The sequence below is a fragment of the Burkholderia sp. YIM B11467 genome (assembly GCF_052952715.1).
In genome coordinates, this window is the sequence record NZ_JBQVSQ010000008.1 from 112,339 (window position 1) to 167,343 (window position 55,005).

Below are 55,005 nucleotides of genomic sequence, written 5' to 3' on the forward strand. Positions count from 1 at the left end.
CAGCGGCGCGCGGCGGTCCGAGTTGCCTTCGCGCAGCACCGGGTTCACCGCGCTGCCCTTGATCTTGTCGTAGCGGGCCTTGACGGCCTTCTCTTCGTCCGTCGACGGATCTTCCGGATAGGCCGGCAGCTGGAAGCCCTGCGCCTGCAGTTCGGCGATCGCGGCCTTGAGCTGCGGCACCGATGCGCTGATGTTCGGCAGCTTGATGATGTTCGCTTCCGGCTTCAGCGTGAGCTGGCCCAGTTCGGCCAGATCGTCGGAACCCTTCTGCTCCGACGGCAGGACGTCTGCGAATGCCGCGATGATGCGGCCGGCGAGCGAGATGTCGCGCGTTTCGACGGCGACGCCCGACGAGCGCGTGAAGGCCTTGACGATCGGCAGCAGCGAATAGGTCGCGAGCGCGGGCGCTTCGTCGGTGAGGGTGTAGATGATCTTGGGCGAAGTGGACATGGTCGATGCGTTGCTACGTGAAAATTGTGACTGAGGAGCGCCGGCGGTAACCGGCGGGGAGCGACCGGGTCGGTCGCGAAAGGGGCGCGCCGGCTCAGCCGGGCGGTGGTGTTGCGAGGGCCGTCATGTTCTACCTTGCAGGGCATCCGGGCCGCATCGCGGCGCCGCGGCCCGCATGCCGGACCGCCCTGCCAACTAACCTGCCATCCACGAAACGCCCCGGCGCCGGCAGTAGGCGCCGGGGCGGCCGGAACCGCTCCGGCCCACCCCGCAAGGGGCTTACATGTTCTCGATCAGCACTTCGCCGAAGCCCGAGCACGACACCTGCGTCGCGCCTTCCATCAGGCGCGCGAAGTCGTACGTGACGCGCTTCTGCAGGATCGACTTCTCCATCGCGGCGATGATCGTGTCGGCCGCTTCCGTCCAGCCGAGATGGCGCAGCATCATTTCCGCCGACAGGATCTCGGAACCGGGGTTCACGTAGTCCTTGCCCGCGTACTTCGGCGCGGTGCCGTGCGTCGCCTCGAACATCGCGACCGAATCCGACAGGTTCGCGCCCGGCGCGATCCCGATGCCGCCGACCTGCGCGGCCAGCGCGTCGGAGATGTAGTCGCCGTTCAGGTTCAGCGTCGCGATCACGTCGTATTCGGCCGGACGCAGCAGGATCTGCTGCAGGAACGCGTCGGCGATCGAATCCTTGATCACGATCTCGTTGCCCGTCCTCGGGTTCTTCACGCGCATCCACGGGCCGCCGTCGATCAGCTCGCCGCCGAATTCCTTCTGCGCGAGCGCGTAGCCAGCGTCACGGAACAGGCCTTCCGTGAACTTCATGATGTTGCCCTTGTGCACCAGCGTGACCGACTTGCGATCGTTGTCGATCGCGTACTGGATCGCCTTGCGCACGAGACGCTCGGTGCCTTCGGTCGACACGGGCTTGACGCCGATCCCCGAGGTTTCCGGGAAGCGGATCTTCTTCACGCCCATCTCGTCCTGCAGGAACTTGATCACCTTCTTCGCCTGCTCGGAGCCCGCGGCCCATTCGATGCCCGCGTAGATGTCTTCCGAGTTCTCGCGGAAGATCACCATGTCGATCTTCTGCGGCTCGCGCACCGGCGACGGCACGCCCTTGAAGTACTGGACCGGGCGCAGGCACACGTAGAGATCGAGTTCCTGGCGCAGCGCGACGTTCAGCGAACGGATGCCGCCGCCGACCGGGGTCGTGAGCGGCCCCTTGATCGACACCACGTATTCCTTCAGCACCTGCAGCGTTTCGTCCGGGAGCCACACGTCCGGACCGTACACCTTCGTCGCCTTCTCGCCCGCGAAAATCTCCATCCAGTGGATCTTGCGCTGGCCCTTGTAGGCATGCGCGACCGCCGCATCGACGACCTTGATCATGACCGGCGTGATATCGAAGCCCGTACCGTCGCCTTCGATATAGGGAATGATCGGCTGATCGGAAACGTTGAGCGAGAAGTCCTTGTTAACGGTGATCTTGTCACCGCCTTCCGGAACCTTGATGTGCTGATACGGCATGATCGACTCCAGTGACGTGGCTGAGCAGGTGATGCTGGTCGAAGCTGCGCGCGCGGCGGGGGCGCGGCATGGCCACCCCGTGACGGCAACAGCGAGCCGCTATTCTAGCGCCCCAACCGGGCACTTCGGCACGAAGCGCGGCACTGCGTATCAAGACCTTACTTATGTCTTATATAAGACAGAGGACTTGCCGTTCCGTATTATGCATTAAGATTCCGCCATTTGCCATAGACCGCCCACCCCGCTTCCCGCGGCGCGCCGGGCGGCTGCCCTGCCATGAACCTGATCGCCCTCAACAAGCCGTTCGGCACGATTTGCCAGTTTTCCGCGCACGAGACGCGGCCGTCGCTCGGCGACTGGGTCAAAACGCCCGGCGTCTATGCGGCCGGCCGGCTGGACGCGGACAGCGAGGGGCTGCTGCTGCTCACCGACGACGGCGCGCTGCAGGCCCGCATCGCGGAACCGCGCCACAAGCTCGTCAAGCGCTACTGGGCGCAGGTCGAGGGCGCGCCCGGCCCCGCCGACCTGAAGGCGCTCGCGCGCGGCGTCGATCTCGGCGACTACGTGACGCGCCCGTGCCGCGCCGAATTCATCGAACCGCCCGACGCGCTGTGGCCGCGCAACCCGCCAATCCGCTACCGCGCCGCGATCCCGACGACGTGGATCGAGCTCGCGATCACCGAAGGCAAAAATCGGCAGGTGCGCCGGATGACGGCGGCCGTCGGCTTCCCGACGTTGCGTCTGGTGCGCGTCGGCATCGGCGCACTCGATATATTCGCGCTCGGCATTGCACCGGGCGAAACAATCGCGCTGCCGCCGCGCGCGCCGTGGGACGGTTTCGCGCACGCCGGATGACGAATTCGGGACGCGCGATTTTTTCGTCATCTTTTTCGTCAACCGCCTGCGAAGATCGCGCGTTAAACCACGCAGATGCCAACCTTAGCTATCCGGCATTGGCAGCCGAACCCGTGTTTGCGTCACGAAAGCGACGTTTTCTTCGAATACGATTCGGCGCCCGCAGCGCAAAGAGAAATTTCTTGGAGCGTCTGTCAACCGAAAGGTGGATGGCACCGTTAGACGTCATGACTCCTATGCCGGGTCATTTGGTTAATTAACTAAAGCTGAGGAACACAACATGAACAAACTGATCGCCGCTCTGGTCGCTGGTCTCTTCGCAACGGCTGCTTTCGCACAAGCTTCGGCTCCGGCCGCTCCGGCTGCTGCTGCTCCGGCAGAAGCTGCTTCGGCACCGGCTAAGAAGGCAACGCACAAGAAGCACCACGCAGCTAAGAAGCACCACGCTTCGAAGAAGGCTGCAAGCGAAGCCGAAGCCCCGGCAGCTGCTTCGAACTAAGCAAGCTAGTTGTAATAACGCAGTCAAGAACACGCAGTCTTGCCGTTCTTACGGCGTTGAAAGGCAGGTCACCGCAAGGCGATCTGCCTTTTTCTTTTTGTGCCCGCCCGCGTGCTTCGCGTACCATGCGGGTCTCGTTTTCCAGATAGGAGCCTTGCTGTGCAATTCTCCCTGCGTTCGTCGCTCGGCCGCCTTGCGCGCGCCGCCGTGTTTCCCGCCGCGCTGGCCGTTCTCGCGCTCGGCATGCAGGCCGCCAGCGCGCAGATGCCGCCCGGCGCCAAGCAGCCGAGCGAGTTTCCGCGCGTGAAGCTGCGCGCCGGCATGTATGTGATCGACGCGGCCGTCGCCGCGAACGACGCCGACCGCGAACAGGGGCTGATGTACCGTTCGCAGCTCGCGCCGAACGAAGGCATGTTGTTCGTGTTCAACGAGAATGCCGTGCACTGCTTCTGGATGAAGAACACGCTGATCCCGCTGTCGATCGCGTTCATCCGCGCGGACGGCACGATCACCGACATCGACGAGATGCGGGCCGAGACGACCGACAACCACTGCCCGCGCAACAACGGCGTTTATGCGCTCGAAATGAGCAAGGGCTGGTTCGCGGCGAAGGGCATCAAGCCCGGCATGAAGCTCGACGGCCTGCCGAACGCCCAGTAACGGCGATCGCCGCGGCCTTGCGCCGCGAACCGACCGAAGCCGGCCGCCCGTTGCGCGCCGGCTTTTTTTTCGCCCTTTCACGGCGGCGCCCGCCTTGATTCCGCCGGCTGTGGCCGCATCTGCAAAAGCCACGCGCAAGCGCTATGCTTTAAGTCTCGCTTGTTCAAGCCCGGGCCGGCCCAGCCGTCCCGCTTACGATCCGAACCACCAGGAGGTTCACGTGCCCCGCAAAACCCCCATCGAGCGCTATCGCAATATCGGGATCAGCGCTCACATCGATGCCGGCAAAACCACGACTACCGAGCGCATCCTGTTTTATACCGGCGTGAGCCACAAGATCGGGGAAGTGCACGACGGCGCGGCCACGATGGACTGGATGGAGCAGGAGCAGGAACGCGGCATCACGATCACGTCGGCCGCCACCACGGCCTTCTGGAAGGGCATGGCCGGCAACTATCCGGAACACCGGATCAACATCATCGACACGCCCGGGCACGTCGACTTCACGATCGAGGTCGAACGCTCGATGCGCGTGCTCGACGGCGCGTGCATGGTGTATGACTCGGTCGGCGGCGTGCAGCCGCAGTCCGAAACCGTGTGGCGCCAGGCGAACAAGTACAAGGTGCCGCGCATCGCGTTCGTCAACAAGATGGACCGCGTCGGCGCCGACTTCTTCCGCGTGCAGCGGCAGATCGGCGAGCGCCTGAAGGGCGTCGCCGTGCCGATCCAGATTCCGATCGGCGCGGAAGATCATTTCCAGGGCGTCGTCGATCTCGTGAAGATGAAGGCGATCGTGTGGGACGACGAAAGCCAGGGCGTGAAGTTCGCGTACGAGGAGATCCCCGCGAACCTCGTCGAGCTCGCGCATGAATGGCGCGAGAAGATGGTCGAGGCCGCGGCGGAAGCGAGCGAGGAACTGCTCGAGAAATACCTGCACGACCACGAATCGCTGACCGAGGACGAGATCAAGGCCGCGCTGCGCAAGCGCACGGTCGCCAACGAGATCGTGCCGATGCTGTGCGGCAGCGCGTTCAAGAACAAGGGCGTGCAGGCGATGCTCGACGCGGTGATCGACTACCTGCCGTCGCCGGTCGACGTGCCCGCGATCCTCGGCCACGACTTCCACGATCCGGAAAAGCCGGCGGAACGTCATCCGAGCGACGACGAGCCGTTCTCGTCGCTCGCGTTCAAGATCATGACCGACCCGTTCGTCGGCCAGTTGATCTTCTTCCGCGTGTATTCGGGCGTCGTCGAATCGGGCGACACGGTGCTCAACGCAACGAAGGACAAGAAGGAACGGCTCGGCCGGATCCTGCAGATGCATGCGAACGAGCGCAAGGAAATCAAGGAAGTGCGCGCGGGCGACATCGCGGCGGCCGTGGGCCTGAAGGAAGCGACGACGGGCGACACGCTGTGCGATCCGGCCAAGCCGATCATCCTCGAGAAGATGGAATTCCCGGAGCCGGTGATCTCGCAGGCCGTCGAGCCGAAGACGAAGGCCGACCAGGAGAAGATGGGCCTCGCGCTGAACCGCCTCGCCCAGGAAGATCCGTCGTTCCGCGTGCAGACCGACGAAGAGTCCGGCCAGACCATCATCTCGGGGATGGGCGAGCTTCACCTCGAAATCCTGGTCGACCGGATGAAGCGTGAATTCGGCGTGGAAGCGACGGTCGGCAAGCCGCAGGTCGCGTATCGCGAGACGGTGCGCACGACGGCGGCCGATGTCGACGGCAAGTTCGTCAAGCAGTCGGGCGGCCGTGGCCAGTACGGGCACGCGGTGATCACGCTCGAGCCGAATCCGGGCAAGGGCTACGAGTTCCTCGACGAGATCAAGGGCGGCGTGATTCCGCGCGAATTCATCCCGGCCGTCGACAAGGGCATCACCGAAACGCTGAAGAGCGGCGTACTCGCGGGCTACCCGGTCGTCGACGTGAAGGTGCACCTGACGTTCGGTTCGTACCACGACGTCGACTCGAACGAAAACGCGTTCCGGATGGCCGGCTCGATGGCGTTCAAGGAAGCGATGCGCCGCGCGAAGCCCGTGCTGCTCGAGCCGATGATGGCCGTCGAGGTCGAGACGCCCGAGGATTTCATGGGCAACGTGATGGGCGACCTGTCCAGCCGGCGCGGCATCGTGCAGGGGATGGAAGACATCGCGGGCGGCGGCGGCAAGCTCGTGCGCGCCGAAGTGCCGCTCGCCGAGATGTTCGGTTATTCGACGTCGCTGCGTTCGGCGACGCAGGGCCGCGCGACCTACTCGATGGAGTTCAAGCACTACGCGGAAACGCCGGCCAACGTATCGGAAGGCGTGATCAACGCGAAGACGAAGTAAGCGCCGGGGCTCGCGCCCAGCCACAGGCCCGTCCGGTTCCGGACGGGCTTTTTTTCGTCATCCGGACGGATCGATGCGGGCCACGCGCGGCATTTTTGATCGGCATGCCAGGCGTTTTTTTCGCATGCCACAATGCCTCGCGATTCGTCAGATGGAACCGTCCCGATGCCGCCCACCCCTGCCCTGCGCCGCCTGTTGACCCTCTATGCCGGCCTGATCGCCGCGAACGTCGCCGTCTGGCTGTGGGCGCTCGCGGTGCTGCACGACCATCCGCTGCTGCTCGGCACCGCGGCGATCGCATACGGGCTCGGGCTGCGTCATGCGGTCGACGCCGACCACATCGCCGCGATCGACGTCGCGACCCGCAAGCTGATGCAGGACGGCCAGCGGCCGGTTTCCGTCGGCCTGTTCTTCTCGCTCGGCCATTCGACGATCGTGATCGCCGCGACGCTCGGCATCGCGCTGACCGCGTTCGCGCTGCGCGACCGCTTCGATGCGTTCCGCGAGATCGGCGGCACGATCGGCACCGCGGTGTCGGCGACCTTCCTGCTCGTGCTCGCGTGCGTGAACCTGATGATCCTGCGCGACGTATGGCGGCGCTATCGCGGCGCGCCGGCGCACGCGCACGACGACGCGCATGCGCACCGCCCGGCCGGACTCGTGTCGCGGCTGCTGCGCCCGCTGTTCCGGTTCGTATCGAAGAGCTGGCACATGTATCCGGTGGGCGTGCTGTTCGGCCTTGGTTTCGATACTGCAACCGAAATCGGCCTGCTCGCGATTGCGGCCGCGCAGGCGAGCCAGGGGCTGCCGGTGTATACGGTCATGCTGTTTCCCGCGTTGTTCACCGCCGGCATGACGCTGATCGACTCGACCGACAACGTGCTGATGATTCACGCGTACGGCTGGGCGATGGACGATCCGCAGCGCAAGCTGCTCTACAACGCGAGCATCACGTTCGTGTCGGCGGCCGTCGCGCTTGCGATCGGCGGGATCGAGGCGGCCGGCCTGCTGGCCGACAAGCTGGCGCTGACGGGCCCCGTGCGCGACGCGCTCGACGCACTCGGCGAACGCTTCGGCTCGATCGGCTACGGCATCGTCGCACTGTTTCTCGTCTGCTGGATCGCATCGATCCTGTTCCACCGCTGGCAACGCGCGGCCGACGCGCCCGCACGCTGAGCATCGTTCAGACGTTTCAATTCGGAAACAAAACACCCGCGACGACGTTGCATGCGCCGTCGCGGGCATGCGCTCGCCTTGCGCCACGGGCATAAGCGGCCGGTGGCACGAATCTCGCAGATAGGGATTCGCACGGCGGGCCCGCGTGCCGATCCGCGTTCGCGGCTGGCTTCACGCGCCAGTCCGAGGGCAATCGGCCGCCGACAGGACAACGAATCTTTGCTGGCCCCCTGCACCACACGTAATTAGCCGCGCGGCTACGAGGCATCGCGCGCATGGGGAGGCCATGATGCTCAAGACAAGACAGCCGTTCCGCGCGGCGGGACGGTGCTATCGCGCGACCTTGATGGCCGCAGCCGCGTTCGCGTGCTGCTGCTCGTATGCCATTGCGCAGGACGCTGCGCCCGACTCCGCAGCCAATGCGGACACCAGCGCGGACACCATCATGATGGTGGTCGAAGACGCTTCGTCGTGCGCCGCCAATCCGGCTGCGTGCGCGGCGCACGTCTATGCGGGCGGTGGCGGCGGCGGTAACGGAGCCGGTGCGAGCGGCAGTGGTGGCGGGACGGGTAACGGCAGCAGCGGCGGCGGCGGCAACAGCAACGGCACCGGCGGAAACAGCGGGAACGGTGCTGTCGGACCTGCTGGCGTCGGCGGATCAACCGGCGCAACGTCCGGCGGTACCAGCGGCACCGGCCGCGGAGGGAACGGTGGCTCCGGTGGTGGTACTTCAGGGGGCGGCACCTCGGGCGGCGGCACTTCAGGTGGCGGTACCTCGGGTGGCGGTACCTCAGGTGGCGGTACCTCAGGTGGCGGTACCTCGGGTGGCGGTACCCCGGGTGGCGGCACCTCGGGTGGCGGCACTTCGGGTGGCGGCACTTCGGGTGGCGGTACTTCGGGTGGCGGCACTTCCGGTGGCGGCACTTCAGGCGGCGGCACTTCAGGCGGCGGTACTTCCGGTGGCGGCACTTCAGGCGGCGGTACTTCCGGTGGCGGTACTTCCGGTGGCGGCACTTCCGGTGGCGGCACTTCCGGTGGCGGCACTTCCGGTGGCGGCACTTCAGGCGGCGGTACTTCCGGTGGCGGTACTTCCGGTGGCGGTACTTCGGGTGGCGGCACTTCCGGTGGCGGCACTTCCGGTGGCGGTACTTCCGGTGGCGGTACTTCCGGTGGCGGTACTTCCGGTGGCGGCACTTCGGGTGGCAGTACCTCGGGCAGCGGAGGCCATGGCGGACATGGTGGCCACGGCGGCGACGGTGATGGTGGTGGTCACGGCAATGGCGGTGGTCACGGCGACGGTGATGGCAACGGCCACGGCAACGGCGGCAGCCACGGCGACGGTGATGGCAACGGCCACGGCAACGGCGGCAGCCATGGCAACGGTGATGGCAATGGCCACGGAAACGGCGGCAGCCATGGCGACGGTGATGGCAATGGCCACGGCAACGGCGGCAGCCATGGCGACGGCGATGGCAACGGCCATGGCAACGCCGGCAGTCATGGCGACGGTAATGGCCACGGCAACGCCGGCAGCCACGGCAACGGTGATGGCAACGGCCACGGTAACGGCGGCAGCCATGGCAACGGTGATGGCAATGGCCATGGCAACGCCGGCAGTCATGGCGACGGTGATGGCAATGGCCACGGCAACGCCGGCAGCCATGGCAACGGTGATGGCAACGGGCACGGCAACACCGGCAGCCAAGGCAAAGGTGACGGTAATGGCCACGGTGACAGCGGTGGCAACAGCAACGGCGGTCACGGTAACGGCAGTGGTGCCGGCGGCCACGGCAACGGCGGTGGCAATGGCAATGGCAACGGCAGTGGCGGCGCCGGCAATGGCGGTGCTAACGGTGTCGGTAATGGCAACGGCGCTGGCCACGGCAATGGCGGCGGCCACGGCAACAGCGGATCGTCCGGAGGCAACCACTGACCTGGCGAGTTGCCAGGCCGCGAGCGGTCAGAGCATCTCGAGCGCGCGCTTGCTGCGCGGCGGACGGAAGTACGCGTCAAGCTGCGCGCGCTCATCATCGCTCAACACGAAATCGAGCGCGGCGCGGTTGTCGCGCACATGTTCGATTCGCGACGCCTTCGGGATCGCGAAGACACCCGGTTGCGCAAGCACCCACGCCAGCGCGACGCGCATCACCGACACGCCGCGCTGCCGCGCGATCTCGTCGAGCGGCGAGCGCTTCGGCAGCCGCCCGTGATCGACCGGGCTGTACGCCATCGCCGGCATCCGGTGTTCGGCAAGCCACGGCAGCAGGTCGAATTCCGGTCCGCGCCGCGCGATGTTGTAGAGGATCTGGTTGGTCGCGCATGCATCGCCGCCCGCCTCATCGACGAGTTCGGCCATGTCGGCCGTATCGAAGTTGCTGACGCCCCAGTGACGGATCTTGCCCGCGCGCCGCAACGTCTCGAAGCCTTCGACCGTCTCCGCGAGCGGCACCGAGCCGCGCCAGTGCAGCAGGTACAGGTCGAGGCGATCGGTACGCAGCCGCTTGAGGCTCGCGTCGCACGCAGCGACGACACCGCGCCGGCTCGCATGGTGCGGATAGACCTTGCTGACGAGGAACACGTCGTCGCGCAGCCCCGCGAGCGCCTCGCCAACGAGCGTCTCGGTCGCGCCGTCGCCGTACATTTCGGCGGTGTCGACCAGCGTCATCCCGAGTTTGACGCCCTCGCGCAGCGCGGCGATCTCGTCCGCGCGGCGGGCCGGCCGCTCGCCCATTTCCCAGGTGCCCTGGCCGAGCTTCGAAATCGTCTCACCGTCCGGCAGGACGACCGTGGCGATCGTGTCTGTCATGCGTTCCTCGTTGCGGATTCGTGGCCGCGCACCGCGGCCGAAGCATGGAATACGACGCATCAGTGTAGTCAATCGGCACCGCAGCCGCCTATTGCACGGCAAAAACCGGCTATAACGGCGCCGCGTGATGACTTAGAATGGCCGCAACCTGATCGATATCCACCCCATGAAGTCACCCACGGACGACCGCTGGCAGGACCTGCGCCCCGACCCCGACAACGACACGCCGCTCTACCTGCAGCTCGCCCGCAAGCTCGGTGACGCGATCCACGACAACCGCTGGACGGCTGGCGAGGCGCTGCCTTCGGAACGCGTGTTGTCCGACGCGCTCGGCGTGTCGCGCATCACCGCGCGCAAGGCGATCGCGCTGCTGGTCGAGCAGGGCTTGATCCGCCGCACGCAGGGCGCGGGCAACTTCATCCAGCCGCGCTACGAGGATCCGCTGTCGCGGCTGTCGAGCTTCAGCGAAATGCTCGAACGCCGCGGCTTCAAGCCGAGCTCGCAATGGATTGCGCGCGAGATCCAGCCCGCGAACCGCGACGAGGTCATCCAGCTCGGGCTGTCGCCCGCCGCATCGGTTACACGCCTGAAACGCCTGCGCCTCGCCGACGGCATCGTGATGGCCGTCGAGAACTCGACGTTCCCCGCCACGCTGATTCCCGATCCACAGGCGATCGGCGGTTCGCTGTACAGCTATCTCGAAGCGCGCGGCACGCCGATCGTGCGCGCGCTCCAGCATTTCCGCGCGGTCAACGCGACGGACGAGATCGCCGAACAGATGGGCATCGCGCCGCACGACGCGCTGCTGCTGATCACGCGGATCGGCTATACGTCGGACCAGCGCGCGATCGAACTCACCGATACGTACTGCCGCAACGACTACTACGACTTCGTCGTCGAGTTGCGCAAGTAACGCCCACCGCGCCGCCGGCGCTCACAGCCAGCGTGCCTCGTCGGTGCCGAGCGGCACGGGCGGGCACGCAAACGACGGCGGCGTCGCCGACAACCGCTCGGCCGGCCGCACCGCGTCGATCATGCCGAACGGCGACGCCGTGCGGTCGATCCGGTCGCGCACATCGGCGGCCGTGAGATCGGGTGCATGCAGGCCGTCCGGCACCGCACCGAACGACTGCAGCCAGCGCCCCGTCTGTGCGAGCGACAGCCGCACATGCCAGCTCCCCCCTTCGCGTGCCCGGCGCGCGAGCGCGATCATCGCGCCGAACGCCGCGAGATAGCCCGTCGCATGATCGAGCGCCTGGCACGGCAGATGGCGCGGCCCGTCCGCATGCGCGGCCTGCTGCTCCTGCCACGCGATCCCGCTCGCCGACTGCACGAGGCTGTCGAAGCCACGCCGCTTCGCCCACGGCCCCGCGTGCCCGTACGCGGACACCGACACGCACACGATGCCGGGCCGCAGTTGCGCCAGCGTCTGCGGCGCGAAACCGCGCGCCGCGAGCGCGCCGGGCCGGTACGACTGCAGGAACACATCCGCGTCGCGCGCGAGCGCGTGCAGCGTATCGACGCCCGCCGCGTCGCGCAGGTCGATCCATGTCGAACGCTTGCCGCGCCCGTTGTCGATCACGAGCGGCGCGATGTTCGGCAGGTGCGGGCCGTTGACGAGCAGCGTCTGCGCGCCGTGCGACGCCAGCGTGCGGCCCGCGACCGGCCCCGCGATGATGCGCGTGAGATCGAGCACGCGCACGCCGGCGAGCGGCTGGCCGGCTTCGCCGCGGCCGATCGGCTCGACCGGCGCGTCGCCGATCCGTTCGATCTCGAACAGCGGCAGTGACGCGATGGCGCGCGCCTGTTCGTGCGCCGCCCATTCTTCAGGTGTTCTGATCAATGCCGCGCACAGGCCGGCTTCGGCCAGCGCGGTATCGAGCGCTGCGCCGTCCCACGTGCGGATCGCCGCTGCGACGTCGGCCGGCTGCGCGCCGCAGCCGAGCACGTCGAGGATCCCGTGCAGGTGATGCGGGAAGTTCGCGTGCAGTTGAATCCAGCGCCCGTCGCCCGTCTCGAAGAAGCCCGTCACCGGATGGCGCAGCTCCGGCGGCGGGCCGTCGTCCACACGCAGGTAACGTTCGCTGCGGAACGCGACCAGCGCGTCGCGCACCGATACGTCGACGGATTGCGCGACGCCCGTGCGAAGCCGATGGCATTCGGCCGCCGCGAGCCCGGCTGCCGCGATCGTCGCGGCAGCGAGCGTGCCGACGTGGAACGTCGACGGTAGTGTCGGGTCCTGCCCCGTCACGGTCGCGCGAGCGAGCGCGTCGGGGTCGCCGTATGCGAGTTGCCACAGATGCGTCAATGCGAGTTCGGGTGTCATGGCGGGATGCGTGCGGTAGTGGAGACGAAATCGAGTCTAGAATTCGCGACAGGCGCGATCAATCTTGATTGCGCGAATCAATACATAACGAATAGTTGTAGCGGAGCCGCCCTTCATGCGCTCCGACAGGAGCGATCGGCATGACCTCCCTCAGCGCGCAGGAAGCCTCCGGCATCCTCGGTATCAGCGTGAGCACTCTTTATGCGTATGTGAGCCGCGGCCTGCTGCGCTCGCTGCCCGACGGCACGACCAAGCGCCGCTGCTACGACGCGGAGGAAGTGCGCCTGCTCGCGCGCCGCGGCGCCGATGCGAAACGCGCGGGCGGCGTCGCCGAGCGTTCGCTCGACTGGGGCGTGCCGGTGCTCGAATCGCGCATCACGCAGATCGCCGACGGCCGCCTGCGCTACCGCGGCGCCGATGCGATCGCGCTAGCCGACGATGCGACGCTCGAAGAAACGGCCGCGAGGCTCTGGGACTGTCCGCCCGCACGGCTCGCCGCCGCGTCGCTCGCGTCGACCGGGTTCGACGCCGCGCAGTGGGACGACTGGGCGCGCCGCTGGGCGCATCTCGCGCCGCTCGAACGCACGCTGGTGCTGCTGCCCGCGGCGGCCGCATCGCTGCCGCGCCTGTGGGCACAGGGGCGCGACGCGCAGCTCGATTCGGCCACGCTGCTGCTGCGTGTCGCCACGGCCGCGCTCGCCGGCATCGCGCCGGGCGACACGCCCGTGCACCGGCAGCTGGCCGCCGCGTGGCGCGTGCGGCGGCGTGCCGAAGTCGACCTGCTGCGCCGTGCGCTCGTGCTGTGCGCCGATCACGAACTGAATCCGTCGACCTTTGCGGTGCGCTGCATCGCATCGACCGGCACGCACCTGTTCGGCGCGATCGCGGGCGGACTCGCGGCGCTGTCAGGACCGCGCCATGGCGGCGAGACGTTCCGCGCGGGCACGCTGCTCGACGAAGCGGCCCGCGCCGCCGACCTCGACCGCTACCTCGCGCTGCGGCTTGCGCACGACGAACGTGCGGACGGCGGCCGCACGGCACTGTCCGGCTTCGCGCACCCGCTCTATCCCGACGGCGACCCGCGCGCGCTGGCGCTGCTCGACGCGCTGCACGCCGCGGCGCCGGCCGCCCCGCTCTGCAAGCGGCACGTGCGCTCGCCGCGCGCGTCGAAGCGGCGACGGGCCTGCGGCCGGCGATCGATTTCGCGCTCGCGGTGCTGGAGCGTACCCTCGCGCTACCGGACGGCGCGGCGTTCACGCTGTTCGCGGCCGGCCGCACGGCCGGCTGGATCGCGCACGCGCTCGAGCAGTACGCGGACGGGAAGCTGATCCGGCCCCGGGCCCGCTACGTCGGCAGCGACGCGGCCGCGTGACGGCGGCCGTCGCGCCACGCGACGAGCGGCCGCCACCACGCCTGCGCGGCGCGCGTGGCCGGCACCGCGAGCGGACCGAACGCGAACGTCGCGCCGTGCGGCCCCGCGCTGACCCACACGCGCATGCCGGGCATGAACGTCAGCGAATCGCCGACACCGAGCCAGTGATCGTCGGGCCGGCCCTCGATCGTCACCCATGCTTCGCCATCGGCCACCTGCAGTGCGGTGCGATCGACGATCCGCCACCGCCCGGCCGGCTCGTCGCCTTCGATCACGTAAAGTCGCAGTTCACGCATGGCAGCCTCCTGGTCGCACGGGTTCGATGGCACCAGTATTTCGGACAGTGGCAGCACACGGACAGATACGCCTGCAGACACTTTCGGCTGAACTGTACTGGTCAGTGAACGGACGGGCATCCGCCGGCCGGCGGGCCGGGTGCCGCACCCCGCGCCGAACCTGCACGGCGCGGCGGCTTTCCCTACAATGTCGGCTGTCCCGCGCCACCGCCCGCCTTCATGTTCCAACGCCCGCCCGCCGTCGCCCCCGGCGAAAAGAACCTCACCGTGATGCTCTGGCTCGTTGCGACGGGCTTCTTCATGCAGACGCTCGATTCGACCATCGTCAACACGGCGCTGCCGTCGATGGCCGCGAGCCTCGGCGAATCGCCGCTGCGGATGCAGTCGGTCGTGATCGCGTACTCGCTGACGATGGCGGTGATGATCCCCGTGTCGGGCTGGCTCGCCGATACGTTCGGCACGCGACGCGTGTTCTTCAGCGCGATCCTGGTGTTCTCGCTCGGCTCGCTGCTGTGCGCGAACGCGCATACGCTGACGCAGCTCGTCGCGTTCCGCGTCGTGCAGGGGGTCGGCGGCGCGATGCTGCTGCCGGTCGGGCGGCTCGCGGTGCTGCGTACCTTTCCGGCCGAACGCTACCTGTCCGCGCTGTCGTTCGTCGCGATTCCCGGCCTGATCGGCCCGCTGATCGGGCCGACGCTCGGCGGCTGGCTCGTGAAGATCGCGTCGTGGCACTGGATCTTCCTGATCAACGTGCCGGTCGGCGTCGCGGGCTGCATCGCGACCTTCTATTCGATGCCCGATTCGCGCAACCCGGCCGTCGGCCGCTTCGACCTGAAGGGCTATCTGCTGCTGACTATCGGCATGATCGCGATCTCGCTGTCGCTCGACGGGCTCGCCGATCTCGGGATGCAGCACGCGGCCGTGCTCGTGCTGCTGATCCTGAGCCTCGCGTGCTTCGTTGCGTACGGGCTGTATGCGGTGCGCGCGCCGCAACCGATCTTCTCGCTCGAACTGTTCAGGATCCACACGTTCAGCGTCGGGCTGCTCGGCAACCTGTTCGCGCGGATCGGCAGCGGCGCGATGCCGTACCTGATCCCGCTGCTGCTGCAGGTGAGCCTCGGCTACTCGGCGTTCGAGGCCGGGCTGATGATGCTGCCGGTAGCGGCCGCTGGGATGTTCTCGAAGCGGATCATCACGCGCCTGATCACGCAGCACGGCTACCGCAAGGTGCTGCTCGCGAACACGATCATGGTCGGGGTGATGATGGCGAGCTTCGCGCTGATGCGCGACACGGTGCCCGTCTGGGTGAAGGTCGTGCATCTCGCGCTGTTCGGCGGCTTCAACTCGATGCAGTTCACCGCGATGAACACGCTGACGCTGAAGGATCTCGGCACGGGCGGCGCGAGCAGCGGCAACAGCCTGTTCTCGCTCGTGCAGATGCTGTCGATGAGCCTCGGCGTCACGGTCGCGGGCGCGCTGCTCGCGACGTTCACCGGCATGCTGCGCACCGTGACGCCGAGCAACACGCTGCCCGCGTTCCACGCGACGTTCATCTGCGTCGGGATCATCACGGCCGCATCCGCGTGGATCTTCGCGCAGCTCGCGCCCGAGATCCGCGGCACCGCGCGCAAGACCGATCCGTCCGAACGCGCGTGACGCGCGGCGCGCGCCGAACCGGGACGGTGCGCACCACGACGGTGCAACGCGCCCCTGCGATGCACCCGCCATGCGCCGCGTGACGGCCGCGACGGGCTGCCGCACGGGGCACGATGTCGTGCATGCTTCTTGCTCGCCTATTCTCTAGGTAAACTGGCAGTCTTCCTTCGGCCGACATCATGAGCATGATCGACATCGATCCCCCCGGCTTTCAGCCGCCCCGCCCCGTCGCCGGCGACGACGGGAACCGGCGCACCGTGCTGTACGGCAGCTACACGGTGTTCAGCGTGTTCCAGCCCGTTTTTTCCGTGTCGCACCGCCGCGCGATCGGCTATCACGCATCGCTGCGCGCGCACGACGAGGAAAGCCGCCAGGTGGCCTCGCACGAGGTGTTTACGCAAGCGGCGCGGCGCGGCGACCTGCTCGAGCTCGGCCGGCTCGCCGAATCGCTGCATCTCGGCAACTTCCATGCGTTCGACAGCCACGACGAATGGCTCTTCCTGAGCCTGCATCCGGCCGCGCTGATGGACACCGTCTACGGCGACGCGCTGCTCGCGAACCTGAAAGCGCTCGGGCTGCCGCCGCACCGCGTGGTGCTCGAGGTACCGGAACAGGCGGGCGGCGAGACGCCGCGCTACGCGGCGATCGTCGACGGGCTGCGCAAGGCCGGTTTCCTGATCGCGCTCGTCGGCTTCGGCGCGAAGCATTCGAACATCGACCGCGTGTGGCACCTGCATCCCGACATCGTCACGCTCGATCGCGGCATCCTCGCGCAAGCGAGTGAGCACTCGCATCTCGAACGCGTGCTGCCGGGGCTCGTGTCGCTGCTGCACGAATCCGGCCAGCTCGTGCTGATGGGCGGGCTCGCGACCGAGCGCGACGCGCTGATCGCGCTCGAGTGCGACGTCGACTTCGTGCAGGGCCAGTATTTCGCGGGGCCGAGCGTCGACCCCGTGCAGCCGCAGGCCGCCGCCGGCTGCATGGATACGCTGTCGGCCGCACTGCGGCTGCGCGTCGCGCAGCGCGAGCGCACCCAGGCCGAACGGCTCGCGCCGTACGTCGCCGCGCTCGAGGAAGCGAGCCAGAAGCTCAGCGCGGGCGCGCCGCTCACCGATGCGGCCGCCGCCGTGCTCGGGCTGCCCGAAACCGCGCGCTGCTTCCTGCTCGACGCATCGGGCCGTCAGATCGGCGACAACGTGCTGGCACGCGGCAGCGTCTCGCAGCGCGCCAAGCGCTTCCGGCCGCTGCTGCATTCCGAGGGGGCGAGCTGGGAGCGCCGCCCGTACTTCATCGACGCGATGCGCGCGCCGGGCCGCGTGCACCTGACGTCGCCCTACCTGTCGATCAACGAGGCGCACCTGTGCGTGACCGCGTCGATCGCGGCACCCGTCGCGACCGGCATGCAGGTGCTTTGCGTCGACATCAACTGGGAAGCGGCGCTCAACCGCGAATGAACGCGCCGGCGCGCCGCATTCACGCGGCGCCGGCCACCTTGCGCACGATCAGCCGGTGTACGCGCTTGCCGGACGACGCGCTGACGACCTCATGCTCGTCGATCACGCGTATGCCGGCGCCGAGCGCCGCATGCATGCGCGCCGAGTCGAGCGGCGTATAGAGGCGGCCGCGCTCGTCGCGCAACACGCCGTTTCCGGCCACCCGCCAGCTCAGGTACAACGTGCCGCCCGGCATCAGCAGATCGGCCAGCCGCGCGGCGGCGGCCGACGCGTCCGCCTGTTCGAGGTGCATGACGACCGTTTCGCACAGCACGTTGCGAAACGCGCCGGACGGCACGCCGGCCAGCGCCGGCAGCGCGGCCAGTTCGAAGGTCAGCTCCGGATGATGCCGCCGCGCCTCGTCGAGCAGCGCAGCACTCGCGTCGTAGCCGCGCACGTCGAAGCCGCGCGAAGCAAGCCACGCCGTGTCGCGCCCCGCTCCGCAGCCGACGTCGGCGGTCGGTCCGGGCGAGAAATGCTGTTCGAGCAGCGCGTACATGTCGTCGGGGGCGGCCTGGTCGAGCCAGTCCTGCGCGTATTGCGCGGCATGGGCATCGTAGGCGTCGAGAGTCGGGCGATCCACCATGGTGATTGCTCCGCATAGGCGTCGTATGGCGCACCTCGCATCTTAGCCGTTGCGCGGCTGAAGTGACGTCGCGCCGCCCGACCCGCGCGACGGCGAGTCAATCCCGCCGCTATGCGGCCCGCACGTCGCCCGTGCGCGGCGTCTGCGCAGTCAACTCGGCCCACAGCGCATCGCCGCGCCAGGCCGGGCGCGCCGCGGCGCTTTCCGCGTCGTGGACTAGCGCGCACAGCCGCGCATTGACGGGCGCCTGCGCACCGAAGCGTGCGGCCAGCCGCACGACCTCGCCGTTGATCCACTCGACTTCCGTCGCACGGCGCGCCGCGAGATCGTCGGACATCGACGACCGCGCGAGCGGATCGATCGCGAGCATCCGGCCACCAAGCACGCGGAACGCGGCATCGGGAAGATCGAGCACGGTCGGGATCCACGCAGCTGGCAACGGCGTCAGCCGCGCGGGCCGGATCGCGGCACGCGCCAGCCAGTGCAGCGCTTCGCGCTGCGCGAGCGCGACGCAGCGCCGGTACGCGCGTTGCGCGAGTTCGTCGCGCAGCGGCAGGTTCGCGAGCGCATTGACTGCGTTGTTCAGGTTGAGCAGCAGCTTCGCCCACTGCACGGCCGGCATGTTGCAATGCAGCGCGAGCGGCAGCCCGGCACGCGCGAATGCGCCGGCGAACGGTTGCAGCGCGGGCGACGCGTCGGCCGCGAGCGCACCGGCCGAACCCTGGTGAAATGCGCCGGGCTCGCGCTCGATCACGTTGAACGGCACCATGCCGGCCAGTACGGTCGCTTGTGGCAGCGCGTCGCGCAGCACGTCGGCGTTGTGCAGGCCGTTCTGGAAGCTGATCACGACCGTGCCGGGCCGCAGCACGCCGGCGAGCTGCGCCGCGGCATCGCGCGTCGCGGCCGACTTCACCGCGACGAGCACGAGGCGCGCGGTAGCCGCGGCCGCCGGATCGATCGCGAACGCGACGTCAGCCGGCGCGAGCGTCGCGCGATAGCCGCGCTGGTCGGTCAGCGTGAGTCCGTGCAAATGAATCGCGTCGCCGATCCGCGCGCGGCCGACGAGCGTGACGTTCGCGCCGGCCGCCGCGAGCCGGCCGCCGAGATAACAACCGACGGCGCCCGCGCCGAACACGCAGACCGGCACGTCAGACATGCGAGTGCGCGCCGCCGTGCACGGGGCCGGCCCGCCGCTCGACTTCACGGCGCACGTCGCCGCGCAGCCCTGCGAAGAACGCGACTTCGGCGACGACGAACAGCGGCCCGACCATCAGGCCGACCAGGTCGTCGACGAACGCGGGCTTGCGCCCTTCGAACCAGTGCCCGACGAACTGCACGATCCAGCCGACGACGAACGCGCCGATGCCGATCGCGAGCCATTGCGCGGTCGGCAGCAATGCGATCGCCTGCGCGGCCCACAGGCCGAGCGCAAACAGTGCGGTCATCACGATCCCGAACCGCAGGTCGAGACGCAGGTAGAACACCGCGAACGCGACCGCAAGCAGCAGCGCCGGCGACAGCGCGACGCCGGCCAGCATCCCGATCGCCGGCCGCGACAGCAGCACCTCGACCGCGAACACGATCATCGGGATCCCGACCAGATGCGTCGCGATGTTGCGCGCGTCGCGATGGTAGGCCGCATACTGGGAAAGGTGGTCTTCGAGCGTCTTCATGGCGTCTCCTGGTCGGTCGTTGAGCGCTATGATGCGCGTCACGCCCGAGAACCTCTGTCAGCTACCCGACATCGCGTGCCCATGCCCTCGTCGCTCGCCCCCTACCTGCCGCAGATCGAAGCGAACCCGTGGTTCGCCGCGCTGCCGCCCGCGTTGCGCGCGGACCTGCTCGCCCATGCGGCGCTGCGCCGCCTGCCGGCCGGCCACGCGCTGTTCCGGCGCGGCGACCCGCCGTGCGGGCTGTACGCGGTACTGGCCGGTTCACTCACGATAGGTGCGGTCGACCCGCAGGGCAAGGAAGCGCTGCTGACGGTGGCCGAGCCGGTCACCTGGTTCGGCGAGATCGCGCTGTTCGACGGCCAGCCGCGCACGCACGACGCGATCGCGCTCGACGATGCGCTGCTGCTGCATGTTCCGCAGGCCGCGCTGCTTGCGATTCTCGACGCGACGCCGCAACACTGGCGGCAATTCGCGCTGCTGATGGCGCAAAAGCTGCGCCTGAGCTTCCTGACCGTCGAAGCGATGAGCGTGATGCCGGCCGCGCAGCGGCTCGCCGCCCGCCTGCTGATGATCGCCGACGGCTACGGCGGCATCAGCGCCGGGCGCACGCGCGTCCGGCTGTCGCAGGAAACTCTCGCATCGATGCTGTCGCTGACGCGACAGACCACCAACCAGTTGCTGAAGGCACTGCAGGCCGACGGCGTCGTGCGCCTGCATGTCGGGGAAATCGAGCTCGTCGACGTCGACGCGCTGCGCCGCGCGAGCGGGCTCGGCGACACGCCGCGTTGACGTCGCCGGCCCGGCGGCCCGCTTCACGCCGGCCTATTGGTGCGTGTATTGCGCGCCGCCGTCCGCATCGATCACGACCCCGCTCAGATAGGACGCTCGGGCGGACGCGAGGAACGCGACGAGATCCGCCATTTCCTCGGGTTTGGCCGGCCGGCCGAACGGCAAGTCGGCCAGCAGCTCGCGCCAGCGCGCGCGATCGCCGAACCGGGCCTCCGCGCGCGATTCGTAAAGACGAACCAGCCGGTCCGTCTCCGTCGGCCCGGGGTTCACGCCCACGACGCGCACGCCCTTGCGCGCGGTATGGCCGCCCGTGGCGCGCGTGAACGCGATGAGCGCCGCGTTCGCCATCGATCCGCAGATGTAGTCGTAGCGGGGCGCGGCGCCCGCCATCCCGATCACGTTGACGATCACGCCCGAGCCTCGTTCCAGCATCGCCGGAAGCGCCTGCCGCGTCGCATTGATGTAGCCATATACCTTGACGTCCCACGACGAGCGCCATGTCGCGTCGTCGACGTGGTCGAGCCCGCCGCCGGGAATCGCGCCGGCGTTGTTGATCACGATGTCGGCGTCTGCGATGCGCTGGCCCAGGACATCACTGTTCGACGCGATCGACAGATCGAGCGCGAAACCGTCGACGCGGCCCGGATGCTTCTCGCGCAACAACTGCAGCGCGGCATCCACCGTGGCCGCGTGACTGCCGACGATCGTGACGTGCGCGCCCTCTTCCGCCAGCCGCTCGGCACACGCGTAGCCGATTCCGCGAGATCCGCCCGTGATTACCGCATGTTTCCGGTCAAGCTCCAGATTCATGGCCGATGCTCCTTTCGAATGCGTTGGGGGTTGCCGCCATGTCGTTCGTCGCGCCGCAAGTCGACGAGCGTAAGTCAACGCGCGTTCACGTCGATGGCCTTCGCGTGACGCGTCGCAGCCGGATTCCGGGCAATAAAAAAGCCTCCACGAGGGAGGCTTTTCAGACCGGCTGCGGCGGTGCCCATTCGGATAGCCGAACGTGATCGCCGTTTCCAGCGTGTCCTGACGGACCTTACGCGAAGTTCTTCGCTGCGAAGTCCCAGTTCACGATGTTCCAGAACGCTTCGACGAACTTCGGACGTGCGTTGCGGTAGTCGATGTAGTACGCGTGTTCCCACACGTCGATCGTCAGCAGCGCCTTGTCGGCGGTCGTCAGCGGCGTGGCGGCGTTGCTCGTCGACACGATGTCGAGCGAACCGTCCGCCTTCTTCACGAGCCATGCCCAGCCCGAACCGAACGTGCCGACCGCAGCCTTCGTGAACGCTTCCTTGAATGCGTCGTACGAGCCCCACTTCGCGTTGATCGCGTCGCCCAGCGCGCCCGTCGGTGCGCCGCCGCCGTTCGGCGACAGGCTGTTCCAGAAGAACGTGTGGTTCCAGATTTGCGCGGCGTTGTTGAAGATGCCGCCCGACGACTTCTTGACGATCTCTTCCAGCGACAGGTTCTCGAATTCCGTGCCCGGGATCAGATTGTTCAGGTTCGTCACATAAGCCTGATGATGCTTGCCGTAGTGGTACTGGATCGTCTCGAGCGAGATGGTCGGCGCGAGTGCGTCTTCAGCGTACGGGAGCGGCGGGAGCGTATGAGCCATGGCGATTCCTTCGTTGAGTATGTAGGGGGGCTTGTGTTGAATGCTGCCGAGCGTCCGATTGTAGGCGAGGACGAATAACCCCGCAAACTCACGGGCCATTTATCCGCGGTATGCGGAAAAGCGATGTTTGCGCATCGTCCGGCAGGACGAACCGGCGATGCGCGGCATCCGTTCCCGTGCTTCGCGCATGCGTTGCGGGACCTGCGTTTCGCTTACGCCGGCCCGCTCAGATCGTATCGGTCAAGCGCGGCTGCACGTCAGCGAGCGACACGTCGGCCGAGCCTTCGGCAAGATGCACGGTCAGGCGGCGCTGCGGCTTCAGCGCGCTCGGCGCGCGCACCGCGCGGCCGGTCTGCGCGTCGATGAGCGCCGCATAACCGCGTTCGAGCGTGCGCTGCGGGCTCAGCACCTCGAGCCGTGCCGCACAGGCTGACACACGTGCCGTGTCGCGTTCGTGACGGCGCTGCAACGCAACCGCGAGACGCTGCGACAGCCCCGCGAGCGCCTGGCGCGCCTGCGACGGATCGGGCCGCGCGCGCTGCCAGCGCAGCTGCGCGAGCGCAAACCGCGCGCGCGCGTCGCGCACCGGCCGCGAGGCCGCCGACGCGAGCCGCACCGCGAGCTGCTCGACATGCGTGCGTTGCCGCTGCAGCCGCTCGGCCGGGCTCACGAGCCGGCGCGCGAGCCAGTCGAGCTGCTGCGCGCGCTGTTCGAGCATGCGTTCGATGCCGCGCGCGAGCGCACGCTGGCGCTCGTCGACCTCGCGCAGCAGCAGCGCGCGCTGCGGGCTCGCGAGCTCGGCCGCGCCGGTCGGCGTCGGCGCGCGCAGGTCGGCCGCGAAATCCGCGATCGTGAAATCGGTTTCGTGCCCGACGCCGCTGACGACCGGCAGCTCGCTCGCCGCGATCGCGCGCGCCAGCGCTTCGTCGTTGAACGACCACAAATCCTCGATCGAACCGCCGCCGCGGCAGACCAGCAGCACGTCGACCTCACGCCGCGCATTCGCGGCCTGGACGGCCGCGACGAGCTTTTCGGCGGAACCGGCGCCCTGCACGGGCGCCGGATAGACGATCACCGGAATATGCGGCGCGCGGCGCGCGAGCGTGGTCAGCACGTCGCGCAGCGCGGCGGCCTGCAGCGACGTGACGATGCCGATCGCGCGCGGGTGGGCCGGCAGCGGCCGCTTGCGCTCGGGCGCGAAGAGCCCCTCGCCCTCGAGTTGCGCCTTCAGCCGCAGGAACGCCTCGTACAGGCGCCCCTGCCCGGTGCGCCGCACGGCCTCGACGTTGAGCTGCACTTCGCCGCGCGGCTCGTACATCGTGACGACCGCGCGCACCTCGATCCGGTCGCCTTCGCGCGGCGTGAATTCCGCGTATTGCGCACGGCCGCGGAACATCACGCAGCGCATCTGCGCCTGCTGGTCCTTGATCGAGAAATACCAGTGGCCGCTCGCGGCACGCGTGAAATTCGACACTTCGCCCGATATCCACAGCAGCGGAAACGAACGCTCGAGCATCGTCGAAATCGCGCGATTGAGCGCCGAAACGGGAATCACTTCGTCACCGCCGCGCGTCGCGCCGGGTGCGGAAAAAGGAGAGTCGGAAGGCATGGGCGGTCGGATGAATGCTGGCGGCGACACGATAGTCCGACACGCGCGTAACGTCCAGCGCCGGCCGCATTCGCCGCGACGCGCGGAAGGTGTCCACATTCTGGCAACGGTCCGGCTCAAACGCTTTGAAACCGCCCAAAAATCCAGACAATTCGTCATAACACATTGATTTTTATAGATTTTTAAACCTTTCGAAATCATTCGCATCCGATTCGATGCCCGCCCGGTGGGCGTTTGAGGCGATCGACCGGGGAGTTTTTCACAGAGTTGTCCACAGGCCGCCGCGATCCGGCCCCGCAGGCTGCGTCGGCCGGTCGCGCTTGCCGCGTCCGCCTGCGGCGCGCTAGAGTGCCGCCTTCCGCAGACCCCGCGGCATGCGCCGCCCAACGGAGAATCCGCCTTGACGAATCCGTCCCACGCCGCGGCGCACCACGCGCCGCGCCCGGCCCGATGAGCGCGCCCGGCGGCCCGCTCGCCCGGCTCGAAGCGCGCCTGACACGCGAATGGCAGCGGCGCGGCGCGCTCGCGTGGGCGCTCACGCCGTTCGCGTGCGTGTTCGGCCTGTGCGCGGCGCTGCGGCGCACCGCGTATGCGCAGGGCTGGAAAAAGCCGGTCGACGTCGGCGTGCCCGTCGTCGTGGTCGGCAACGTGACCGTCGGCGGCACCGGCAAGACACCGACCGTGATCGCGCTCGTCGACGCGTTGCGGGCAGCCGGCTTCACGCCGGGTGTCGTGTCGCGCGGCTACGGCGCGAACGTGACGGCGCCGACCGCCGTCACGCCCGCGTCGCGCGCGAGCGCGGCCGGCGACGAACCGCTGCTGATCGCGCGCCGCACCGGCGCGCCCGTCTGGGTGTGCCCCGACCGCGTCGCGGCCGCGCAGGCGCTGCGCGCCGCGCATCCGGACGTCGACGTGATCGTCAGCGACGACGGCCTCCAGCACTACCGCCTCGCACGCACGGTCGAGCTCGTCGTGTTCGACCACCGGCTCGGCGGCAACGGCTTCCTGCTGCCGGCCGGGCCGCTGCGCGAGCCGCTGTCGCGGCACCGCGACGCGACGCTCGTCAACGACCCGTACAGCGGCACGCTGCCGCCGTGGCCCGACACCTATTCGCTCGCGCTCACGCCGGGCGCCGCGTGGCACCTCGACCAGCCCGCGCTGCGCCGCCCGCTGTCGCAGTTCGCGCACGAACGCGTGCTCGCGGCGGCCGGCATCGGTGCGCCGGAACGCTTCTTCGCGACGCTGCGCGCGGCCGGTCTCGCGCCGGCAACCCGTGCGCTGCCCGACCACTACGCGTTCGCCGACAATCCGTTCGTCGACGACGCCGTCGACGCGATCCTGATCACCGAGAAGGATGCAGTAAAATTGGGCGCTTCCTGGCGCGACGCTCGACTGTGGGTGGTCCCCGTCGAAGCCGCGCTCGACCCTCGCCTCATTGCCCTCGTTGTGGAGAAACTCCGTGGACGCTCGCCTGCTTGAAATCCTTGTGTGCCCTATCTGCAAAGGCCCGCTCCACTATGACCGTGCCGCGCAGGAGCTGATCTGCAACGCGGACAAGCTCGCGTACCCGATCCGCGACGGCATCCCCGTGATGCTCGTCGACGAAGCGCGCCAGACCGTCGAAGGCACGCCGGTCGACCCGGCCGGCCGCTAAGCCGCCCGACGACGCCCCGGCCGCGACCCATCCGCGGCCGGCTCGCCGAACCCCGCCGGGCGCCGGCTCCCGACGCGCCGCCCGCCCCGACCTTCTCACCGCTCCCCCGATGACTCACCCGCAACCCTTCATCGCCGTCATTCCCGCCCGACTCGCGTCGACGCGGCTCCCGAACAAGCCGCTCGCCGATCTCGGCGGCAAGCCGATGGTCGTGCGCGTCGCCGAGCGCGCGCGCGAAGCGGGCGCGCAGCAGGTGCTGGTCGCGTCCGACGCGCAGAGTGTGCTCGACGCGGCGCGCGATCACGGCTTCGAAGCGGTGCTGACGCGCGCCGACCATCCGTCCGGCACCGACCGGCTCGCGGAAGTCGCGGCGACGTTCGGGTGGAGCGACGACACCGTCGTCGTCAACGTACAGGGCGACGAGCCGCTGATCGACCCCGTGCTGGTGCGCGACGTAGCGTCGCACCTCGCCGCGCATCCGGCGTGCGCGATCGCGACCGCCGCCCACCCGATTCACGCCGCGGCCGACGTGTTCAACCCGAACGTCGTGAAGGTCGCGCTCGACGCGCAGAGCGTCGCGCTGTACTTCTCGCGCGCGCCGATTCCGTGGAGCCGCGACGCCTATCAGCCGCACTGGCCCGACGTCGCGGCCATGCCGGCCCCTGCGTTTCCGGTCTACCGGCACATCGGCCTCTATGCGTATCGCGCGCGTTTCCTGCGCACGTATCCGACGCTCGCGCAGGCACCGATCGAACAGGCCGAGCAGCTCGAACAGCTGCGCGCGATCTGGCATGGCGAGCGCATCGCAGTGCTGATCACCGAGCAAGCGCCCGAAGCCGGAATCGACACGCCGGCCGATCTCGCGCGCGTGCAGGCCCTTTTTCAGCCGGGTTCAAAATAACCCGTGGCATAATCAGGCGATTGTGCGAGCCGTCCGTGACCAGCGCGTTCTCGCTTGACCCCGCCCGCGGCCCTGCCGGCAGCCGCGCGTCGCCGAAGCCGACGCGCCGCATCAGACCAGCCCGCCGCGCGCCAGGCAAGCCCCGCGCACACTGTCGCCGACGCCTTCGAAGCTCGCCACACGAATCTACATACTTGGAGATATCACCATGCGTTTGATCCTGTTGGGTGCACCCGGCGCGGGAAAGGGCACCCAGGCAAACTTCATCAAGGAAAAGTTCGGCATCCCGCAAATCTCGACGGGCGACATGCTGCGCGCGGCCGTGAAGGCCGGCACGCCGCTCGGCATCGAAGCGAAGCGCTTCATGGATGAAGGCAAGCTCGTGACGGATGACCTGATCATCGGCCTCGTCAAGGAGCGCCTGAAGGAATCCGATTGCGCGAACGGCTACCTGTTCGACGGCTTCCCGCGCACGATCGCGCAGGCTGACGCGATGAAGGAAGCCGGCGTCGCGATCGACTACGTGCTCGAGATCGACGTCCCGTTCTCGGAAATCATCGAGCGCATGAGCGGCCGCCGCACGCACCCGGCATCGGGCCGCACGTACCACGTCAAGTTCAACCCGCCGAAGGTCGAGGGCCACGACGACGTGACGGGCGAACCGCTGATCCAGCGCGACGACGACAAGGAAGAAACCGTCAAGAAGCGTCTCGAAGTGTACGAAGCGCAGACCAAGCCGCTGATCAAGTACTACGGCGACTGGGCGCAGCGCGGCGAGGAAAACGGCCTGAAGGCCCCGCAGTATCGCAAGATCTCGGGCCTCGGCAGCGTCGAGGAAATCCGCGAGCGCGCGTTTGACGCGCTGAAGTAAGTAGCGCATCGCGCATCCGCAAGCCGCCCTTTCCGGGCGGCTTTTTTTTCGGCCGCGCGACGGCGCCCCGTACAATCGGTCGAACGGGTACGCCCGGCATCGAAACCACCGCTTTGCATGGGACCTCCCTGAGCGCTAAAGCGCCAAGGGCGGTCGACGCTTTGCATGGGACCTCCCTAAGCGCTAAAGCGCTAAAGCGCTAAAGGCGGTCGACGCTTTGCATGGGACCTCCCTAAGCGCTAAAGCGCTAAGGGCGGTCGACGCTTTGCATGGGACCTCCCTAAGCGCTAAAGCGCTAAGGGCGGTCGACAAAGGAGGCAGTCATGGAGATTCGCGGCAACGTCTTTCTGATCACGGGTGGTGCATCGGGCCTCGGCGCCGGAACGGCCCGGATGCTCGCGCAGGCAGGCGGCAAGGTCGTGCTCGCCGACCTGAACGAGGCGGCGGGCGTCGCGCTCGCGACCGAGCTGAGCGGTGAGTTCGTGCGCTGCGACGTCTCGAGCGAGGCCGACGCGCAGGCGGCCGTCGACGCGGCGACGCGTGCGGGCACGCTGCGCGGCCTCGTGAACTGCGCGGGCATCGCGCCCGCCGCGAAAACGGTCGGCAAGGACGGCGCGCATCCGCTCGACGTGTTCGCGAAAACGATCAACGTGAACCTCGTTGGCACGTTCAACATGATTCGGCTCGCGGCCGCCGCGATGGCGGCAACCGCGCCGACGGCGGAAGGCGAGCGCGGCGTGATCGTCAGCACCGCGTCGGTCGCCGCCTTCGACGGACAGATCGGCCAGGCCGCATACGCGGCCTCGAAGGCCGGTGTCGCGGGCATGACGCTGCCGATCGCACGCGACCTGTCGCGCAGCGGCATCCGCGTGATGACGATCGCGCCCGGCCTGTTCGAGACGCCGATGCTGCTCGGCATGCCGCAGGACGTGCAGGACGCGCTCGGCGCGATGGTGCCGTTCCCGCCGCGGCTCGGCAAACCGGCCGAATACGCGATGCTGGTGCGGCAGATCGTCGAGAATCCGATGCTCAACGGCGAGGTGATCCGCCTCGACGGCGCGATCCGGATGCAGCCGAAGTAAGCGCCGATGAAAAAACGCCCGCGATGCGGGCGTTTTTGATTCGAGGCTTCGACAATCGCGCGCCGGCTCAATCCTCGCCGTCGCGCTGCATCCGCTGCCGCAGTTCGGTGACCTGCGACTCGACGACGGTCGCGTCGTCCGCATCCGGCCGCTCGCCGAGATACTGCTCGAGATCCTCGAGCGCGGGGCGCAGGTAGTCGAGCCGCGCATACGCGAAACCGCGATCGCGCACCTCGTCGAGCTGCTCGGGCAACAGGATCACGAGGCGCTGCTGCACCGCGAGCAGCCGCTGCCAGCGTTCCGTCTGCAGATAGATCGTCTTCAGGTTGCGCAGCATCCGCGCGATGATCTCGCGGCTCGTCGCGGGCTGCAGCAGCGCGCGCAACGCGCTGTCGACCGCACCGGCCGCGCGCGCGACGTACGGCTCGAGCATCTCGACCATCTCGGCTTCGGACAGCGAATGGCCATTGGTCGGATCAATGATCAGGTCGCCGTCCGGCAGCGTGACGCGCAGCAGGAAATGACCGGGGAACGACACGCCGCGCGCCGGCACGCCGATCTGTTCGGCGAGCTCCAGATACAGCACCGACAGCGAGATCGGAATCCCGCGCCGCCGCTTCAGCACCGCGTTCAGGTGGCTGTTATCGGGGTCGTAGTAGTCGTTGTGATTGCACGCGAAGCCCAGTTCGCGGAAGAAGAAGTCGTTCAGCGCGGCGACACGGCCCTTCAGGTCCGCATCGTCGGCGAGCCGCCGGCTCAGCCGCGCTGCCAGCATGTCGAGTTCGGCCAGCGTGCCCTGCAGGTCGAGGTCGGGATACGCGTCCTGCGCCAGCGACAGCGCGGTTTCCGTGACGGGCAGGCTGTCGTCGTCCGCCACGAGCGTGCTGAAGTAGTCGAGGACGCGGGTCATAGCGGTCGTCACTTGGCGCGCCTTCTGAAATAAGCGTATTTGAAGCCCATCACCCACAACATACCGAAATATAGTGCAGCGAACAGCACGAGGCACGCGGCCATCAGCGCGATGCGATCGAGCGGCTGCGCGCGCATCCCGGTCCAGTCGAAGGCGATCGAGAACCAGTGCATCAGGCCCGCGAGCACGAGCGTCGCGCCGATCAGCTGCACGAAGAAGCGCAGCCAGCCCGGCGACGGCTGGTAGATGCCGCGCTTGCGCAGCCCGATGAACAGCAGCAGCGAGTTCAGGCACGCGCCGACGCCGATGCTCAACGTGAGGCCCGCGTGGCCGATCAGCGGCACGAACACATAGTTCGAGATCTGCGTGACGATCAGCACGCCGATCGCGATCTTCACGGGCGTCTTGATGTCCTGCTTCGCATAGAAGCCCGGCGCGAGGATCTTGATCAGGATGATGCCGACGAGGCCGATCCCGTAGGTCGCGAGCGCGCGTGCGACCATCGTGACGGTATGCGCGTCGAACTTGCCGTAGTTGAACAGGGTTGCGGTGAGCGGCGTCGCGAAGAAGAACAGCGCGAGCGCGCTCGGTGCCGCGAGCAGGAACGTGACGCGCAGCCCCCAGTCGAGCAGCGCCGAATACTCGTGCGAATCGGCGTCGACGTGCGCCTTCGACAGGCTCGGCAGCAGGATCGTGCCAAGCGCGACGCCGAGCAGCGCCGTCGGAAATTCCATCAGGCGGTCGGCGTAGTTGATCCACGACACGGCGCCCTGCCCGAGCCGCGACGCGATGTTGGTGTTGATGATCAGCGACAGCTGCGCGACCGACACCGCGAACGTCGCGGGCACCATCTTCGCGAGCACGCGCTTCACGCCGGGGTGACGCAGCGCGCGCAGCGGGTTCAGGCCGATCAGCGGCACCATGTCGATCTTCTTCAGGCCCGGCAGCTGCACGAGGAACTGCAGCACGCCGCCGACGATGACGGCCCACGCAAGCGCGTACACCGGCACCTTCAGGTGCGGCGCGACGAACACGGCCGCGGCGATGAACGCGACGTTGAGCAGCACCGGCGCGAACGCGGGCAGCGAGAAGCTCTTGTACGTGTTCAGCACGCCGGACGCGAGCGTCGTCAGCGAAATGAACACGATGTACGGGAACATGATCCGCGTCATCGTGACCGCGAGCGGGAACGCCTGCCCGTCGGTGTGCAGGCCGGACGCGACCGCGAACACGACCCACGACGCACCGAAGATCCCGAGGACCGACAGCACGGCAAGCGCCCACGCAAGCACGGTCGACATCGCGTCGACGAGCGCCTTCGTGGCATCGTGCCCCTGCTGGTTCTTGAACTCGGCGAGGATCGGCACGAACGCCTGCGAGAACGCGCCCTCGGCGGACAGGCGGCGCAGCAGGTTCGGGATACGGAAGGCGACGTAGAACGCGTCGGTGTATTGACTGGCGCCGAACGCACGGGCGATCAGCGTCTCGCGGGCCAGTCCGGTCACGCGCGACAGCAGCGTGAAGCCGCTGACCGTCAGCAGGGCTCGGAATAGATTCATGGGGCGCTTATTATACGGACGTTGCGTGGCCCGGCACGGGCCGAAGCCGAAAAGCACGCACGCCGCCGGCGTCCCTCCCGACGGGAATCACTTCAAGCTTGCCACTCGCTTGATTTTGTTGCTATAATCGCCGGTTTCTGGGCTCGTACATGCGCGGCAACTGCCGTTTTCATGTCCCGGCCTCGGTTAAACTCACCGTTTTTTTATGCGCCCCTGGGCAATCGTTCTCAGGGGACGGATCGAAAAGCAGCGCTTGGCCGTCAGGCTCCAAGCTCTGGAAACAGGACAGGATAAGGAACCGTCATGGCTAACTCCGCACAAGCACGCAAGCGCGCCCGCCAGGCCGCGAAGGCAAACTCGCACAACTCGGCGCTGCGCTCGAAATTCCGTACCGCGATCAAGTCGGTTCGCAAGGCTGTTGAAGCCGGCGACCACGCAAAGGCTGCCGATCTGTTCAAGGCTGCCGTGAAGACGATCGACACGATCGCCGACAAGAAGATCGTTCACAAGAACAAGGCCGCTCGCAGCAAGAGCCGCCTGGCCGCAGCCGTCAAGGGCCTGCAGGCAGCAGCGTAACTCGGTGCGCCCGCCCACGCGGGCGCTCCTGTTTCCTGCGATCGCAAAAAAGCCCGCCTAGGCGGGCTTTTTTGTCGTCTGTCGTCCGGACATCTCGCCGGCCGACAACAGCCAGGGCGGGCGCAGCAGGCGCCCTCGCCCGTCGGCATCATTTCTTCGCGCTGTAATCCGGCAGTTCGCACGCCTCGGTGACGACGAGGTTGTTGTCCTTCGCGAAATTCAGCACGAAATCGAAAGCCATCGGCTCGATGTCGCGCAGCCGGGAATCGAGGATCACGCACTTCAGGTCGCCGAGCATCGTCGGGCGCACGTACAGCGAATACTTGAGACGCGCATTCGGCCCGCTCGCCCCCGGCCCGAAGCAGGCCATCACACCGGCCAGACGTTCCGACCAGTCGCTCGGGCGAAACTTTTTTCCGTCTTTCGTGATGCCCTGGATGAAAAATTCGGTCGGAGGGGTTTCAGCCATGTGGTTACCCAAGTGACGGCCCGGCGATGCCCAGGCGACGGCGCCTGGATACGCGAACACAAAGCTGGAATGAACGGCGGCACAAGCCATCCGATATCCCGAAAACGGGGCGTCGGAGCGCGCCGCCGGTGTACTGCACCGGATTTGTGCAGCGCACGGCTTGTGTCCGGCAGAGCGCGATGAGGCTTGCCTGCCGGGCTGGAGAAAACTTTCGGATTATACCGCAGCGCGCCATCGCGCGTCGTTCCGAGGCCCCGCTTCCCGTACTGCCGACGGCATGACGAGATCGCGCCCCGTTTCTCTCCGTGGCTCGTCAAAGCACAGAAAATCCTTTATGCTGCTTTGAGTTATCCACACCCGACGGCGGCGCCGTCCGGCCTCGCTGCCGGGTGAAACCCGCCGTATCTCGCTTCATGACCGCCAAAACCATTCGTCACTACCTGCAGTTCAAGGATTTCTCGCTGGAAGACTACGAGTACGTGCTCGAACGCACGGGTATCCTGAAGCGCAAGTTCAAGAACTACGAGACCTATCACCCGCTGCACGACCGCACGCTCGCGATGATCTTCGAGAAGAACTCGACGCGCACGCGCCTGTCGTTCGAAGCCGGGATCTTCCAGCTCGGCGGCCACGCCGTGTTCATGAGCACCCGCGACACGCAGCTCGGCCGCGGCGAGCCGGTCGAGGATTCCGCGCAGGTGATCTCGCGGATGGTCGACATCATCATGATCCGCACGTTCGAGCAGGAGATCATCCAGCGCTTCGCGGACAACTCCCGCGTGCCGGTGATCAACGGCCTGACCAACGAATACCACCCGTGCCAGGTGCTCGCCGACATCTTCACGTACTACGAGCACCGCGGCCCAATCGCCGGCAAGACCGTCGCGTGGGTCGGCGACGCGAACAACATGCTCTACACGTGGATCGAAGCCGCGCAGATCCTCGGCTTCAAGCTGCGCCTGTCTACGCCGCCCGGCTATGCGCTCGACATGAAGCTCGTTTCGCCCGACAGCGCGCCGTTCTACGAGGTGTGCGACGACCCGAACGAAGCGTGCAAGGGCGCCGATCTCGTGACGACCGACGTGTGGACGAGCATGGGCTTCGAGGCCGAGAACGAGGCACGCAAGCAGGCGTTCGCCGACTGGTGCGTCGATGAGGAAATGATGGGCCACGCGAACCCGGACGCGCTGTTCATGCACTGCCTGCCCGCGCACCGCGGTGAGGAAGTGACGGCCGGCGTGATCGACGGCCCGCAGAGCGTCGTGTGGGACGAAGCGGAAAACCGCCTGCACGTGCAGAAGGCGCTGATGGAGTTCCTGCTGCTCGGCCGGCTGAAGCACTGACACGCGCGGCATCGCCGCAAGCGACAAGCGCCGGCACAGCCGGCGCTTTTTATTTTCCCGCCACCCGCGCGGCAGGCGCGCTCATGGCGATGCCCCCATCAGCCCGGCGCCGGCTGCGTCGCGGCGAAGCTTGGCCGCTCGCGCATCACCGCCTGCGCACGCGTGACGTTCGGGTATTTCCGCAGCAATTCCGCCCCTTCGGGGAACATGCCCACGTACGCCAGGATCGGCGCGAGGAACAGATCCGCCATCGACAACTCGCTGCCGGCCAGGTAATCGCGACCGCCGTACACGGTGTCGAACACCTGCAGATGCTTGTCGATTTCAGGCAGCGCCGTGTCGATCACCGCGCGATCAGGCTGGCCATTCTCGCCTTTCGGGAACACGTACTGCAGCACGTAGCGGCGCACCATCGCGTCGTACGCGTAGCAGTTGATCACGCTGATCCATTGCTCGCCGCGCGCATGCGCGGTGGCGCCCCACCGGGGCAGCAGGCTCGGGCCGTCGAATGCTTCGTCGATATAGCCGAGGATCGCACGCGTTTCGTAGAACTCGATCGGACCGTCGCAGAATGCCGGGATGAGCCCGAACGGGTTATGCGCGAGCACTTCCGGCGAATGCGGCGGCAACGGCTGCAACGTGTACGCGACGCCCTTTTCCGCGAGCGCCATCCGCACGGTCCGGCAATAGCTGCTGCGCGGATCGCCGATCACGACGACGGTACCCGCGCTGCCCTCCGGGTCCAGCAGATCGTTGAGCCGGTTGAACACCGATTGCCATCCGCCCATGTGCGAATCGCGCTCGGCCTCGCTCGGAAAGCCGCTGTGACGCATGTGCAGATGCGTGCCGCCGTCCTGGTCGGTGAACGTGACCTCGATCAGCGTCTTCAGGTCGGCCGGCATCGCCCCGGCCTCCCAGGCCCACGTGTACGCCAGAAAGTCGACGCGATCGACCTTCTGGTATTCGCCGCCCGCGATGTGGCGCGAACCGTCGCGCCCACCCATCACGATGCGGTACTTGCCGCCGACCCGCGCGTCGGCGCTTGCTTCGATCACGCCCATCCCGCGCGGACAATGCCAGGTCGCCAGCGCGGTTTCGTTCGTGAACGCGTCGAAAACACGTTCGCGCGGCGCGCGGATGAACCGGTTCAATTCGAGATGAAACGTCGCTGCCTGACTCATGACTTCTCCCGCCGAGGTGGGGCGTCGTCGCCGGCCGTGCCGCCCGCGCACGATTGTTCGACGAACGCCGTCAGTCGATCGAGGCTCTCTTCCCAATATTGCCGATAGGCTTCGAGCCACCCGTGCGCATCGCGCATCCCGTCCGCACGCAACCGGCAGATTCGCCAGCGCGCATTGACTTCCCGCTCGATCAACCCGGCCTCCGACAGCACGCGAAGGTGCTTCGAAATCGCCGGCGCCGACATGTCGAACGGCCGGGCCAGTTCGCCGACGGGCGCCGCGCCCTCGGCCAGCCGCACCAGGATCGCGCGCCGGGTAGGGTCGGCCAGCGCGGCGAACACCGCGGACAGGGGATCGGATGTGGAGTGCATGATCTCATTTAACTTCAAGGTTAAATGAGAGTCAAGGGGATGATGGGTGTGGCGGCGCGGATGGACGGGAGCGGGACGAAACGACGCGCGCATCGCCGCCGGGCGGTGCGGCGCGATGCGGGACATGACGGCGTGCTTCGAGAAAAATGGACGGTTCGCCGTGTGGAACCGGCAACAGCCGGCACGGTTCCGTTACGCGGGTGTCCTGACCCGGCTTACAGGCAGACCGGCTCCGGCTCCAGCTCGACGCCAAATTTCGTGAACACGTCGCGCTGGATCGCCTGTGCGAGCGCGAGCACGTCGGCGCCCGTCGCGCCGCCGCGATTGACGAGCACGAGCGCCTGGCGGTCATGCACGGCCGCCGCGCCCAGCGCACGCCCCTTCCAGCCGCAGCGGTCGATCAGCCAGCCGGCGGCAAGCTTGACCTGCCCGTCCGGCTGCGGATACGACACGACCTCTGGCGCGCGGGTGCGCAACGCATCGAACTGCGCGGCATCGATCACCGGATTCTTGAAAAAACTGCCCGCGTTGCCGAGCACGAGCGGATCGGGCAGCTTCGCGCGGCGGATCGCAACGACCGCGTCGAACACGTCGCGCGGCGTCGCCGCATCGGGCGCGATACCGCGCGCGTCGAGCTCGCGCGTGACGTCCGCGTAGCCAAGCCGCGGCGTCCATTGCCTGGGCAGCCGGAACGTCACGGACACGATCGCGTACCGGCCGCGCCCTTCCCGCTTGAAGAAACTGTCGCGATAGCCGAACGCACAGCGCGCGGCGTCGAAGCGCTCGCTGCGCCCCGTCGCCAGCTCGACCGCGACCAGCGAGTCGAAATACGCCTTCATCTCGAGACCGTACGCGCCGATGTTCTGGATCGGCGCGGCGCCGACGGTGCCCGGAATCAGCGCGAGGTTCTCGAGGCCGGGCATCCCGTGCTCGAGCGTCCACGCGACGAATGCGTGCCAGTTCTCGCCACCGCCGGCCTCGACGTACCACGCGTCGTCGTCCTCGCGCACGACGCGGCGGCCCGCGATCTTGTCGAGCAGCACGACACCGTCGAAATCGCGCGTGAACACGACATTGCTGCCGCCACCGAGCACGAGCCGCGGCAGGCTCGCGACGCGCGCGTCGCGATGCAGCGCCTCGAACTGCGACGCATGCGTGATGCGCGCGGCAAAGCGGGCCGTCGCGGCGATGCCGAACGTGTTGTGTGCGGCGAGCGGATGGTCGGGAAGCAGCGACAGGGCGGAATCGTCAGGGGGCATCGGCATTCGCGGTCACGTCCGCCCGAGCGGCGCATGGCCGGCCTTGGGCAAACGGAGGGGCATCGGTAAAATGGCAAACAGTCCGCAATTATAGCGAGTGCCCGCGCGCGAGCCGGGTGCCCGCATCTCAAGGGAGAAAACCATGCCATCGTTCGACGTCGTTTCCGAAGCGAACATGATCGAAGTGAAGAACGCCATCGAGCAGTCGAACAAGGAAATTTCGACGCGCTTCGACTTCAAGGGCTCCGACGCGCGCGTCGAGCAGAAGGAGCGCGAGCTGACGCTGTTCGCCGACGACGATTTCAAGCTCGGCCAGGTCAAGGACGTGCTGATCAACAAGCTGGCCAAGCGCAACGTCGACGTGCGCTTCCTCGACTATGGCAAGGTCGAGAAGATCGGCGGCGACAAGGTCAAGCAGATCGTCACCGTGAAGAAAGGCGTGACGGGCGATCTCGCGAAGAAGATCGTGCGGCTCGTGAAGGACAGCAAGATCAAGGTGCAGGCAAGCATCCAGGGCGACGCCGTGCGCGTGGCGGGCACGAAGCGCGACGACCTGCAGAACGTGATCGCGATGCTGCGCAAGGATGTGACCGATACGCCGCTCGACTTCAACAACTTCCGCGACTGATCGGCCGCCGATCCGTCATCACGCCGGGCCCCGCACACGCGGCGCGCCCGGCACGCGGCAATCGCCGCTGCGTCAGGCTTTCCCGCCGTCCTGCGCGCCGCCGTCCGCGGCCGCTTTCTTCTTGTCGCCGATCCGGCTCTCCTGCCCCGCGAGCAGCTTCGAAATATTGCCGCGGTGACGCCAGATGAGCAGCACGCTCATCGCGAGCACGGCCCACGCGACCGGGTTGTGGCCCGTGCCGAACAGGAACACGTCGAACACCGGCGCGAACACGGCCGCCGCCAGCGCGGCAAGCGACGAATAGCGGGAGAAGAACGCGACGATCAGCCAGGTCAGCGCGGTCGCGAGCCCGAGCACCGGGTGCACGGCGAGCAGCACGCCGGCCGCGGTCGCGACGCCCTTGCCGCCCTGGAAGCGGAAGAACACCGGATACAGGTGGCCGAGGAACACGGCGATCGCCACCCATGCGACCGCGACGTCGGGCAGGCCGAAGTGCCGCGCGAGCCAGACGGCGATCCAGCCCTTGAACGCGTCGCCGACGAGCGTCAGGATCGCGGCCTTCTTGTTGCCGCTGCGCAGCACGTTGGTCGCGCCGGGATTCTTCGACCCGTACGAACGCGGGTCGGCCAGGCCCATCGCCCCGCTGACGACGACGGCGAACGACACCGAACCGATCAGGTAGGCAACGAGGGCGGCGAGCAGGATCTGCATGCGGAGGACTCTTCTTTCAACGTATCGGTAAAGGGAAGGCTATGTGCGGCAAGCCGAAACGGCGCCCATTCTACCGAACGAGCACGGCCTGCCACGAAGGTGAAACCCTCAGTCGACGCTCGCGCACTGCACCGGCTGCGCGCCGAGCAGCGACGTGAGCACCGCCGGCTCGAGGCTGACGAGATAACCGCGACGCCCGCCGTTCAGGTAGATCGTCGGCAGTTCGAGGATCGTCGCCTCGACGTAGACGGGCATCGTCTTGCGCGTGCCGAACGGCGACGTGCCGCCGACGAGATAGCCCGAATGGCGGTTCGCGACGTCGGGCTTGCACGGCTCGACGCGCTTCGCGCCGATCTGCCGCGCGAGGTTCTTCGTCGACACGGTGCGGTCGCCGTGCATCAACACGATCAGCGGCTTCGCGTGTTCGTCTTCCATCACGAGCGTCTTCACGACACTGTGCTCGTCGACGCCGAGCTGGCGCGCCGATTCGCCGGTGCCGCCGTGCTCGACGTATTCGTACGGATGCTCGCCGAACGCGACGCCGTGGCGGCGCAACAGCTGGGTCGCGGGGGTTTCGGACACGTGTCTGGATTTGCTCATGGCGGCATTCTAATGGTGAACGACCGGCGCTCGCGCGATGGCGCGCCGGCGCCGGCGGTATACTCGCGGCCCGTTTTCCGCCGGGCGGCCCGCGGCATCGCCGCAACGATCCCGCTCATCATCATTGCGGACATCGCGAAGCGCTATTGCCCGATTGGCCGATTGTGGCGCGCGCGTCGTCATGGCACGATCGTTCGCAAACATCGTCACGCCGCCGCCCGCCCCTTTTCTGGAGACGCCATGCCCTCGTCCATCCGTTCCTCCGAGCCGCTCGACGTCGATACGCTGCTCGCCGCGCTGCCGAGCCGCATCGCCGACGTGCCCGCACGCTGGGCTGCGCAGGCGAGCGCGCACCCGGCGCTGATCGAGGACGCGCGGCGCCTGTCGTACGGCGACCTGTCGCGGGCCGTCGACGCGGCGGCCGCGCTGCTCGCGCGCGTCGGCGTGCAAGGCGGCGACCGCGTGATGATCGTCGCGGAAAACTGCGTCGCGCAGATCGTGCTGCTGTTCGCGGTCGCCCGCCTCGACGCGTGGGCGCTCGTGTCGAACGCGCGGCTGTCGGCCGGCGAACTCGACGCGATCGCCGCGCACGCGCGTCCGAAGCTGATCGCGTTCGCGACGGACACCTCGCCCGACGCGCGCGCGCATGCGGCACGGCACGGCGCGACGCCCGCCGGCGCGCTGCCGGTCGACATCGGCGCGTGGTCGTATCACGTCGACGCGAGCGCACCGTGCGAAGCGGTGGCCGCCGACGGCGCCGCGCAATGCGCTGCGCTGATCTACACGACCGGCACGACGGGCGCGCCGAAAGGCGTGATGCTGTCGCACCGCAACCTGCTGTTCATCGCGGCGACGTCGAGCACGCTGCGCCGCGTGTCGCCGGACGACGTCGTCTACACGGTGCTGCCCGCGTCGCACGTGTACGGGCTCGCGTCGGTCTGTCTCGGCAGCCTGTACGCGGGCGCGACGCTGCGGCTCGCCCCGCGCTTCTCGCCCGAAGCCGTGCGCGTCGCGCTCGCCGACGAAGGCGTCACGATCTTCCAGGGCGTGCCGGCGATGCACGCGAAGCTGCTCGAACACCTGCACACGCACGGCCACGCATGGCACGCGCCGCGCCTGCGCTTTGCCTATTCGGGCGGCTCGCCGCTCGACGCGAACCTGAAGGCGCGCGTCGAGCGTCTGTACGGCGTGCCGCTGCACAACGGCTACGGGATGACCGAAAGCAGCCCGACGATCACGCAGACGCCGCTCGATGCGCCGCGCGCCGACAGCTCGGTCGGCGTGCCGATTCCGGGCGTGGAGATGCGGATCGTCGCACCGGACGGCACCGACGTGCCGCCGGGCGAAGTCGGCGAGATCCGCGTGCGCGGGCCGAACGTGATGCTCGGCTACTACCGCAACGCGGACGCGACGCGCGCCGCCGTCTCGCCGGACGGCTGGCTGAGCACCGGCGATCTCGCGCGGCAGGAGGCGGACGGCGCGGTGACGATCGCGGGCCGCAGCAAGGAACTGATCATCCGGTCGGGCTTCAACGTGTATCCCGTCGAAGTCGAACAGGTGCTGAACGCACATCCGGACGTCGTGCAGGCGGCCGTCATCGGCCGCGCGGTCGAGGGCAACGAGGAAGTGCTCGCGTTCGTCGAGCTGGTGCCCGGCGCGGCGGCGGGCGAAGCCGCGTTGCACGCATGGTGCGCGGAGCGGCTCGCGCCTTACAAACGCCCTGCGCGAATTCGCGTGCTCGACGCGCTGCCTGCCGCGTCGACGGGCAAGGTGCTGAAGCACAAGCTGCGCGAGCTGGCCTGACGCCGGCCGGCACGGCGCAGCGCCGTGCCGCCGGATTCGCGCTAACCGCGCGGGTGGTGTTGCGCGTGCAGCGTCTTCAGCCGCTCGCGCGCGACGTGCGTGTAGATCTGCGTGGTCGAGATGTCGCTGTGGCCGAGCAGCAATTGCACGACGCGCAGGTCGGCACCGTGGTTCAGCAGGTGCGTCGCGAACGCATGCCGCAGCGTGTGCGGCGACAGGTGCGCGCGCACGTCGGCGTGCTGTGCGTGGCGCTTGATGATGTTCCAGAACTGCTGGCGCGTCATCCCGTCGCCGCGTGTGGTCACGAACAACGCATCGGCCGCACGCGCGCCGAGCAGCGCCGGCCGCGCGTCGCGCAGGTAGCGCTCGATCCAGCCGTGCGCGACTTCCCCGAACGGCACGAGCCGCTCCTTCGAGCCCTTGCCCATCACGCGCACGACACCCTCGTTGAGGCCGACCTCGACGGTCTTCAGCGTCACGAGTTCGCTCACGCGCAGCCCGCTCGCGTACATCAGCTCGAGCATCGTGCGATCACGCAGGCCGAGCGGCGTGCCGATGTCGGGCGCGCCGAGCAGCGCCTCGACCTGTGCCTCCGACAGCGTCGACGGAAACCGGGCCGCCTGTTTCGCGGACGTGATCCGCAGCGTCGGGTCGGCACTCGCGCGATGCTCGCGCACGGCCCAGCCGTAATAGCGACGGAACACCGACAGCCGCCGGTTCGACGACGTCGCCTTGCCGTCGCTGCGCGCCGCGATGTAGCCCGTCACCATCGCCTCGTCGGCCGAATCGAGCGGCGCATCGTGCGTCGCGGCCAGCCATTGGGAAAACAGCACCAGATCGCGCCGGTACGCGTCGAGCGTGTTGCGCGAGAGCCCGTGCTCGAGCCACAGCGCATCGCAGAACACGTCGATCGACGCGCGGCTCGCGAGCAGTGCGGGCGATGCGGCCGCGGCAGCGCCGTCGGCTTCGGTGGAAATCAGCGGTTCACTCATCAGTACGGCACGCCCTCGTGCGCCAGCAGCCAGCGCTTCACTTTCTGGTAATAGCCGTTGTCGTCGTGGTTCGCGAAGCCGCCGAGGCCGCCCGCCGCGACGACGCGATGGCACGGGATCACGAGCGGAAAGTAGTTCGCGCCGCACGCCTGGCCGACCGCGCGTGGCGCGCTGCCGATCCGCTTCGCGACCTGGCCGTAGGTCAGCACCGTGCCCGGTGGAATATCGCTGATCACGTTCCACACGCGATGCTGGAACGCGCTGCCGACTTCGGCGAGCGGCAGGTCGAAGCGCGCCGACGCACGCTCGAAATAACGTTCGATCTGCTTGACCGCGCGCTTCGCGAGCGGCGAATCCGGATCGACCGACTTCACCGACTCGGGCAGATAGACGATCTCGCGCACCACCGCGGCGTCCGTGCGGATGCCGACCTTGCCGAACGGCGCGTCGATGACTGCATTGAACATGGCCCTCTCCTGACCGATGGATGCGCGCGGTACCGCCGCGCGCCGACGACACTTTACGCCGCCTTCACGCGGCACGCAGCGCCCATTCGACATGCTCGCGCACGACCGGCGACGGATCGTCCGCCCGCGCGCGCAACGCGGCGACGATCGCGTCGCGCGTCTGCGGCGCAAGCCGATCCGCGTCCGCGCGCAGCGCGTTGCCGAGCCCGACCGCGAGATTGCGCAGCCAGCTTTCGTAGCCGATGCGCCGGATCGCGCTGCCCTGCATCCGCGTGTCGAACGCGTCGGCGTCCCACGCGAACAGCTCGACGAGCGTCGCGCGGTCGAGGCCGTGCCGCACGTCGAAATCGGCGACGGGCGCGGCCTGTGCGAACTTGTTCCACGGGCACACGAGCTGGCAGTCGTCGCAGCCGTACACGCGATTGCCGATCATCGGCCGCAGCGGCTCGGGGATGCTGCCTTTCAGTTCGATCGTCAGGTACGAAATGCAGCGGCGGGCATCGACGCGGTACGGCTCGACGATCGCGCCGGTCGGGCACGCGTCGATGCAGCGCGTGCAGCTGCCGCAATGCGCGCCGGGCGTCTCGGGCGCGGTGTCGGGCGACGTGTGCGCATCGGTCGGCAACGGAATGTCGACGTAGATCTCGCCGAGAAAGAACAGCGAGCCGGCATCGCGCTGCAGCAGCAGCGTGTGCTTGCCGCGCCAGCCGACACCGGCCTTCTGCGCAAGCTCGACCTCGAGCACGGGTGCCGAATCGGTGAACACGCGATAGCCGAACGCGCCGATCTCGTGCTCGATGCGCTCCGCGAGCGTCTGCAGCCGGTTGCGCAGCACCTTGTGATAGTCGCGGCCGCGCGCATAGATCGACACGACGGCCGCCTGCGGATCGTCGAGCCGCGCCCGTTCGCGCGCGCGCCAGTCGTGCGGCACGAGCGCGCCCGGCTCGCCGTCGGGGGCGTCGGCGGCGAGCGTTTCGGCCGGCAGGTAGGCGAGCCGCACGGAAATCACGCGTCGCGTACCGGCCACAAGTTCGGCCGGCCGCGCGCGTTTCATCCCATGTTTCGCCATATAATCCATTTCGCCGTGGTATCCGGCTTCCAGCCAGGCGGCGAGGCCTGCTTCGGCATCCGAGAGATCGGTATCGCTGATGCCGATCGCCCCGAAACCCAATTCGCGCCCCCATGCCCTGATGCGAGCGGCGAGCGCAGTCAACGCCGCATCATCGAGCGCGCACGGCGCCGCGCCTTCGGCTTGAGTCGAAGGCGTGTCGGATGCGGCGAGTTCCGGTAATCGGTTCATCGCACTATTTTACGAGAATGCCAGCCACGTCCCATACGCCTCATGCCGCCACGCTGCCTGCCCCGTTCGCGGAGCGCGTGATCGCACTCGCCGACGAAGCGGCGACCGAGGCCTTCGGCACCCGTTTCGCGCACGCGCTCGACGCGGCACGCGTCGATCTCACCCGCGCACACGCGTTCGACGGGCTGCAGATCCAGCTGGTCGGCGATCTCGGCGCGGGCAAAACGACCCTCGTGCGCGCGATCCTGCGCGGCCTCGGCCACCCGGGACGCGTGCGCAGCCCGACCTATACGCTCGTCGAGCCGTACGCGCTCGAACGCGGCGATGGGGAACTCGAGGTCTATCACTTCGATCTGTATCGATTCAATGATCCGGCCGAATGGTCCGACGCAGGCTTTCGCGAGTATTTCAATTCCAGCGCGATCTGCCTCGTCGAATGGCCGCAACAGGCGGGCGCGCTGCTCGGCGTACCCGATCTGGTCTTCTCGCTCGACGTGGATGGCGACGGCCGTGCCCTCACCGTCCGGGCGTATAGCGCTTCAGGAAAGGCATGTCTCGAAAGATGTTGATCAAACCGTTCCGCTCGATCGAATCGGCGGCCACCGCGACACACAACTGGCGACGCCGCCAGATCCTGCGCGCGGGCGCGTCGACGCTGGTGCTCGGTCTCGTCGCGCCGCGACTCGCGCACGCGTCGTCGGTGCTCGGCGTGCGCGTGTGGCCCGCGCGCGATTACACGCGCGTCACGATCGAATCCGATCAGCCGCTGCAGAATAGCCAACAACTGCTGCAGGGTCCCGACCGTCTCGTCGTCGACCTGAGCGGCCTCGATCTCGACCAGGCGTTGCGCGACCTCGTGTCGAAGATCGCGCCGAACGATCCGCAGATCCAGTCGGTGCGCGTCGGCCAGTATCAGCCGCACGTCGTGCGGATGGTGTTCGACCTGAAAGGCTCGGTGAAGCCGCAGGTGTTCACGCTGCCGCCGGTCGGCACCTACAAGTACCGGCTCGTGTTCGACCTGTATCCGGCCGTCGCGCCCGATCCGCTGACCGACCTGATCGCGCAGACGGAACGCAAGGAGCAGGCGCTCAACGACACGGCGCGCGCGCAGCAGATGCAGCCGCCGACCGCGCTGAACGGGCCGGCCACGCCGCCGCCGAGCGCCGCAGGCGACAACAGCGACGCGTTCTTCCAGCGCTTCGCGCAGAACACGCCGGCCACGCCGCACACGCCGCCCGCCGCCGGCGCGCCTGCGACGCCCGCGAAACCGGCCGTCAAGCCGCCGCCCGTCATCGCGCGCCGCGACGACAGCGACGACGACGGCGACACCTACAAGTTCACCGCGCCGAAATCCGGCAAGGGCGGCACCGTCCGCCTGCTGACGGTCGCGATCGATCCGGGCCACGGCGGCGAGGATCCGGGCGCGATCGGCGGCGGCGGCACGTACGAGAAGCACATCGCGCTCGACATCGCGAAGAAGCTGCGCGCGAAGATCGACGGCGCGCCGAACATGCGCGCGATGATGACGCGCGACGCCGACTTCTTCGTGCCGCTGAACGTGCGCGTGCAGAAGGCGCGCCGCGTGGGCGCCGACCTGTTCGTGTCGATCCACGCGGATGCATTCACGACGCCGTCCGCGCGCGGCTCGTCGGTGTTCGCGCTGTCCGATCACGGCGCGACGAGCGCCGCGGCGCGCTGGATGGCCAACAAGGAGAATTCGTCCGACCTGATCGGCGGCATCAACATCAAGACGGCGGACGCGGCCGTGAACCGCGCGCTGTTCGACATGTCGACGACCGCGCAGATTCGCGACTCGCTGCGCTACGGCAACTACGTGCTGAAGGAAGTCGGCGGCATCAACAAGCTGCACAAGGGCTCGGTCGAGCAGGCCGGGTTCGCGGTGCTGAAGGCGCCCGACATTCCGTCGATCCTCGTCGAGACCGCGTTCATCAGCAACCCGGAAGAAGAGACCCGGCTCAACGACGACAGCTATCGCGACCAGATGGCCGACGCGATCTTCCGCGGCATCAAGCGCTACTTCGCCGCGAATCCGCCGCTCGCGAAGAACCGGATGGCCTGACAGCCTTCCTGGCCGTCCCTTCCCTGCCGCCGGCACGCAGCGCGTGTCGGCGCGTCACGGCGCCGCGAAGCGGCGCATCAGTTTCCCGCCGAACACGTTCACCGCGAGCCCGCCCATCACGAGCGCCGTGCCGATCAACTGCGTGCGCGTCAGCTGCTCGTCGAGCAGCAGCGCCGACGACGCGAGCCCGACGATCGGCACCAGCAGCGAGAACTGCGCGACCTGCGCGGCCGGGTAGCGCGACAGCAGGCGGCTCCACAGCCCGTAGCCGAGCAGCGTCGCGACGAACGCGAGATAGACGACCGCGAAAATCGATGCGCCGTTCAGGCCGGCGAGCGCGGTCGCGATCCGCTGCGGCCCTTCGAACCACAGCGACAGCAGGAAGAACGGCACGGGCGGCACGAGGCTCGCCCACACGACGAGCGACACGAGGTTCGCACGGCCGACCTTCTTCGTGACGATGTTGCCGAACGCCCACATCGCGGCCGAGCAGATCGTCAGCAGGAAGCCCGCGAGCGTCATCGCATGGCCGCCCTGCGCCGCGATCACGACGAGGCCGCCCGCAGCGATCGCGAGCCCGATCAGGTTCTGCACGTGCAGCCGCTCGCCGAGGAACAGCATCGCGAACACGAGCGTGAAGAACGCCTGCGACTGCAGCACGAGCGACGCGAGGCCGGCCGGCATGCCGACGTACATGCCGGTGAACAGGAACACGAACTGGCCGAGCTGGATCGTCGCGCCGTACAGCACCAGCAGGCGCCACGAAATCTGCGGCCGGCGCACGAAGAACACCGCGGGCACCGCCGCGAGCGTGAAGCGCAGCGCGCCGAGCAGCATCGGCGGCATGCCGTGCAGGCCGACCTTGATCACGACGAAGTTCACGCCCCACGCCAGGATCACGACCAGCGCGAGCAGCAAGTCCTTCGGTGCCATCATCGGCGTCTCCTCGATTGTCGAATCATCGTTATACAGCCGGTCAGTCTACCGGGTTTCGCCCCCCGGCCCGATACCCGCGCGGTGCGCATGGAATCGCCGGCGGGCGGCTATTACAATGACCGGCATCACCGTAGCCGCCCCCACAGGACCCGCCATGAACGATCCGATCAAAGCCCTGCTGAAGCCGCACGTGCGCGACATCGGCAACCTGCAGGTGCGCCGCACGCTGCCCGCGCTCGCCGCGCGCCTCGTCGGCCCGTTCATCTTCTTCGATCACATGGGGCCCGCCACGCTGCCCGCCGGTACCGGGCTCGACGTGCGCCCGCATCCGCATATCGGGCTCGCCACCGTGACCTACCTGTTCGACGGCGCGATCCTGCACCGCGACAGCCTCGGCTCGCGGCAGGAAATCGTGCCGGGCGACGTGAACTGGATGACGGCCGGCCGCGGGATCGTCCACTCCGAACGCACGCCCGACGCGCAACGCGTCAGCGGCCACACCGTGCACGGAATCCAGACCTGGGTTGCGCTGCCGCGCGCGCACGAAACCGTCGAGCCGTCGTTCGAGCACCATGCGGCCGACACGCTGCCGAAGCGCGACGAAGACGGCGTGGCGCTGACGGTGATCGCCGGCGACGCATTCGGGCTGCGCTCGCCGGTCACGACGTTCTCGCGCACACTGTATGTCGCGGCCGAATTCGCGGCCGGCGGCCGCATCGAACTCGACGCGTCGCACGAGGAGCGCGCGGTCTACGTGGTCGACGGCGATCTCGCGATCGACGGCACGCCGGTTCCGGCCGAACAGATGGCCGTGCTGGCGCCGGGCGCGACGGTCACGCTGACGAGCGCCGGCGGCGCGCGCGCGATGCTGCTCGGCGGCGACAAGATCGACGGCGAGCGCTTCATCGAATGGAATTTCGTCGCGAGCAGCCGCGACGCGATCGCGCGCGCGAAGGACGCCTGGACGCGCCAGGAAATGGGCAAGGTGCCGGGCGAGACCGAGTGGATTCCGCTGCCCGAATCGAAGCCGCGTTGAAAAAACGGCGCGCCGCCCCCATCCTGACCACATTCGAACGAAAGAGAACGACATGGACACCACGCTTGCCACATTCGAGAAAGACGTCATCGAGGCGTCGCTGGACATGCCCGTGCTGGTCGACTTCTGGGCGCCGTGGTGCGGCCCCTGCAAGACGCTCGGCCCGCTGCTGGAAAAGCTCGAAGGCGACTACGAAGGCCGCTGGAAGCTCGTGAAGGTCAACGTCGACGAGAACCAGGAACTCGCCGCGCACTTCCAGACGCGCAGCATTCCGCACGTGATCGCGTTCGCCGACGGGCGCCCGGTCGACCAGTTCGTCGGCGTGCTGCCCGAAGGCCAGTTGCGCGCGTTCCTCGACCGGCTGCTGCCGGCGCCCGAGGAAGCCGAACGGCGCGCCGCGCAATACGCGATGGCCGAGGAGCGTTACGACGACGCGCTCACGCACCTCGAAGCGGCGCTCGCGCTGAACCCCGGCTTCGACGACGCGCGCCTCGACCTGATCGAACTGCTGCTCGCGAGCAACCAGGTCGACGCCGCGCGCGCCGAGACCGAACGCCTGTCGCCGCAGACCGTGCAGGGCGGCGATCCGCGCTACCAGGCGATCAAGACCCGTTTCGATGCGCTCGAAGCAACGGCCGACCTGCCGCCGACCGACGCGCTCGAGGCACGCATCGCGGCAAACCCGGGCGACCTCGACGCGCGCTTCGACCTCGCGCAGAGCCTGATCGCGCGGCGTGCATATGAAGGCGCGCTGGAACAGCTGCTGGAAATCGTGACGCGCGATCGCGCGTACGGCGACGATCTCGGCCGCCGCACGATGATCTCGGTGTTCGAACTGGCCGGCGATCGCCCCGACCTCGTCGCCGGGTGGCGGCGCAGGCTGAGCATGGCGCTCAACTGACGTTCAACTGACACGCGACCGGCCGGGCCTTGCAGCCCGGCCGAATCGCTTGCGGCGCATGAGCCGCGCCGCACCATCCTTCTACACCCGCGCTTCGCGGATCAGCCGGCGGCCTGCGCCGCGATCGCGCGCAACGCATGCGCGGCGGCCGCGAAGCCGAAGCTCGCGGTCACGCACACGCTCGACCCGAATCCCGCGCAGTTGAGCCCCGCGACGTGCGCGGCCGTGGGGGGCTCGGCGCCGTCCTCGAGGTCGCATGCGGCCGCTTCCGGATAGATCAGCGGCTCGTCCGAATACACGGCACTGACCTTGAAACGCGCCTTCGGCCCGCGCGGAAAGCCATGCTGCTTGCGCAATTGCGCACGCACCTTCGACAGCAGCGGATCCTGGATCGTCAACGCGAGATCGTCGATCCGGATGCGCGTCGGGTCGAGTTGCCCGCCCGCGCCGCCGACCGTGACGAGCGGCTGCCGTTTCTCGACGCACCATGCGATCAGCGCGACCTTCGTGCGCACGCTGTCGATCGCGTCGATCACGTAGTCGAAGCCGCCGCCGAGCAGCGCGTCGAAGTTGTCGGGTTCCGCGAAATCCTCGATCCGGTTCACGCGGCACGCGGGATCGATCAGCGCGATCCGCTCGGCCATCGCGTCGACCTTCGGCTTGCCGTAATTGCCGTCGAGCGCGTGGATCTGCCGGTTCGTATTGCTTTCGGCGACGTTGTCGAGATCGATCAGGGTCAACGTGCCGATCGCGCTGCGTGCGAGCGCCTCGGCGACCCACGACCCGACGCCGCCGATCCCGATCACCGCGACATGCGCACGCTCGAAAGCGGCGGCCGCCGGCGCGCCGTACAGCCGCGCGACGCCGCCAAAGCGCCGCTCGCGATCCACGTCAAGCTGGATTGTCGAGGTCGGGGTAACATCAGAAGAACTGGGCGGGGCAGTATCGGCGGCAGACATGGCAGCAAGGAAAACGTAAGTCGTGCAGCCCTCTATTTTGCCTGAACTCCCCGCTCGCACGCGCCACTGTGCACGCACGTTTCTCGCGCGTTCGCTATACTGGCCCCAGATTGAAGCGTTTGCATAACATGACGACTCTCGCTGATCTCCGCATCAACTATTCACGTGCTTCGCTCGACGAAGCCGATGCCGCCCCCGACCCCTTCGCCCAGTTCGACCGCTGGTTCAAGGAGGCGCTCGCCGCCAAGTTGCCCGAGCCGAACACGATGACGCTCGCGACCGTCGGCGACGACGGCCGGCCGTCGGCCCGGATCGTGCTCATCAAGGGTGTCGACGAACGCGGGTTCGTCTTTTTCACCAATTACGAAAGCCGCAAGGGGCGCGATCTCGCCGCGCATCCGCAAGCCGCGCTGCTGTTCTACTGGATCGAGCTCGAGCGCCAGGTGCGCATCGAAGGCCGGATCGAGAAAACCAGCGCCGAGGAAAGCGACCGTTATTTCGCGTCGCGCCCGCTCGGCTCGCGCATCGGCGCATGGGCGTCGGAGCAGAGCGCCGTGATCGACAGCCGCGCGACGCTCGAAGCGCGCGAAAAGGCCGTCAGCGAACGCTATGGCGACGCCCCGCCGCGCCCGCCGCACTGGGGCGGCTATCGCCTCGTGCCCGACGCGATCGAGTTCTGGCAGGGACGCCCGTCGCGGCTGCACGACCGTCTGCTCTACACGCGCGACGCCGACGCGTCGCCGGGCTGGACGATCTCGCGCCTGTCGCCGTAAGCGCGGCGCCGGCGCACACCGGTCGTGTCTCGTGTTGCATCCGGGCGCCCGCTTCGCAAGCGGCGGACGCCGGTCAAGATACTTGGCTGTATTCGATTCAACGAACAAACGGAGAATCCAAATGTTCTGGGAAAAGAAGCTGGCACAGTGGGCGGACGAAGTACGGGCGAAAGCGAACATACCGGCGCGCCTCGTGCTGTGGAACGGCGAACAACTCGATTTCGGCACCTTCAGCGCGCCGCAGGTCACGCTGAAGGTGAACAGCGCGTCGGCGTTGCCGCTCTTGCTCGAACCGAGCCTCGACAATCTCGGCGAGGCGTACGTGAAGGGCAAGATCGACATCGAGGGCAAGCTGTCGGACATCATCAACATCGGCTACTCGCTCGCGCGCAGCACGGTGACGAGCGCGAGCAAGCTCGCGCGCGTGAAGCGCTACTTCACGCACACGAAAAACACCGACCGGAAGGCGATCCAGTACCACTACGACGTCTCGAACGAGTTCTACCGGCTGTGGCTCGACGAGAACATGGTGTACTCGTGCGCGTACTTCGAGAACGGCGACGAGGATCTCGCGACCGCGCAGGTCAAGAAGATCGACCACATCCTGACGAAGATCCAGCTCGAGCCCGGCCAGCGCCTGCTCGACATCGGCTGCGGCTGGGGCGCGCTCGTGCTGCGCGCCGCGCAGAAGTTCGGCGCGACGTGTCTCGGCGTGACGCTGTCGCAGAACCAGTTCGATCTCGCGACCGCACGCGTGAAGGCCGCGGGGCTGGAGGACAAGATCGAGATCCGGCTGCAGGATTACCGCGAGATCGACGGCCAGTTCGACCGCATCACGAGCGTCGGGATGTTCGAGCACGTCGGCCGCAAGAACCTGCCGCTCTATTTCTCGCGGGTCCGTGACCTGCTTGCCGACGACGGCATCGCGATGAACCACGGGATCACGTCGACCGACGCAGAAAGCGGCGAGACGGCGCTCGGCGGCGGCGAGTTCATCGACCGCTACGTGTTCCCGGACGGCGAGCTGCCGCACATCAGCCTCGCACTCGAAGCGGCGCAGCGCGGCGGCCTGGAAGCGGTTGACGTCGAAAGCCTGCGGCGGCACTATGCGCGCACGCTCGAGATCTGGACGGAGAACTTCGAGGCGAAGGCCGAAGAAGCGCGACAGCTCGTCGACGACGAAAAATTCCGCATCTGGCGCGTGTATCTCGCCGGCTGCGCGTATGCATTCGAGCATGACGACGTGTCGATCTTCCAGATCGTGTGCCGCAAGGCCGGACGCAGCGCGAAAACGCTGCCGTGGTCGCGGCGCTATATGTACGAACACGCGCTGCCGCGCTAGGCGGCGCTTCACGCTGGGCATGCATGGGTGACGGCAGGACGCGGCGCAAGGCGCCACCGGAACGACAGCAACGCGACGACACGGACGGGTCGCACGCCGACGGACAATTCGACCTGTTCGGTGTGCCGCCTGACGCCGCTCGCGCGTCGCCGCCCGCGAAAGACGACCTCCCTGCCGACGAAGCACCGCCCGCGTCCTCCGGGCTGCTGTGGGACGAACCGCCCCCACCCGCCGCACCGCAGAAGAAAGGCCGGCGCCAGCGCGGCGTGCCGCCCGCGCCGATCGCGGCGGACGTCGCCGACGCAGCGGCCGGCCTGCCGCCGAACGTGCGGCTCGGCACGTCGTCGTGGTACTTCCCCGGCTGGAACGGCATCGTCTACGACGGCGATTTCGCGCAGACGAAGCTGTCGCGGGAGGGGCTCGAAGCGTACGGCGCACATCCGCTATTGAAGAGCGTGAGTCTCGACCGGTCGTTCTACGGCCCGCTGTCCGTCGCCGACTACCTGCGTTACGCGCAGCAGGTGCCCGACGACTTCCGCTTCGTCGTGAAGGCGCCGGCCTCGGTGACCGACGCGGTCGTGCGCGGCCGGCGCGGCGAGCCGTCGGGGCCGAACCCGACCTTCCTCGACGCGCAACTCGCCACTCGCGAATTCGTCCAGCCATGCATCGAAGGGCTCGGCCGGAAAGCCGGTGTGCTCGTGTTCCAGTTCTCGCCGCTGCCCGACCCACTACTCGCCGAACCGGCTGCGCTGATCGACCGGCTGGCCGCGTTCTTCGCGGCGCTGCCGCCGCTGTCGCCGGAAGCCGATGGCCCGCGCTACGCAATCGAGATCCGCGATGCGAGCCTGCTCACGCCGCGTTTCATCCGTGCGCTCGCGTCACTCGGCGTGCGCTACTGCGTCGGCCTGCACGCGCGGATGCCCGACCCGCTGCGCCAGGCGGCCGCGCTCGCGCTGCTCGACGGCGACGCACCGGGCCCGCTGATCGTGCGCTGGAGCCTGCACGGCGGCTTCAAGTACGAACAGGCGAAAGCGAAGTACGAACCGTTCGACAAGCTCGTCGACGAGGATCCGGCCACGCGCTCGGCGCTCGCCGAACTGGCCGCGCGTTATGCGCTGGCCGGGCAGCCGGTGATCATCACGATCAACAACAAGGCGGAAGGCTCCGCGCCGCTGTCGTGCATCGCGCTCGCGCGCGAGATCGCCGCCGCGTGCGCGCAGTGGCGCAACGAGGCGGCGTAACGCCGGTTCCTGCCGTTCAAATGCTCACGCGCCGCGCAGCGACTTCAGCCGGTGCGAGAACTTCTGCCGGAATTTCGCGAGCTTCGGCCCGATCACGACCGAGCAGTAGCCCTGCCCCGGATTGCGCGCGTAATAGTTCTGGTGATAATCCTCGGCCGGCCAGTAGTTGCCGTCGAGCGGCACGACCTGCGTGACGATCGGCTGCCCGAACACCTGCTCGCGTTCCAGCTCGCGGATCACGTCGAGCGCGGTGTCGCGCTGCGCGTCCGAATGCGTGAACACGACCGACCGGTATTGCGTGCCGACGTCGTTGCCCTGCCGGTTCAGCTGGGTCGGATCGTGCGTCGCGAAGAAGATCTCGAGGATCTCGCGATAACCGATGCGCGCCGGATCGAACGTCACGTTGACGACTTCCGCGTGACCCGTGTCGCCTTCGCAAATGTCGCGGTAGCCGGGATTGCGCGTATGGCCGCCCGCGTAGCCCGACTGGACGGCCGTCACGCCGTCGACGTCGAGAAACACGGCCTCCGTGCACCAGAAACACCCGCCTCCCAACGTCGCGGTTTCAAGCATCTCGTTCACCATGAATTCAAACCCTCGTTGATGACGGCGGCCGGCCTGCATGCACCGGCGCCACCGGTCCGTCTCGCCGCTGCACGTCCGTGATGCGGGACGACGCGGCACCTCGGCAAGTATCTCACTCGCACGCGAACCTGGCAGATTGCCCAGGTGCCGCGCGCGACCCGCCGCCCGCTTTCTCGTCTACACTTAGCCACGCGAGCGCGGCGGCAAACCCGCTGCCTCGCGCAAAGCGCCCGATGCGTGCCCGACCCTGATGCAAACATCATCTGCCGGAACATCGATATGCATGCGTTAACAGACATCGCCCGCGTCACTCGCCCGGCCGTCGCCGCGTCGCGGGCCACCGCTTCCACTGTGCCATCCCCTTGCCGTGCATCCGTCCCGCCCCGCGCGCGGCGATCCGGCACACCGCCTTTATCCGCTTTCACGATCTGATGCACGGCGCCGCGCGTGTCATCGACGCGTGCATCCGCCTGCCGATCGCTCCCGCCGGCGTGATTCGCGCCGCGCGGCAACCCCGACCCGCACGCCCGCATCGTACGGCCGTGCGTTCATGATCCGATACCACTGAGAGGGCAATACCATGAGCATGCGGCCTGACCCGACGTTTCACGCTTCGCCGGAGCTTGCGATGCAGGCGCCGGCGGAAGAATTTGCCTATACGTTGTTGCTGAGCCCCGATTTTTCCAGACCCGACGCACTCGCCGTGATCGACGTGAAGCCCGGCTCGTCGACCTACGGAAAGATCGTGCATACGGTGACGATGCCGAACACCGGCGACGAGTTTCACCACTTCGGCTGGAATGCGTGTTCGTCTTCGCTGTCGCCGCTGACCGGCCATGCGTTCCTCGAACGCCGCTTCCTGATCATCCCCGGCCTGCGCTCGTCGCGCATCTACGTGATCGACACGAAGCCGCACCCGACGCAGGCACGCATCCACAAGATCATCGAGCCCGACGAGATCTTCGCGAAGACCGGTTATTCGCGGCCGCACACCGTTCACTGCGGCCCCGAGGGCATCTACGTGAGCACGCTCGGCGGCGCGGGCAAGGACGGCACCGACGGCGCGCCCGGCATCTTCATCATGGATTGCGAAACCTTCGACGTGCTCGGCCGCTGGGAGATCGACCGCGGCCCGCAGGACAAGCATTACGACTTCTGGTGGAACCTGCCGCGCGACTACATGGTGTCGAGCGAATGGGCGCTGCCGCCGCAATTCGAGAACGGCATCGTGCCCGAGGACCTGCTCGCGAACAAATACGGGCACCGGCTGCATTTCTGGGACCTGCGTGCGCGGCGCAACGTGCAGACGATCGATCTCGGCGCGCATCACCAGATGGCGCTCGAGGTACGGCCCGCGCACGACCCGGCGCGCGAATACGGGTTCGTCGGCGTCGTGGTCGACACGACGACTCTCGAAGGCTCGATCTGGACCTGGTGGCGCGAAGACGGCAAATTCCACGTGAAGAAGACGGCGACGATCCCGCCCGAACCGGCCGCGGCCGACGAACTGCCGCCGCTCCTGAAAGCGTTCGGCGCGGTGCCGCCGCTCGTGACCGACATCGACCTGTCGCTCGACGACCGCTTCCTCTACGTGTCGTGCTGGGGCACCGGCGAGATGCGCCAGTACGACGTGTCGGACCCGCACAACCCGGTGCTCGCGGGGTCGGTGCGGATCGGCGGGATCGTGCGCCGCGCGCCGCACACGAACGGCCGTACGTTCGCGGGCGGCCCGCAGATGGTCGAGATCAGCCGCGACGGCCGGCGCGTGTACTGGACCAACTCGCTCTATTCGACGTGGGACGACCAGTTCTATCCGGACGGCGTGCCGGGCGCGCAAGTGCTCGCGCACGTGGGGCCGGAAGGTGGGCTGACGCTCGCCGACGACTACTGGGTCGAGTTCCCCGACGGCTATCGCGCGCACCAGATCCGGCTCGAAGGCGGCGACTGCTCGACCGACTCGTTCTGCTATCCGTCGGTCAAGCGTTGAACGCCGGTCTTCACGCCCAGTTCGCGCTGTGGGCGGCCGTGCTCGCGAGCGGCATCTATCACGGGCTCAACCCCGCGATGGGCTGGCCGCTCGCGGTGTCGAACGCGCTGATGACGCGCCGCGGCGGCGCGCTCGTCGCGGCGCTCGGCTATCTCGCGCTCGGCCATGTGCTAGCGGTATTCGCGGTGATGCTGCCGTTCGGGCTGCTCGCCGCGCTGCTCGCGTGGCAGTCGGCGATCCGGATCGGCGCGAGCGCGCTCGTGATCGGCTTCGGCGCCGTGCTGCTGATCCGGCGCCGGCATCCGCGTGCGCTCGCACGGATCCCGCCCGCGCGGCTCGGCCTGTGGTCGTTCGCGGTCGCGCTCGCGCACGGCGCGGGGCTGATGCTGGTGCCGATCTACCTCGGGCTCTGCGGGCTCGACAGGGACGCCGGCCACCGGGCGGCGGCCACGCTCGTCGATGCGCATCTCGGGATGGCGCTCGTCGTCGCGGCCATGCACGCGGCCGCGATGATCGCCGCCGGCGGTGGGCTCGCGTGGCTCGTGTACCGTTATCTCGGGCTGAAGTTCGTGTCGCGGAGCTGGTTCAATCTCGATGCGGTCTGGGCGTCGAGCCTGATCGTGACGGGCGCGCTGTCGCTCGGGTTCGCGGCGGCGCGATAGCGCGGGCGGGCTCGATGGCTGGCGTGGCGAATCGGCGGATGAGCGGACAGGCAGATGGATGGGCCGACCGCACAGCACGAAAACGCGTCAG

The 55,005-nt window shown here is 68.0% G+C and carries 53 protein-coding genes and 1 pseudogene (1 of these 54 only partly in view); 29 read left to right on the forward strand and 25 right to left on the reverse strand.

From position 1 onward, the window contains the following. Both ACTRWB_RS25965 and icd read right to left on the reverse strand, forming a co-directional pair. Window positions 1-450, reverse strand: the beginning of a protein-coding gene (locus ACTRWB_RS25965; RefSeq protein ID WP_193098902.1) for an NADP-dependent isocitrate dehydrogenase. The gene continues 1,779 nt to the left of window position 1, outside the view; only the first 450 of its 2,229 coding nucleotides appear in the window; its start codon is at window positions 448-450; its stop codon lies off the left edge, out of view. A gap of 279 nt (window positions 451-729) precedes the next feature. Continuing rightward, window positions 730-1,986 (reverse strand): NADP-dependent isocitrate dehydrogenase, encoded by a 1,257-nt coding sequence (gene icd, locus ACTRWB_RS25970; protein ID WP_174390882.1) that lies wholly within the window; start codon window positions 1,984-1,986, stop codon window positions 730-732. A gap of 276 nt (window positions 1,987-2,262) precedes the next feature. Between icd and ACTRWB_RS25975 the strand changes: the two genes are divergently transcribed. The 6 genes from ACTRWB_RS25975 to ACTRWB_RS26000 all read left to right on the forward strand — a co-directional run bounded on the left by ACTRWB_RS25975 (window position 2,263) and on the right by ACTRWB_RS26000 (window position 9,441). Further along, the gene (locus ACTRWB_RS25975; RefSeq protein WP_446903538.1) at window positions 2,263-2,841 is read left to right on the forward strand and encodes a pseudouridine synthase; all 579 of its coding nucleotides are present in this window, start codon (window positions 2,263-2,265) and stop codon (window positions 2,839-2,841) included. 280 nt (window positions 2,842-3,121) lie between these two features. After that, window positions 3,122-3,340: a hypothetical protein gene (locus tag ACTRWB_RS25980; RefSeq protein WP_129512795.1), complete on the forward strand. Its 219-nt coding sequence runs from the start codon at window positions 3,122-3,124 to the stop codon at window positions 3,338-3,340. A 159-nt stretch (window positions 3,341-3,499) separates the two neighbouring features. Next, complete coding sequence (locus ACTRWB_RS25985; protein WP_129512796.1) at window positions 3,500-4,000, forward strand: DUF192 domain-containing protein; 501 nt, start codon at window positions 3,500-3,502, stop codon at window positions 3,998-4,000. A 220-nt stretch (window positions 4,001-4,220) separates the two neighbouring features. Then, window positions 4,221-6,332, forward strand: a complete 2,112-nt coding sequence (gene fusA, locus ACTRWB_RS25990) for an elongation factor G (protein ID WP_129512797.1) — start codon at window positions 4,221-4,223, stop codon at window positions 6,330-6,332. Window positions 6,333-6,497: 165 nt separating this feature from the next. Further along, the gene (locus ACTRWB_RS25995) at window positions 6,498-7,508 is read left to right on the forward strand and encodes a HoxN/HupN/NixA family nickel/cobalt transporter (protein ID WP_446903539.1); all 1,011 of its coding nucleotides are present in this window, start codon (window positions 6,498-6,500) and stop codon (window positions 7,506-7,508) included. A 289-nt stretch (window positions 7,509-7,797) separates the two neighbouring features. Beyond that, window positions 7,798-9,441 carry a hypothetical protein gene (locus ACTRWB_RS26000; protein ID WP_446903644.1) on the forward strand — a complete coding sequence of 548 codons (1,644 nt, stop codon included), beginning with the start codon at window positions 7,798-7,800 and terminating at the stop codon, window positions 9,439-9,441. Window positions 9,442-9,468: 27 nt separating this feature from the next. On the opposite strand, the gene ACTRWB_RS26005 is transcribed toward ACTRWB_RS26000, so the two are convergent. Then, window positions 9,469-10,314: an aldo/keto reductase gene (locus ACTRWB_RS26005; RefSeq protein ID WP_446903540.1), complete on the reverse strand. Its 846-nt coding sequence runs from the start codon at window positions 10,312-10,314 to the stop codon at window positions 9,469-9,471. Between the two features lie 166 nt (window positions 10,315-10,480). Between ACTRWB_RS26005 and ACTRWB_RS26010 the strand changes: the two genes are divergently transcribed. Next, window positions 10,481-11,227, forward strand: a complete 747-nt coding sequence (locus ACTRWB_RS26010; RefSeq protein WP_047898842.1) for a GntR family transcriptional regulator — start codon at window positions 10,481-10,483, stop codon at window positions 11,225-11,227. Between the two features lie 21 nt (window positions 11,228-11,248). Here the strand turns inward: ACTRWB_RS26010 and ACTRWB_RS26015 are convergent, their stop codons facing one another. Further along, window positions 11,249-12,640 carry a CoA transferase gene (locus ACTRWB_RS26015; RefSeq protein ID WP_446903541.1) on the reverse strand — a complete coding sequence of 464 codons (1,392 nt, stop codon included), beginning with the start codon at window positions 12,638-12,640 and terminating at the stop codon, window positions 11,249-11,251. Between the two features lie 140 nt (window positions 12,641-12,780). Here ACTRWB_RS26015 and ACTRWB_RS26020 point away from each other — a divergent pair. Further along, window positions 12,781-14,012 (forward strand): annotated as a pseudogene (locus ACTRWB_RS26020) (citrate/2-methylcitrate synthase). On the opposite strand, the gene ACTRWB_RS26025 reads toward ACTRWB_RS26020, so the two are convergent. Next, window positions 13,985-14,308, reverse strand: coding sequence for a DUF2917 domain-containing protein (locus ACTRWB_RS26025; protein WP_446903542.1), 324 nt, complete (start codon window positions 14,306-14,308; stop codon window positions 13,985-13,987). The pseudogene ACTRWB_RS26020 and the gene ACTRWB_RS26025 sit on opposite strands and share 28 nt — an antisense overlap. Window positions 14,309-14,527: 219 nt before the next feature. Between ACTRWB_RS26025 and mdtD the strand changes: the two genes are divergently transcribed. Continuing rightward, window positions 14,528-15,964: a multidrug transporter subunit MdtD gene (gene mdtD, locus ACTRWB_RS26030; protein WP_193098910.1), complete on the forward strand. Its 1,437-nt coding sequence runs from the start codon at window positions 14,528-14,530 to the stop codon at window positions 15,962-15,964. 179 nt (window positions 15,965-16,143) lie between these two features. Further along, window positions 16,144-17,418, forward strand: coding sequence for an EAL domain-containing protein (locus tag ACTRWB_RS26035; protein WP_129512804.1), 1,275 nt, complete (start codon window positions 16,144-16,146; stop codon window positions 17,416-17,418). A 19-nt stretch (window positions 17,419-17,437) separates the two neighbouring features. Here the strand turns inward: ACTRWB_RS26035 and ACTRWB_RS26040 are convergent, their stop codons facing one another. From ACTRWB_RS26040 to ACTRWB_RS26050, 3 genes are all read right to left on the reverse strand, one after another. Beyond that, window positions 17,438-18,043 (reverse strand): class I SAM-dependent methyltransferase, encoded by a 606-nt coding sequence (locus ACTRWB_RS26040; RefSeq protein WP_446903543.1) that lies wholly within the window; start codon window positions 18,041-18,043, stop codon window positions 17,438-17,440. 109 nt (window positions 18,044-18,152) lie between these two features. Then, a complete protein-coding gene (locus ACTRWB_RS26045) occupies window positions 18,153-19,199 on the reverse strand; it encodes a 2-dehydropantoate 2-reductase (RefSeq protein WP_446903544.1) in 1,047 nt (348 codons plus the stop codon). Then, window positions 19,192-19,716 carry an Mpo1 family 2-hydroxy fatty acid dioxygenase gene (locus tag ACTRWB_RS26050; RefSeq protein ID WP_446903545.1) on the reverse strand — a complete coding sequence of 175 codons (525 nt, stop codon included), beginning with the start codon at window positions 19,714-19,716 and terminating at the stop codon, window positions 19,192-19,194. The genes ACTRWB_RS26045 and ACTRWB_RS26050 overlap by 8 nt, the downstream gene beginning before the upstream one ends. Window positions 19,717-19,797: 81 nt before the next feature. On the opposite strand from ACTRWB_RS26050, the gene ACTRWB_RS26055 reads away from it, so the two are divergent. Continuing rightward, window positions 19,798-20,505 (forward strand): Crp/Fnr family transcriptional regulator, encoded by a 708-nt coding sequence (locus ACTRWB_RS26055; RefSeq protein ID WP_446903645.1) that lies wholly within the window; start codon window positions 19,798-19,800, stop codon window positions 20,503-20,505. A gap of 33 nt (window positions 20,506-20,538) precedes the next feature. Here ACTRWB_RS26055 and ACTRWB_RS26060 read toward each other — a convergent pair whose 3' ends face one another. The 3 genes from ACTRWB_RS26060 to xseA form a co-directional block, all read right to left on the reverse strand. Beyond that, window positions 20,539-21,315: a short-chain dehydrogenase/reductase gene (locus tag ACTRWB_RS26060; RefSeq protein ID WP_446903546.1), complete on the reverse strand. Its 777-nt coding sequence runs from the start codon at window positions 21,313-21,315 to the stop codon at window positions 20,539-20,541. Window positions 21,316-21,547: 232 nt separating this feature from the next. Continuing rightward, window positions 21,548-22,126 carry a superoxide dismutase [Fe] gene (gene sodB, locus ACTRWB_RS26065; protein ID WP_011352986.1) on the reverse strand — a complete coding sequence of 193 codons (579 nt, stop codon included), beginning with the start codon at window positions 22,124-22,126 and terminating at the stop codon, window positions 21,548-21,550. Between the two features lie 226 nt (window positions 22,127-22,352). Then, window positions 22,353-23,735: an exodeoxyribonuclease VII large subunit gene (gene xseA, locus ACTRWB_RS26070; RefSeq protein WP_129512809.1), complete on the reverse strand. Its 1,383-nt coding sequence runs from the start codon at window positions 23,733-23,735 to the stop codon at window positions 22,353-22,355. Between the two features lie 450 nt (window positions 23,736-24,185). On the opposite strand from xseA, the gene lpxK reads away from it, so the two are divergent. From lpxK to ACTRWB_RS26095, 5 genes are all read left to right on the forward strand, one after another. Beyond that, the gene (gene lpxK / locus ACTRWB_RS26075) at window positions 24,186-25,214 is read left to right on the forward strand and encodes a tetraacyldisaccharide 4'-kinase (RefSeq protein WP_446903547.1); all 1,029 of its coding nucleotides are present in this window, start codon (window positions 24,186-24,188) and stop codon (window positions 25,212-25,214) included. Further along, the gene (locus ACTRWB_RS26080) at window positions 25,195-25,389 is read left to right on the forward strand and encodes a Trm112 family protein (protein WP_010090898.1); all 195 of its coding nucleotides are present in this window, start codon (window positions 25,195-25,197) and stop codon (window positions 25,387-25,389) included. Before lpxK ends, ACTRWB_RS26080 begins: the two co-directional genes overlap by 20 nt. A gap of 109 nt (window positions 25,390-25,498) precedes the next feature. Then, on the forward strand, window positions 25,499-26,290 hold the full coding sequence (gene kdsB, locus ACTRWB_RS26085; RefSeq protein ID WP_048245146.1) for a 3-deoxy-manno-octulosonate cytidylyltransferase: 792 nt from the start codon (window positions 25,499-25,501) through the stop codon (window positions 26,288-26,290). 208 nt (window positions 26,291-26,498) lie between these two features. Beyond that, window positions 26,499-27,161, forward strand: coding sequence for an adenylate kinase (gene adk / locus ACTRWB_RS26090; protein ID WP_129512812.1), 663 nt, complete (start codon window positions 26,499-26,501; stop codon window positions 27,159-27,161). Between the two features lie 323 nt (window positions 27,162-27,484). After that, on the forward strand, window positions 27,485-28,243 hold the full coding sequence (locus tag ACTRWB_RS26095; protein WP_446903548.1) for an SDR family NAD(P)-dependent oxidoreductase: 759 nt from the start codon (window positions 27,485-27,487) through the stop codon (window positions 28,241-28,243). A 67-nt stretch (window positions 28,244-28,310) separates the two neighbouring features. Here the strand turns inward: ACTRWB_RS26095 and ACTRWB_RS26100 are convergent, their stop codons facing one another. Beyond that, complete coding sequence (locus ACTRWB_RS26100) at window positions 28,311-29,153, reverse strand: SirB1 family protein (protein WP_129512814.1); 843 nt, start codon at window positions 29,151-29,153, stop codon at window positions 28,311-28,313. 8 nt (window positions 29,154-29,161) lie between these two features. Continuing rightward, window positions 29,162-30,769, reverse strand: coding sequence for a murein biosynthesis integral membrane protein MurJ (gene murJ, locus ACTRWB_RS26105; RefSeq protein ID WP_412023146.1), 1,608 nt, complete (start codon window positions 30,767-30,769; stop codon window positions 29,162-29,164). 246 nt (window positions 30,770-31,015) lie between these two features. On the opposite strand from murJ, the gene rpsT reads away from it, so the two are divergent. Then, on the forward strand, window positions 31,016-31,288 hold the full coding sequence (rpsT, locus tag ACTRWB_RS26110) for a 30S ribosomal protein S20 (RefSeq protein WP_047898858.1): 273 nt from the start codon (window positions 31,016-31,018) through the stop codon (window positions 31,286-31,288). Between the two features lie 148 nt (window positions 31,289-31,436). Here rpsT and ACTRWB_RS26115 read toward each other — a convergent pair whose 3' ends face one another. Further along, window positions 31,437-31,757, reverse strand: coding sequence for a DUF3579 domain-containing protein (locus ACTRWB_RS26115; protein ID WP_048245154.1), 321 nt, complete (start codon window positions 31,755-31,757; stop codon window positions 31,437-31,439). A gap of 413 nt (window positions 31,758-32,170) precedes the next feature. Between ACTRWB_RS26115 and argF the strand changes: the two genes are divergently transcribed. Continuing rightward, entirely contained in the window at window positions 32,171-33,100 is a 930-nt protein-coding gene (gene argF / locus ACTRWB_RS26120) for an ornithine carbamoyltransferase (protein ID WP_343494828.1), read from the forward strand. Between the two features lie 98 nt (window positions 33,101-33,198). On the opposite strand, the gene ACTRWB_RS26125 is transcribed toward argF, so the two are convergent. The 3 genes from ACTRWB_RS26125 to murB form a co-directional block, all read right to left on the reverse strand. Next, window positions 33,199-34,281 (reverse strand): SRPBCC domain-containing protein, encoded by a 1,083-nt coding sequence (locus ACTRWB_RS26125; RefSeq protein ID WP_446903549.1) that lies wholly within the window; start codon window positions 34,279-34,281, stop codon window positions 33,199-33,201. Beyond that, window positions 34,278-34,652, reverse strand: coding sequence for an ArsR/SmtB family transcription factor (locus tag ACTRWB_RS26130; RefSeq protein WP_048245161.1), 375 nt, complete (start codon window positions 34,650-34,652; stop codon window positions 34,278-34,280). Before ACTRWB_RS26130 ends, ACTRWB_RS26125 begins: the two co-directional genes overlap by 4 nt. Before the next feature lie 215 nt (window positions 34,653-34,867). Continuing rightward, window positions 34,868-35,917: a UDP-N-acetylmuramate dehydrogenase gene (gene murB, locus ACTRWB_RS26135; RefSeq protein ID WP_446903550.1), complete on the reverse strand. Its 1,050-nt coding sequence runs from the start codon at window positions 35,915-35,917 to the stop codon at window positions 34,868-34,870. 136 nt (window positions 35,918-36,053) lie between these two features. Here murB and ACTRWB_RS26140 point away from each other — a divergent pair, with 136 nt between their 5' ends. Beyond that, window positions 36,054-36,539: a YajQ family cyclic di-GMP-binding protein gene (locus ACTRWB_RS26140; protein WP_057926110.1), complete on the forward strand. Its 486-nt coding sequence runs from the start codon at window positions 36,054-36,056 to the stop codon at window positions 36,537-36,539. A gap of 72 nt (window positions 36,540-36,611) precedes the next feature. On the opposite strand, the gene plsY is transcribed toward ACTRWB_RS26140, so the two are convergent. Together plsY and ybaK are read right to left on the reverse strand one after the other, a co-directional pair. Then, window positions 36,612-37,250: a glycerol-3-phosphate 1-O-acyltransferase PlsY gene (gene plsY, locus ACTRWB_RS26145; RefSeq protein WP_048245165.1), complete on the reverse strand. Its 639-nt coding sequence runs from the start codon at window positions 37,248-37,250 to the stop codon at window positions 36,612-36,614. Between the two features lie 108 nt (window positions 37,251-37,358). Beyond that, entirely contained in the window at window positions 37,359-37,850 is a 492-nt protein-coding gene (gene ybaK, locus ACTRWB_RS26150) for a Cys-tRNA(Pro) deacylase (RefSeq protein ID WP_048245167.1), read from the reverse strand. 240 nt (window positions 37,851-38,090) lie between these two features. Here ybaK and ACTRWB_RS26155 point away from each other — a divergent pair, with 240 nt between their 5' ends. Next, window positions 38,091-39,653 (forward strand): class I adenylate-forming enzyme family protein, encoded by a 1,563-nt coding sequence (locus tag ACTRWB_RS26155; RefSeq protein ID WP_446903551.1) that lies wholly within the window; start codon window positions 38,091-38,093, stop codon window positions 39,651-39,653. Window positions 39,654-39,694: 41 nt separating this feature from the next. Here the strand turns inward: ACTRWB_RS26155 and xerD are convergent, their stop codons facing one another. The 3 genes from xerD to queG all read right to left on the reverse strand — a co-directional run bounded on the left by xerD (window position 39,695) and on the right by queG (window position 42,412). Then, window positions 39,695-40,645, reverse strand: coding sequence for a site-specific tyrosine recombinase XerD (gene xerD / locus ACTRWB_RS26160; protein WP_446903552.1), 951 nt, complete (start codon window positions 40,643-40,645; stop codon window positions 39,695-39,697). Further along, the gene (locus ACTRWB_RS26165) at window positions 40,645-41,112 is read right to left on the reverse strand and encodes a methylated-DNA--[protein]-cysteine S-methyltransferase (RefSeq protein ID WP_048245171.1); all 468 of its coding nucleotides are present in this window, start codon (window positions 41,110-41,112) and stop codon (window positions 40,645-40,647) included. Before ACTRWB_RS26165 ends, xerD begins: the two co-directional genes overlap by 1 nt. Window positions 41,113-41,176: 64 nt before the next feature. Then, window positions 41,177-42,412, reverse strand: a complete 1,236-nt coding sequence (queG, locus tag ACTRWB_RS26170; protein ID WP_446903553.1) for a tRNA epoxyqueuosine(34) reductase QueG — start codon at window positions 42,410-42,412, stop codon at window positions 41,177-41,179. Between the two features lie 17 nt (window positions 42,413-42,429). Here queG and tsaE point away from each other — a divergent pair, with 17 nt between their 5' ends. Next, on the forward strand, window positions 42,430-42,981 hold the full coding sequence (gene tsaE / locus ACTRWB_RS26175; protein ID WP_048245174.1) for a tRNA (adenosine(37)-N6)-threonylcarbamoyltransferase complex ATPase subunit type 1 TsaE: 552 nt from the start codon (window positions 42,430-42,432) through the stop codon (window positions 42,979-42,981). Then, window positions 42,963-44,492, forward strand: a complete 1,530-nt coding sequence (locus ACTRWB_RS26180; RefSeq protein WP_129512822.1) for an N-acetylmuramoyl-L-alanine amidase — start codon at window positions 42,963-42,965, stop codon at window positions 44,490-44,492. Before tsaE ends, ACTRWB_RS26180 begins: the two co-directional genes overlap by 19 nt. A 54-nt stretch (window positions 44,493-44,546) precedes the next feature. On the opposite strand, the gene ACTRWB_RS26185 is transcribed toward ACTRWB_RS26180, so the two are convergent. Further along, the gene (locus ACTRWB_RS26185; protein WP_446903646.1) at window positions 44,547-45,425 is read right to left on the reverse strand and encodes an EamA family transporter; all 879 of its coding nucleotides are present in this window, start codon (window positions 45,423-45,425) and stop codon (window positions 44,547-44,549) included. A 157-nt stretch (window positions 45,426-45,582) separates the two neighbouring features. Here ACTRWB_RS26185 and ACTRWB_RS26190 point away from each other — a divergent pair, with 157 nt between their 5' ends. Beyond that, window positions 45,583-46,464 (forward strand): pirin family protein, encoded by an 882-nt coding sequence (locus ACTRWB_RS26190; RefSeq protein WP_446903554.1) that lies wholly within the window; start codon window positions 45,583-45,585, stop codon window positions 46,462-46,464. Between the two features lie 52 nt (window positions 46,465-46,516). Next, the gene (trxA, locus tag ACTRWB_RS26195) at window positions 46,517-47,365 is read left to right on the forward strand and encodes a thioredoxin (protein ID WP_193098926.1); all 849 of its coding nucleotides are present in this window, start codon (window positions 46,517-46,519) and stop codon (window positions 47,363-47,365) included. A gap of 101 nt (window positions 47,366-47,466) precedes the next feature. Here the strand turns inward: trxA and tcdA are convergent, their stop codons facing one another. Then, window positions 47,467-48,324 carry a tRNA cyclic N6-threonylcarbamoyladenosine(37) synthase TcdA gene (gene tcdA / locus ACTRWB_RS26200; protein WP_446903555.1) on the reverse strand — a complete coding sequence of 286 codons (858 nt, stop codon included), beginning with the start codon at window positions 48,322-48,324 and terminating at the stop codon, window positions 47,467-47,469. Between the two features lie 128 nt (window positions 48,325-48,452). On the opposite strand from tcdA, the gene pdxH reads away from it, so the two are divergent. The 3 genes from pdxH to ACTRWB_RS26215 all read left to right on the forward strand — a co-directional run bounded on the left by pdxH (window position 48,453) and on the right by ACTRWB_RS26215 (window position 51,680). Further along, complete coding sequence (pdxH, locus tag ACTRWB_RS26205) at window positions 48,453-49,097, forward strand: pyridoxamine 5'-phosphate oxidase (protein ID WP_129512827.1); 645 nt, start codon at window positions 48,453-48,455, stop codon at window positions 49,095-49,097. A 121-nt stretch (window positions 49,098-49,218) separates the two neighbouring features. Beyond that, window positions 49,219-50,439: a cyclopropane-fatty-acyl-phospholipid synthase family protein gene (locus ACTRWB_RS26210; RefSeq protein WP_343494820.1), complete on the forward strand. Its 1,221-nt coding sequence runs from the start codon at window positions 49,219-49,221 to the stop codon at window positions 50,437-50,439. 23 nt (window positions 50,440-50,462) lie between these two features. Then, a complete protein-coding gene (locus ACTRWB_RS26215; RefSeq protein WP_446903556.1) occupies window positions 50,463-51,680 on the forward strand; it encodes a DUF72 domain-containing protein in 1,218 nt (405 codons plus the stop codon). Between the two features lie 24 nt (window positions 51,681-51,704). Here ACTRWB_RS26215 and msrA read toward each other — a convergent pair whose 3' ends face one another. Beyond that, complete coding sequence (gene msrA / locus ACTRWB_RS26220; RefSeq protein ID WP_041492935.1) at window positions 51,705-52,265, reverse strand: peptide-methionine (S)-S-oxide reductase MsrA; 561 nt, start codon at window positions 52,263-52,265, stop codon at window positions 51,705-51,707. Window positions 52,266-52,845: 580 nt separating this feature from the next. Between msrA and ACTRWB_RS26225 the strand changes: the two genes are divergently transcribed. Then, complete coding sequence (locus tag ACTRWB_RS26225; protein ID WP_343494818.1) at window positions 52,846-54,252, forward strand: selenium-binding protein SBP56-related protein; 1,407 nt, start codon at window positions 52,846-52,848, stop codon at window positions 54,250-54,252. Beyond that, on the forward strand, window positions 54,249-54,914 hold the full coding sequence (locus ACTRWB_RS26230; RefSeq protein ID WP_446903557.1) for a hypothetical protein: 666 nt from the start codon (window positions 54,249-54,251) through the stop codon (window positions 54,912-54,914). The genes ACTRWB_RS26225 and ACTRWB_RS26230 overlap by 4 nt, the downstream gene beginning before the upstream one ends. The last annotated feature ends 91 nt before the right edge of the window (window positions 54,915-55,005 follow it).

Excerpts from the sequence above, each read along its gene's own strand:
- ACTRWB_RS26210 (WP_343494820.1), top strand. The coding sequence starts at position 49,219 with ATGTTCTGGGAAAAGAAGCTGGCACAGTGGGCGGACGAAGTACGGGCG.
- rpsT (WP_047898858.1), top strand. The coding sequence starts at position 31,016 with ATGGCTAACTCCGCACAAGCACGCAAGCGCGCCCGCCAGGCCGCGAAG.
- ACTRWB_RS26035 (WP_129512804.1), top strand. The coding sequence starts at position 16,144 with ATGAGCATGATCGACATCGATCCCCCCGGCTTTCAGCCGCCCCGCCCC.
- xseA (WP_129512809.1), bottom strand. The coding sequence starts at position 23,735 with ATGCCTTCCGACTCTCCTTTTTCCGCACCCGGCGCGACGCGCGGCGGT.
- ACTRWB_RS26045 (WP_446903544.1), bottom strand. The coding sequence starts at position 19,199 with ATGTCTGACGTGCCGGTCTGCGTGTTCGGCGCGGGCGCCGTCGGTTGT.
- ACTRWB_RS26180 (WP_129512822.1), top strand. The coding sequence starts at position 42,963 with ATGTCTCGAAAGATGTTGATCAAACCGTTCCGCTCGATCGAATCGGCG.
- ACTRWB_RS26225 (WP_343494818.1), top strand. The coding sequence starts at position 52,846 with ATGAGCATGCGGCCTGACCCGACGTTTCACGCTTCGCCGGAGCTTGCG.
- ACTRWB_RS26060 (WP_446903546.1), bottom strand. The coding sequence starts at position 21,315 with ATGAATCTGGAGCTTGACCGGAAACATGCGGTAATCACGGGCGGATCT.
- ACTRWB_RS26095 (WP_446903548.1), top strand. The coding sequence starts at position 27,485 with ATGGAGATTCGCGGCAACGTCTTTCTGATCACGGGTGGTGCATCGGGC.
- tcdA (WP_446903555.1), bottom strand. The coding sequence starts at position 48,324 with ATGTCTGCCGCCGATACTGCCCCGCCCAGTTCTTCTGATGTTACCCCG.
- queG (WP_446903553.1), bottom strand. The coding sequence starts at position 42,412 with ATGAACCGATTACCGGAACTCGCCGCATCCGACACGCCTTCGACTCAA.
- trxA (WP_193098926.1), top strand. The coding sequence starts at position 46,517 with ATGGACACCACGCTTGCCACATTCGAGAAAGACGTCATCGAGGCGTCG.
- ACTRWB_RS26185 (WP_446903646.1), bottom strand. The coding sequence starts at position 45,425 with ATGGCACCGAAGGACTTGCTGCTCGCGCTGGTCGTGATCCTGGCGTGG.
- ACTRWB_RS26015 (WP_446903541.1), bottom strand. The coding sequence starts at position 12,640 with ATGACACCCGAACTCGCATTGACGCATCTGTGGCAACTCGCATACGGC.
- ACTRWB_RS25980 (WP_129512795.1), top strand. The coding sequence starts at position 3,122 with ATGAACAAACTGATCGCCGCTCTGGTCGCTGGTCTCTTCGCAACGGCT.
- ACTRWB_RS25975 (WP_446903538.1), top strand. The coding sequence starts at position 2,263 with ATGAACCTGATCGCCCTCAACAAGCCGTTCGGCACGATTTGCCAGTTT.
- lpxK (WP_446903547.1), top strand. The coding sequence starts at position 24,186 with ATGAGCGCGCCCGGCGGCCCGCTCGCCCGGCTCGAAGCGCGCCTGACA.
- ACTRWB_RS26125 (WP_446903549.1), bottom strand. The coding sequence starts at position 34,281 with ATGAGTCAGGCAGCGACGTTTCATCTCGAATTGAACCGGTTCATCCGC.
- sodB (WP_011352986.1), bottom strand. The coding sequence starts at position 22,126 with ATGGCTCATACGCTCCCGCCGCTCCCGTACGCTGAAGACGCACTCGCG.
- ACTRWB_RS26055 (WP_446903645.1), top strand. The coding sequence starts at position 19,798 with ATGCCCTCGTCGCTCGCCCCCTACCTGCCGCAGATCGAAGCGAACCCG.
- ACTRWB_RS26115 (WP_048245154.1), bottom strand. The coding sequence starts at position 31,757 with ATGGCTGAAACCCCTCCGACCGAATTTTTCATCCAGGGCATCACGAAA.
- ACTRWB_RS26140 (WP_057926110.1), top strand. The coding sequence starts at position 36,054 with ATGCCATCGTTCGACGTCGTTTCCGAAGCGAACATGATCGAAGTGAAG.
- adk (WP_129512812.1), top strand. The coding sequence starts at position 26,499 with ATGCGTTTGATCCTGTTGGGTGCACCCGGCGCGGGAAAGGGCACCCAG.
- msrA (WP_041492935.1), bottom strand. The coding sequence starts at position 52,265 with ATGGTGAACGAGATGCTTGAAACCGCGACGTTGGGAGGCGGGTGTTTC.
- tsaE (WP_048245174.1), top strand. The coding sequence starts at position 42,430 with ATGCCAGCCACGTCCCATACGCCTCATGCCGCCACGCTGCCTGCCCCG.
- mdtD (WP_193098910.1), top strand. The coding sequence starts at position 14,528 with ATGTTCCAACGCCCGCCCGCCGTCGCCCCCGGCGAAAAGAACCTCACC.
- argF (WP_343494828.1), top strand. The coding sequence starts at position 32,171 with ATGACCGCCAAAACCATTCGTCACTACCTGCAGTTCAAGGATTTCTCG.
- kdsB (WP_048245146.1), top strand. The coding sequence starts at position 25,499 with ATGACTCACCCGCAACCCTTCATCGCCGTCATTCCCGCCCGACTCGCG.
- murB (WP_446903550.1), bottom strand. The coding sequence starts at position 35,917 with ATGCCGATGCCCCCTGACGATTCCGCCCTGTCGCTGCTTCCCGACCAT.
- ACTRWB_RS26000 (WP_446903644.1), top strand. The coding sequence starts at position 7,798 with ATGCTCAAGACAAGACAGCCGTTCCGCGCGGCGGGACGGTGCTATCGC.
- ACTRWB_RS26050 (WP_446903545.1), bottom strand. The coding sequence starts at position 19,716 with ATGAAGACGCTCGAAGACCACCTTTCCCAGTATGCGGCCTACCATCGC.
- ACTRWB_RS26010 (WP_047898842.1), top strand. The coding sequence starts at position 10,481 with ATGAAGTCACCCACGGACGACCGCTGGCAGGACCTGCGCCCCGACCCC.
- icd (WP_174390882.1), bottom strand. The coding sequence starts at position 1,986 with ATGCCGTATCAGCACATCAAGGTTCCGGAAGGCGGTGACAAGATCACC.
- ybaK (WP_048245167.1), bottom strand. The coding sequence starts at position 37,850 with ATGAGCAAATCCAGACACGTGTCCGAAACCCCCGCGACCCAGCTGTTG.
- ACTRWB_RS26215 (WP_446903556.1), top strand. The coding sequence starts at position 50,463 with ATGGGTGACGGCAGGACGCGGCGCAAGGCGCCACCGGAACGACAGCAA.
- ACTRWB_RS26155 (WP_446903551.1), top strand. The coding sequence starts at position 38,091 with ATGCCCTCGTCCATCCGTTCCTCCGAGCCGCTCGACGTCGATACGCTG.
- plsY (WP_048245165.1), bottom strand. The coding sequence starts at position 37,250 with ATGCAGATCCTGCTCGCCGCCCTCGTTGCCTACCTGATCGGTTCGGTG.
- ACTRWB_RS26165 (WP_048245171.1), bottom strand. The coding sequence starts at position 41,112 with ATGTTCAATGCAGTCATCGACGCGCCGTTCGGCAAGGTCGGCATCCGC.
- ACTRWB_RS26190 (WP_446903554.1), top strand. The coding sequence starts at position 45,583 with ATGAACGATCCGATCAAAGCCCTGCTGAAGCCGCACGTGCGCGACATC.
- ACTRWB_RS26100 (WP_129512814.1), bottom strand. The coding sequence starts at position 29,153 with ATGACCCGCGTCCTCGACTACTTCAGCACGCTCGTGGCGGACGACGAC.
- ACTRWB_RS26040 (WP_446903543.1), bottom strand. The coding sequence starts at position 18,043 with ATGGTGGATCGCCCGACTCTCGACGCCTACGATGCCCATGCCGCGCAA.
- ACTRWB_RS26005 (WP_446903540.1), bottom strand. The coding sequence starts at position 10,314 with ATGACAGACACGATCGCCACGGTCGTCCTGCCGGACGGTGAGACGATT.
- ACTRWB_RS26025 (WP_446903542.1), bottom strand. The coding sequence starts at position 14,308 with ATGCGTGAACTGCGACTTTACGTGATCGAAGGCGACGAGCCGGCCGGG.
- xerD (WP_446903552.1), bottom strand. The coding sequence starts at position 40,645 with ATGAGTGAACCGCTGATTTCCACCGAAGCCGACGGCGCTGCCGCGGCC.
- ACTRWB_RS26130 (WP_048245161.1), bottom strand. The coding sequence starts at position 34,652 with ATGCACTCCACATCCGATCCCCTGTCCGCGGTGTTCGCCGCGCTGGCC.
- pdxH (WP_129512827.1), top strand. The coding sequence starts at position 48,453 with ATGACGACTCTCGCTGATCTCCGCATCAACTATTCACGTGCTTCGCTC.
- ACTRWB_RS25995 (WP_446903539.1), top strand. The coding sequence starts at position 6,498 with ATGCCGCCCACCCCTGCCCTGCGCCGCCTGTTGACCCTCTATGCCGGC.